The 49,608-nt window shown below is 67.9% G+C and carries 31 protein-coding genes; 11 read left to right on the top strand and 20 right to left on the bottom strand.

What is annotated here, in order from left to right:
• Together ACVBEQ_RS24150 and ACVBEQ_RS24155 are read left to right on the top strand one after the other, a co-directional pair.
• A partial coding sequence (locus ACVBEQ_RS24150) for a carboxypeptidase-like regulatory domain-containing protein (RefSeq protein ID WP_447155949.1) occupies positions 1–1,033 on the top strand: 1,033 nt, incomplete at its 5' end.
• Positions 1,030–7,932, top strand: coding sequence for a carboxypeptidase regulatory-like domain-containing protein (locus tag ACVBEQ_RS24155; RefSeq protein WP_447155950.1), 6,903 nt, complete (start codon positions 1,030–1,032; stop codon positions 7,930–7,932). The genes ACVBEQ_RS24150 and ACVBEQ_RS24155, both read left to right, overlap by 4 nt.
• Before the next feature lie 16 nt (positions 7,933–7,948).
• Here ACVBEQ_RS24155 and ACVBEQ_RS24160 read toward each other — a convergent pair whose 3' ends face one another.
• Entirely contained in the window at positions 7,949–8,992 is a 1,044-nt protein-coding gene (locus ACVBEQ_RS24160; protein ID WP_447155951.1) for a LacI family DNA-binding transcriptional regulator, read from the bottom strand.
• Between the two features lie 444 nt (positions 8,993–9,436).
• Between ACVBEQ_RS24160 and ACVBEQ_RS24165 the strand changes: the two genes are divergently transcribed.
• From ACVBEQ_RS24165 to ACVBEQ_RS24185, 5 genes are all read left to right on the top strand, one after another.
• Positions 9,437–10,762 carry a sugar ABC transporter substrate-binding protein gene (locus ACVBEQ_RS24165; RefSeq protein ID WP_447155952.1) on the top strand — a complete coding sequence of 442 codons (1,326 nt, stop codon included), beginning with the start codon at positions 9,437–9,439 and terminating at the stop codon, positions 10,760–10,762.
• A 186-nt stretch (positions 10,763–10,948) separates the two neighbouring features.
• Positions 10,949–12,487: an ABC transporter permease subunit gene (locus tag ACVBEQ_RS24170; RefSeq protein WP_447155953.1), complete on the top strand. Its 1,539-nt coding sequence runs from the start codon at positions 10,949–10,951 to the stop codon at positions 12,485–12,487.
• The gene (locus ACVBEQ_RS24175; protein WP_447155954.1) at positions 12,487–13,428 is read left to right on the top strand and encodes a sugar ABC transporter permease; all 942 of its coding nucleotides are present in this window, start codon (positions 12,487–12,489) and stop codon (positions 13,426–13,428) included. Before ACVBEQ_RS24170 ends, ACVBEQ_RS24175 begins: the two co-directional genes overlap by 1 nt.
• A 28-nt stretch (positions 13,429–13,456) precedes the next feature.
• Entirely contained in the window at positions 13,457–14,653 is a 1,197-nt protein-coding gene (locus ACVBEQ_RS24180; protein WP_447155955.1) for an ABC transporter ATP-binding protein, read from the top strand.
• Between the two features lie 27 nt (positions 14,654–14,680).
• Positions 14,681–16,006, top strand: coding sequence for an alpha-amylase family glycosyl hydrolase (locus ACVBEQ_RS24185; protein WP_447155956.1), 1,326 nt, complete (start codon positions 14,681–14,683; stop codon positions 16,004–16,006).
• On the opposite strand, the gene ACVBEQ_RS24190 is transcribed toward ACVBEQ_RS24185, so the two are convergent.
• The 18 genes from ACVBEQ_RS24190 to ACVBEQ_RS24275 form a co-directional block, all read right to left on the bottom strand.
• Complete coding sequence (locus tag ACVBEQ_RS24190; protein ID WP_447155957.1) at positions 15,995–16,558, bottom strand: hypothetical protein; 564 nt, start codon at positions 16,556–16,558, stop codon at positions 15,995–15,997. The genes ACVBEQ_RS24185 and ACVBEQ_RS24190 overlap by 12 nt on opposite strands.
• Positions 16,555–17,283: a phage tail protein gene (locus tag ACVBEQ_RS24195; protein ID WP_447155958.1), complete on the bottom strand. Its 729-nt coding sequence runs from the start codon at positions 17,281–17,283 to the stop codon at positions 16,555–16,557. Before ACVBEQ_RS24195 ends, ACVBEQ_RS24190 begins: the two co-directional genes overlap by 4 nt.
• Positions 17,280–19,241: a putative baseplate assembly protein gene (locus tag ACVBEQ_RS24200; protein WP_447155959.1), complete on the bottom strand. Its 1,962-nt coding sequence runs from the start codon at positions 19,239–19,241 to the stop codon at positions 17,280–17,282. Before ACVBEQ_RS24200 ends, ACVBEQ_RS24195 begins: the two co-directional genes overlap by 4 nt.
• The gene (locus ACVBEQ_RS24205; protein WP_447155960.1) at positions 19,241–19,690 is read right to left on the bottom strand and encodes a GPW/gp25 family protein; all 450 of its coding nucleotides are present in this window, start codon (positions 19,688–19,690) and stop codon (positions 19,241–19,243) included. The genes ACVBEQ_RS24200 and ACVBEQ_RS24205 overlap by 1 nt, the downstream gene beginning before the upstream one ends.
• Before the next feature lie 28 nt (positions 19,691–19,718).
• Positions 19,719–21,473 carry a phage baseplate assembly protein V gene (locus tag ACVBEQ_RS24210; RefSeq protein ID WP_447155961.1) on the bottom strand — a complete coding sequence of 585 codons (1,755 nt, stop codon included), beginning with the start codon at positions 21,471–21,473 and terminating at the stop codon, positions 19,719–19,721.
• Entirely contained in the window at positions 21,470–22,129 is a 660-nt protein-coding gene (locus ACVBEQ_RS24215; protein WP_447155962.1) for a CIS tube protein, read from the bottom strand. Before ACVBEQ_RS24215 ends, ACVBEQ_RS24210 begins: the two co-directional genes overlap by 4 nt.
• 40 nt (positions 22,130–22,169) lie before the next feature.
• Complete coding sequence (locus tag ACVBEQ_RS24220) at positions 22,170–22,574, bottom strand: hypothetical protein (RefSeq protein WP_447155963.1); 405 nt, start codon at positions 22,572–22,574, stop codon at positions 22,170–22,172.
• A 2,521-nt stretch (positions 22,575–25,095) separates the two neighbouring features.
• Entirely contained in the window at positions 25,096–25,779 is a 684-nt protein-coding gene (locus ACVBEQ_RS24225) for a hypothetical protein (protein ID WP_447155964.1), read from the bottom strand.
• A gap of 811 nt (positions 25,780–26,590) precedes the next feature.
• The gene (locus tag ACVBEQ_RS24230; protein WP_447155965.1) at positions 26,591–27,079 is read right to left on the bottom strand and encodes a phage tail protein; all 489 of its coding nucleotides are present in this window, start codon (positions 27,077–27,079) and stop codon (positions 26,591–26,593) included.
• Positions 27,066–27,239: a DUF6760 family protein gene (locus ACVBEQ_RS24235; protein WP_447155966.1), complete on the bottom strand. Its 174-nt coding sequence runs from the start codon at positions 27,237–27,239 to the stop codon at positions 27,066–27,068. The genes ACVBEQ_RS24230 and ACVBEQ_RS24235 overlap by 14 nt, the downstream gene beginning before the upstream one ends.
• 6 nt (positions 27,240–27,245) lie before the next feature.
• The gene (locus ACVBEQ_RS24240) at positions 27,246–27,713 is read right to left on the bottom strand and encodes a hypothetical protein (RefSeq protein ID WP_447155967.1); all 468 of its coding nucleotides are present in this window, start codon (positions 27,711–27,713) and stop codon (positions 27,246–27,248) included.
• A complete protein-coding gene (locus tag ACVBEQ_RS24245; RefSeq protein WP_447155968.1) occupies positions 27,710–28,189 on the bottom strand; it encodes a phage tail protein in 480 nt (159 codons plus the stop codon). The genes ACVBEQ_RS24240 and ACVBEQ_RS24245 overlap by 4 nt, the downstream gene beginning before the upstream one ends.
• 75 nt (positions 28,190–28,264) lie before the next feature.
• Positions 28,265–29,830, bottom strand: coding sequence for a phage tail sheath family protein (locus ACVBEQ_RS24250; protein WP_447155969.1), 1,566 nt, complete (start codon positions 29,828–29,830; stop codon positions 28,265–28,267).
• 82 nt (positions 29,831–29,912) lie between these two features.
• The gene (locus ACVBEQ_RS24255; RefSeq protein WP_447155970.1) at positions 29,913–30,302 is read right to left on the bottom strand and encodes a DUF4280 domain-containing protein; all 390 of its coding nucleotides are present in this window, start codon (positions 30,300–30,302) and stop codon (positions 29,913–29,915) included.
• A 27-nt stretch (positions 30,303–30,329) separates the two neighbouring features.
• On the bottom strand, positions 30,330–30,836 hold the full coding sequence (locus ACVBEQ_RS24260) for a septum formation family protein (protein ID WP_447155977.1): 507 nt from the start codon (positions 30,834–30,836) through the stop codon (positions 30,330–30,332).
• Positions 30,837–30,951: 115 nt separating this feature from the next.
• On the bottom strand, positions 30,952–34,578 hold the full coding sequence (locus ACVBEQ_RS24265; RefSeq protein WP_447155971.1) for an eCIS core domain-containing protein: 3,627 nt from the start codon (positions 34,576–34,578) through the stop codon (positions 30,952–30,954).
• Positions 34,579–34,686: 108 nt separating this feature from the next.
• Positions 34,687–35,808, bottom strand: coding sequence for a response regulator transcription factor (locus ACVBEQ_RS24270; RefSeq protein WP_447155978.1), 1,122 nt, complete (start codon positions 35,806–35,808; stop codon positions 34,687–34,689).
• A gap of 329 nt (positions 35,809–36,137) precedes the next feature.
• A complete protein-coding gene (locus ACVBEQ_RS24275; RefSeq protein WP_447155972.1) occupies positions 36,138–37,613 on the bottom strand; it encodes an ATP-binding protein in 1,476 nt (491 codons plus the stop codon).
• Between the two features lie 645 nt (positions 37,614–38,258).
• On the opposite strand from ACVBEQ_RS24275, the gene rpoB reads away from it, so the two are divergent.
• Both rpoB and ACVBEQ_RS24285 read left to right on the top strand, forming a co-directional pair.
• Positions 38,259–41,708 carry a DNA-directed RNA polymerase subunit beta gene (rpoB, locus tag ACVBEQ_RS24280; protein ID WP_447155973.1) on the top strand — a complete coding sequence of 1,150 codons (3,450 nt, stop codon included), beginning with the start codon at positions 38,259–38,261 and terminating at the stop codon, positions 41,706–41,708.
• 169 nt (positions 41,709–41,877) lie between these two features.
• Positions 41,878–45,798 carry a DNA-directed RNA polymerase subunit beta' gene (locus ACVBEQ_RS24285; protein ID WP_447155979.1) on the top strand — a complete coding sequence of 1,307 codons (3,921 nt, stop codon included), beginning with the start codon at positions 41,878–41,880 and terminating at the stop codon, positions 45,796–45,798.
• A 436-nt stretch (positions 45,799–46,234) separates the two neighbouring features.
• Here ACVBEQ_RS24285 and ACVBEQ_RS24290 read toward each other — a convergent pair whose 3' ends face one another.
• The gene (locus tag ACVBEQ_RS24290; RefSeq protein WP_447155974.1) at positions 46,235–47,221 is read right to left on the bottom strand and encodes a hypothetical protein; all 987 of its coding nucleotides are present in this window, start codon (positions 47,219–47,221) and stop codon (positions 46,235–46,237) included.
• A gap of 506 nt (positions 47,222–47,727) precedes the next feature.
• Between ACVBEQ_RS24290 and ACVBEQ_RS24295 the strand changes: the two genes are divergently transcribed.
• Together ACVBEQ_RS24295 and ACVBEQ_RS24300 are read left to right on the top strand one after the other, a co-directional pair.
• Positions 47,728–48,480: an IclR family transcriptional regulator gene (locus tag ACVBEQ_RS24295; RefSeq protein ID WP_447155975.1), complete on the top strand. Its 753-nt coding sequence runs from the start codon at positions 47,728–47,730 to the stop codon at positions 48,478–48,480.
• Between the two features lie 122 nt (positions 48,481–48,602).
• Positions 48,603–49,608, top strand: a 1,006-nt coding sequence (locus ACVBEQ_RS24300; RefSeq protein WP_447155976.1) for a thiamine pyrophosphate-binding protein, incomplete at its 3' end; no start/stop codon positions are given.

Below are 49,608 nucleotides of genomic sequence, written 5' to 3' on the forward strand. Positions count from 1 at the left end.
CTCCGACTCAGCCCACGGTTGCCGAGTACCACGGACAAGCACGAATCGATCCACCGGCGACGTCGGTCGCTGGACCGTTGCGGGCCTTGCCATTCCGAGCCGGTACACGGTGACGTTCAGCCGCGCGGACCTGGAGTCGCAGACCGTCGCGGTGACCCTCGACGCCGCCGGACAGCTCAGCAGCGGGTCGGGCGTCGGGCCGGACGGAATCACCGTCGCGATGACGTCGGCGTTCGCCGAGGTATCCGGTGTGGTGAGCCAGCGGAGCCCGGACGGCCGGACACAGCCGGTGGGAGAAGCGGTCATCACGCTGAGCTCCGGAACCGACGAGTACTCGGTGATCAGCGCGTCGGAACCGGCATCCCAGGTCGGTGCCTTCCAGGTCGGTGGTGTGGCTCCCGGCACCTACACCCTGTCCGCCAGCCGTCGTGGGACGTCGCCGACAAGTGTCATCGTGACCGTCGCCGCGGGGGAGTCACGCCAGTTCAATCCGGTGCTGATCCCGCCTGCGTCGATCACCGGCAAGGTCACCGACCAGCTGGGCAGAGAGGTGGCCGGACTGGAGGTGGTGCTGTTCAAGGCGTCGGAGTATCCGGCGCAGCCCGCCCAGCAGACCACCACCGACGCGGTCGGCGGCTATTCCTTCGCCGATGTCGATGCACCCCAGGCGTACGTCGTGGAGGTCAGGAGCCGCACCCAGGGCGCACTCGGCTCGGCGACGCTGGTGCTCAACGCGAGTCAGGCTGCGGTGCTGAACATCTCGGTCGGCGCGCCGGCGGCCAGCAGCAGCCCCGTGCCGGTCAGGCAACCCGTTCCTGGCCCGACCACGACGGTGACCCAGTCCGCCCCCGCGCCACCCCGGCCGGCTGCGCCCACGCCCGCGGTCGGCTCGACCCCGACCACCCAGGCCGGCCCGACGGCACAGGCGGCCCCCTCCCGGACCGCCGCGCCCACGTCCGCCACGACGACCCCGACCGCCGCCCTCACGACGCCCGCGATGACCGCAGCGCAGGTCCTGGGGATGACGCCATGAGCCCGACGCCCGGCGTGAATCCGGCAGCACCAGAGGTGCTCGTCCCGCCGATGCTGTCCTGCAGTGCGGGCGTCGGGGTGATCGTCGACGTTCGGGTCCGCCATCCCGGACCGCGCCCGGCGCAGCTGACGGTGACGGTGCAGGGCCTGGATTCCGGATGGCTGCCCGCTCCGGTCGTCCTGTCGTTGCAGCCCGGCGAGAGCGCGGTGGTGCAACTGCCGATCCGGCCGGAGCCGGGTGCGCTCGGCGCGCGCTACCCGTTCGTGGTCGCCGTGGAGTCGTGGGATGCCCTCCCCACCATGGCCGCGAGCGCCAGAGGTTCGGCGATCACGACCGCGGGGAGCACGCTCGCCGTCGGGATCCGCGAGCGCGCCGTCGTCACGGTCGAACCGGCGCAGGCGACGGCCGTGTTCGGCAAGAAGATCACCGTGCGAATCACCAACCCGTCTCCGGAGGACCGCGAACTCGAACTGACGCCCGCTGTCCCGCAGGCACTCTCGGTGCGCCTTGACCGCACGGTGGTCGGTGTTCCGGCCGGCCGGACGGTGACGGTGCCGGGCAGGGTGCGGGTTCGCTCCGCCCGGGTGTTCGGTGCGAGCGAGGTGCACACGTACGCCATCGCGGTGCGGGGGCGCGGCGCGACGACCGTCGTCGAGGCCGGGATGCGCGCGCGGCCGGTGTTCCGCGGCGCGTTCATGCGGGCGATCGTGATGGTGCTCGTCGTCGCAGTGTGGACCGGGCTGGCCGTGGTGGCGATCCCGCGGATCACCTCGTATCTGACCTCCGACGCCGAGCAGTCCGCCCGCGAGAGTGCTTCCGGGGCACCGACCTCCGGTTCCGCGGCTCCGTCGGGAAGTGCCGAGCCGGGCAGCGGCGCCGGGGGTGGTGCTGATGGGGGTGGTGCTGATGGCGGCGGTGCTGACGGCGGTGCTGCCGGGGGCGGCGCTGACGGTGGCGGAACTGGCGGTGGCGGAACTGGCGACGCCGCAGGCGGGGCGGCCGGTGCGGCGTCGGGAGAACGGTTGCGCGGCATCGTGACCGGCTCCGATCCCGGCGGCGTGACCGTGATCCTCGCCCCGACCAGCATGGCCGAGGCGGCGGCCGCGGGTGCCCAACCGGCGGCCGGCGTCACCGACGAGGTCACCGCTTCCGGCCTGCGGGCGTCGTCCGGTGCGATCGGCAAGATCCCGTCGAGCGCTGTCCGGCTGGTCCGCGCAGAGGACCCGCCGACGGTCACCACCGACACGGCGACGGACGGGACCTTCTCGGTGGCCGGGATCCGGTCGCCCGGCTTCTACCTGCTGACCTTCGCCAGGGCCGGTTACCAGACGCAGCGGTTCGTGGTGAATGCCGAAACGCTGGCCGACGCCGATCCGCTAGAGGTGGCCCTCGTCGCGGGGGAGGGGGAACTGTCCGGGCAGCTCACCGGTCCGAGCGGCGCCGTGGGTGCGGCGATGGTGACCATCACGGACGGGACGGTCTCCCTGCAGACCTCGAGTGTGTCCGAGGGCGGCGAGGGAACGCCCGGGTCGTGGAACGTCAGTGGTCTGTCGACGCCGGGGACGTATCTGGTGTCGGTGGCCAGTCCTGGCCTCGGAACGGCGTCCTCCCTGGTGACACTGGAGGCCGGAGGCACCCAGATGGTCGACCTGTCCATGGTCGCCGGGGTGGCCTCGGTGACCGGTCAGGTCTCGGGCCGCGACCAGCTGGGCCGGGTCGGCGGGATCGGCGGTATCGGGGTGTCTGTCACCGGGCGCTCCGGGGACGTGGTCACCACCCGCACCGCCACCACCGTGACATCCGGGCCGGTCGGGCGGTTCACCCTGCCCGATCTGCCGGCCCCCGGCGAGTACACGCTGACGGTCTCCGGCTCCGGGTATCAGGATGAGGTCCGCCAGGTGAGCATCGTGACCGGCGGCGGGTCCGTCGACGTCGACGTGTCGTTGACCAGGGCAGACGGCGTCGTGGCCGGCACGGTCTCCGGTGATCCTGCTGCCGCCGAAAAACCCGCCGAGGGCGGGCTGGTCGGCGCGGGCCTGACGCTCACCGGCCCCGATGGTGACCTCAAGACGATGACCACGTCCGATCCGCCGGGAGCGTTCAGGTTCACCGGTGTGCCCCCCGGTGTGTACGTGCTGGCGGGCGAGATGTTCGGGCGCTTCCCGTCATCTGTCACCGTGGAGGTGACGGCCGCGGGCGATGCCGCTGCCGATCTGACGCTGATCAGTTCGGCGGACACCCAGCTTCCGCCGACAGCGCGGATCAAGGGCCGGGTGGTGGACTCGCGTACCGGCGGCACGCTGACCTGCGACCGGGCGGAGGTTCCGGGCGCCGAATGCCTGGTGACGTCGTCAGTGCAGGTCCCGGCCATCGACCCCGCCACCGGCCGGATCATTCCCGGCGCACCGACCCAGACGGTGACGGCGGTGACCAGTCCGGCCGAGGACTACGTGCTCCCGGCGCCGGACGACGAGAAGCATCCAGGACTGGTCCCCGGGCTCTACACCGTCACGCTGTCCGCGCCCGGGTACGAGCCGGGCACGACATCGGTGCAGGTCGCGCAGGGCCAGGTCGTCTCGGCCGCGCCGGTGAGCCTGGCCCCGCTCGGCCGGATCACCGGCCGGATCACCACCAGGGTCGGCACCCCCGCCGGTACGACGTGTGTGGCCGCCACCTCCTCGGGCGGCACCGCACCCGACGTCAGCGCAAAGTGCACCGTGACCGGCGAGGGTGCAACGTGCACGGTAGGAACCGATCCAGCGCCGAGATGCGCTGTGGTGCAGGACGACGGCACCTACGAGATCCGCGGCCTGTCGGCCGGTGGCTACACCGTGGTGGTACTCCCGAGCGACACCGAATACATCCCGCCGGCACCGTTCGACATCCAACTCGAACTGGGCACGGACGCGTCCTACGACCCGATCCTGGATCGGCTCGGGCGGATCGCCGTGTCGGTGCTGGCGCCCGACGAGGTGACCGCGGAACTCGCTGCCGCCGCCGGTGCAGAGGTGACCGCGGCCGGCGGTGACGGCCCACCGCCGGCCGCAACCAGCGACAAGGACGGTCAAGCGCTGCTGACCGGGCTGATCGGCAGCTACGCGGTGAAGGCGTCGGGGACGCCGGGTTCGGCGGAGGTGACCGCGGTCGCGGTGCAGCTGAATCAGACGGTGAACCTGACGATGGTGCTGACAAGGCCCATCGGCAGTGTCGTCGGACGGATCGTCACCACCGACGGCGGCCCGGAACCGGTCGCCGTCGTCGGCGTCACGGTGCGGGTCACGGGCCTGATCGGCTATTCCGGGGCATCGCCGATCTCCGGCTTCGCGGACCTGGTGACGAACAGGGACGGTTGCTTCGTCATCCTGCCGACGGCCGACACGCCGCTGCCGGTGGGCACGGTGAACGGGTGCACGTTCCCCCAGCGCGACGGGTCCAGTGGCACCATCAACAACGGCGCCCTGATCGCCCGCCCGGTGTCCGTGTTCGTGCCCGAGACCGACAAGACCCAGGCACCGCTGACGGCGACGGTCGTCATCGAGGGCAGCACCGACGTCAAGACCCTGCCGGTGATCACCGTGCTGCCGAAGCCCTCTCCCACAACAGGTCTCACGCTCGCTTCGAACCCGCCGACCGGGCCGCCCAGCCCACTGCGGCTCCCGGCGACGATCACCGTGCTGACGAAACCGCCGGGGTCTGGACAGGTGGGCATCACCGAGGCGATCACCCCCGAGGGGGTCAGCACGCTGACCTGGACGGATCCGACCGTCGGCGACAGCAACCTTGCTGCGCCCGGCCTGTACACGATTCAGGCGAGCCTGCCGGGCTGGAAAACCGTGACGGGGACGGTGGTCTGCGCGCTCGGTGAAGACTGTGTATTCGGTGACGGCGGTTTCACCCTGGTCCGCAATCCGACCTTCACCGGCGACGTGACGCTGCTGCCGTCCACTGACCCGACCGACCCGGCGGATGCCGTCTACTCGGTGCTGTCCGGCCCGACGCCGCTGCCGGTGATCGACCTGACGTCAGATGCCGACGGAAAGCTGACCTGGCAGGAGGCCGGCGCACCGGTCAACCTGGTACGGCCGGGCACATACCGAATCGGGGCCACCCTGACCGGCTTCGAGAGCCAGCCGGTGACCTTCATCTGCGGCCCGCCGCCAGGCGCCTGTGACCTGCAGCTGACGCTGCGCCGGTTGGCGCAGGCGACGCTGACCCTGCGCACCAACGTGGCAGACGACAGCGCCGTGCAGCCGCTCGGCGCGACGGTGCGGTTGACCGGTGACACGGTCGGCGAGCAGACGTTGACGGCACCCGCCAACTCCAACGTGATCGTCCTGCCTACGCTGTCCACATTCGATACCAGCTACCAGATCGAGCTCACCGCCGCAGGTTTCGAGAGTAAGGGACCGGTGTCGCTGCGCGACGCGAACTGCACCAGTCCGGGCGGTGCGAAACCTGTCCCCACCGCGGTCGTGCAGCCCGGGGAGAATGTGTGTTCACTGCCGCTCAAACAGCTGGGGCGAATTTCCGTGCAAACGACCATGGCAACCGGTGCTGTTGCTCTTTCCTCGGTGACGGTCACGGCCCGCAGGAAGAATGACGAGGGTGTAGCAAGCGGCCCGTCATTCACCGCGACTACCGGCCCTGATGGGAAGGGTCTCATCACCGGCTCGAACTCACAGCAAGGACTGATCGACGGGGAATACGAGATCTTGGCCAGCAAGCTGGGTTTCGTTACGATCAAGAACACGGTGGTGATCGCTGGACCCGCCGTTGTCCCGCTGACAATCTCACTCGAGTTGACCAAGGTCGTTCTGCCCGTGCAACTCATCTACGGCATTGAAAAAATTCTTCCCGCGGGTTCGGTGACGGTGCGCGGCGACAACGTCGATCGCACCTGCAAGCTGGTCACCACCGCTGAGAAGACGGTCTGTGAGGTCCCGGTGCCTGATGACACCACGGTGGGGGAAGCGCCGCCGCAGGTGTCCTTTGCCGAATTGGTGCCGGCCGTCTACACCGTGAGCTTCACTTCCACTGACAACCGTTACCGCTCTGTGAGCCAGCAGGTGCAGTTGTTTCCGGGCACGCCGCCGCCCCCGGTGGTGCTGGTGCTCGACCTCCGGGCCAGCCTGCAGACGGTGGTCGTACGAGACGCAGCCGGCCAGGTTCTGGAAGGAGCCGCGGTCTCGGTGCGCTTCGACGCCAATCTGGAAACGGTGGCCCCCGACGTCGACGGGGGGGCATTGACGGGCGTCACCAACGACAAAGGTGAGTTTTCCTTCAACAAGGTCCCGGACGGCCTGTACCGGGTGATGGTGGACGCGCCCGGCTGGAACCGCGCCTTCTCCGGCACCATCACCCTCAATTCTGCACTGACCACAACAGCGCCCGCGGTCACGATCCGGCTGACCCGGGCGCTGCGCCAGGTCGCCCTGACGGTGACCTCATCGGCGGCGCCGCTGGCGCCGGCGACGGATCAGTCATTCCTGGCCAACGCGCCCGTCACGTTCCTCCCGGTCCCCGGCAGCCAACCCTCGGGGGCGCCGGAGAACACCGCTCTCACCGGCTTCTCGCTGTCGTCGACGCCGCCGTACATCGTCAACGCCGGCCAGGTGCCGAGCGGGGACTGGACCGCCTCGGTGAGTACCGGTGGATCCGAGTTCGGCCCGTTCGTGAGTACCGCTTTCACCGTGCCAGACCCCGATTGGCCGGAGGTACCGTCGCTGACACCGCCTGCCTTCCCGCCGGTTTCGGCTGCGGCCAACCTGCAGCAGGGCAGGGCCACGATCACCGTCAGCTGGGGCGCTCTGTGCTCACCGACGTCGACTCCGCCGGCCGCCGGCACCCTGCCGATCGTGCTCACCCGCACCGCGGGCGGCGCGACGGTGGACCTGAACGCCCCGGTGTCGTCGCAGCCCGACGGGTCCGGATCCGCCGTCGTATCGGTGGTGCTGCCGCCGGGTGCGTACACCTGGGCGGCGACCCTTTCGGGGGGCTGGACCGGCGGCAGCGGCGGCTTCACGATTCCCGGTACCGGGGATGGAATCGCCGTCAACGATTCCCGCACGCTGGTCTCGCCGGTCGTCCCGGCGACCGCGTCGTTCACCATCGACGGCGCTGCGGCAGGTTCCCGAGAAATCGCCGCGATCCCATCCGGTGGCGGAACGACGGTGACCGCGCAGACCGACCCCACCACCGGGGTGGCACCGTTCTGCCTGCCGCCGGGCAACGGCTGGACGTTCCGGGTTCGGGACACCGGCAGTACCCCGCAGATTCTGGTGCCGGACAGGACCGGCGTGACCATCACCAGAGCGGGACCGAATGCGGTGGCGTTCGCCGGCTTCACCTTCCGGCCGACGGCGACGCTGCAGGCAGTCCCGCGCCGCGATCCCGACACCACCGGCAGGGCCGTCACTCTCGCGACCTCGCTGGGCGGGACGACCGTGTTCTCCGAGTCGGTCACCATCCCGGCCCTGGGTACGTCCGTGCAGGGCACGGCTGTCGTCATCGGCCCCGGCAGTTACACGGTGACGGCGACCCCGGCCGGAACCGTGTTCGGGCCCGGCACCTCGACCGGCGTGAACCCGGCCACGACGCCGATACCGACCATCACCATGCCGTACCTCCGGGTGCTGCTGACCGTGCTGGCGAGTACGGGTGGCACGCCGACGCCGGGAGCGGTCGTCACCCTCGTTCCGGCGAACGGGACCGGGTCACCGGTGACGACCGATGATCCCGACGGCACAGCCACTTTCCGCGACATCCCAGCCGCCACCTACACGGTGACCGCGACGGTCTCCGCCGGTGGCACCGAGACCTTCCGGGGCCAGCTCACCGGAAAGGTGCTGGCCGCCGGGTCATCACCGCAACTGACCGTCCCGTTGGCCGCCGTGCCGTAGGCCCGACCAACAAGTCTCAGCGAGGCTTCGACGGCGTACGTCGGCGGCGTCGGGCCGGCGGTGGCCCGACCGACTCACGCTCGCGCAGCGGCATGGGGATGCGCTGGACGCCGGGTGCACGATCAAGGCTGAGAAGGGTTTCCACGGCTCGACGCCCCATTTCGAAATGCGGTATGGCGATGCTGGTCAGCTGCGGCCGGAGCCAATGAGCCAAATCGGAATCGTCGAACGAGATCACCGAGACATCCAGCGGCACGGTCATTCCGAAATGCTGAATGGCCTGGTAGGTCCCCATGGCAACCCGGTCGTTGAGACAGATGAAGGCGGTGGGTCTGCTGCCCGCGGCGAGGAATTCGCTGACCGCCGTATAGGCGTATTCAGGCCACCACAGCACGTCAATGGAATCCATCAGTTCCGTGCCCTGCTCGCGCAGGACACCCTCCACCCCGGCCAGCCGTTCAGCAGCGGCCAGGACATTCTGCGTCCTCTCGCCGACGACCACGATCTGGTCGCGGTGACCGTGCCTCAGCAATTCCCGCGCCGCGGCCCTGCCTGCCCCGAGATCATCGGGAATGACCGACGGCAACATCCTTCCCCGGGCCACCGAATTCAGCAGGACCAATGGATGTTCCCGCAGTGTTTTCGATACCCGCACATTCCGGGTGTACATCGAGGCGTAGACGAATCCACCGACGCCACGGTCGAGCATGCTCTGGACAAGGCGCTTCTCGACACCGGTGTCGCCCTCGGTCTCCCCGATGAACATCAGGTGGTCGTGCAGCAACGCCGTGGTCATGGCGCCGCGGACCACCTCGCCGGCGAAGACCTCCGAAGCGATCATGTCGGACAACAGGCCGATGGTCTGGGAGAGGTTCGAGCGCAGACTGCGTGCCAGGAGGCTGGGCCGGTAGTTCAGCTCTCGAGCCGCCCGCAGCACCCGCTGCTCGGCCTCGCTGGAGATGCGCATGTCCCGTCGTCCGGTCATCACGAATGACGCCGTCGTGCGGGACACGCCGGCACGCTGCGCGACGTCCGTCAACGTGACCCGGGCGGTGGTCAACCTGCAAGCCCCGTCATCGTGTCCTCCGGCCCCTGGTGGGACCCGTCGATGATGCTGCCTGGCCCGACGCCATGGTCCCACCGGTGGCACGAGGTCACAATTCGATGAACACGCCCGTCGACGTCTGGTGAGAACGTTGTCCAGCAGACAAGGGGTATCGGTTTAGCAGGTCGGGCCGGCCCGGCCTGTTCGACGGGGAGATCCGGACCGGACCGGCCGGTCGAACGTGGACGAATCCTCCAGTGCTGCAGCATGGTTCGGGTCCTGCGCGACGAACAGCGCGGAGCGATCGCAGTTGGAACTCGGTCTTGACACAAGGATCGCTGCAAGGAATCCTCTGGCTAACTCGTTTTAGCAGATCCCTCGATCCCCACCCGGCGGTCGGTGTGGTTGCTGTGCGGGCCAGGACGCCCATCCCTATGACAGCGTTGAGGAGTCAGCACCATGCAGCTGAGAAAAACCCGACTCGCGGCGATGGCCGGAGTTGTCGCGCTCGCCGTCGCCGCCTGCGGCGGTGGATCGAGCACCACCACCGGTTCCACCAACGCCGCGGCCGACGGCTCTTCCGGGAGCGCGAGCGCGGCGGCGACATCCGCCGGCGAGACCGCCGCGGCCGGCGGAGCCACCGAAGGAACCTTGACCATCTGGGCTGATGATCTGTACGGACCGGCGATCAAGACGGCCAGCGCCGCATTCGCGTCCGACAACGGCGTCACCGTCAACGTCGAGACCGTCTCCAAAGACCTTCAGGCGCAGTTCGTCACCGCCTCGCAGGCAGGCACCGGGCCCGACCTGGTGATGGGTGCGCACGACTGGATCGGCAACCTCGTCCAGAACGGCGCAATCGACCCCATTCCGATGACCGATGCCACCAAGGCGCTGTTCCAGAAGCCCGCCATTCAGGCGGTCACGTTCAACAGCCAGATCTACGGCGTTCCGTACGCTCTTGAGAACATCGCGCTGTACCGCAACACAGACCTTGCGCCGACCGCACCGGCGACCTGGGAGGAGTTGCAGGACACGGCAACCCAGCTGCAGAAGGCAGGGAAAGTCAGCGAACTCCTGACGCTGCCGATCGGCACCGACGGAGGGCCGGCGCCCTACCACGTGCAGCCGATCTTCACGTCCGGCGGTGGTGTGCTGTTCGTGCAGAATCCGGACGGAAGTTATGACACCAAGCAGATGGAGATGGGTAGTCAGGGCAGTATCGACGCGATGACCAAGGTCGGCGAAATGGGCGCAGCCGGTCTGCTCAAGACGTCCATCGGTGCCGACAACGTGGCGACCCTGTTCACCGATCAGAAGGCCGCTTTCATGGTTTCGGGCCCGTGGAACCTTCCTGCCGTCCTGAAGTCCGGCGTGAAGTATGAGATCTCCGACCTCCCGAAGTTCGCGGATGGAACCACCGCTCAGCCGTTCATCGGGGCGCAGACGCTGTACGTCGCGGCCAAGGGCAAGAACAAGGCACTGGCGCAGGAGTTCGCGACGAACTTCTTCATCCAGCCGCAGGTGGCGAAGGCGCTGTACGACGTGCAGCCACGTCCGCCGGCACTGCAATCCACCTATGACGAGGTCGCCGCCGAGAACAAGGACATCAAGGCCTTCGGCGAGGCGGGCGCGGACGGACAGCCCCTGCCATCGATCCCCCAGATGGCGGCCATCTTCGACCCTTGGGGCAAGGCACTCGTCAGCATCATCGGCGGCGCGAACCCGACCACGACCACTGAGCAACTGGCCACCACGATCAGCGGAATTCTGAGCACCAGTTGATGCAGGAGCCCCCGAAGCGACGGTGGTCGCTCCGGGGGCCTCCCGACCCATGTGTGGCCCCCGTCGTGGCCTCACATTCCATCGTCCTGGCAATCAGAGCGTGGCAAGGAGACCGCCGTGGCGCAACAGACTCAGAACGCTCGAGCAACGGATCAATCACCAGCATCGGAATCTCCCGGTGGACTCATGCGCCTGGCCCCGCGCAGCGGCTCGACCCTCGGCCTCATCGTCAAACTGATCATGTTGGGATTGGCGGTCGCGATCGCGATCTGGGGCGCCATACCGCTCATCAACGCCGAGAACTGGATTGCCCTGGCCATTTTGGTCGCGGCGACGCTGGCGATGCTGTACATCTACCTCACGCCGAAGCTGATCCCGGCAAAGTACCTTTTCTTCGGCACTATCTTCCTGCTGGCGCTGCAGGTGACGCCCGTCATCTACACCATCAGCACGGCGTTCACCAACTTCGGCGACGGTCATCGCGGGACGAAAGAGGACGCGATCGTCGCCATCGAGTCAGCATCGGTCACCCAGGCGCCCGGCTCCGAGGTCTACCAACTTGCCATCGCCACGGACTCGGGCGGTGCACTGGTCTTCCTGCTCACCGACGCCTCTGGGGCGGCCTACGTCGGAACCCAGGAAGGTCTGACACCGCTGGAACCGGGCACCTTCACGGTCGGCGGCACCGGGAAGATCACCGCCGCCGACGGCTACTCCGTGCTGAACGTCGGTGCGGCCGCCAACCGGAGCGCAGAGATCACCACCTTCACGGTCCCGACACCCGACGGCGCCATCCGAAGCCAGGGGCTGTCAACGGCTTTCGAGGGAATCGCCGGCCAGAACTACCAGGAAGCCTGCGACTGTGTCACCGACACCGCGACCGGTGTGGTCTACACCGCGAACAACGACACGGGCGAGTTTGTCGACCCTGATGGCAATCGCCTGGCGCAGGGCTGGAAGGTCGGCGTCGGCTTCAAGAACTTCGTCGACATCTTCACCAATCCGGTGATCACCGGGTCGTTCTTCAAGATCCTGGCCTGGAATTTCGCTTTCGCTCTGCTGGTGCCGGCCATCACCTTCGCCATGGGCCTTCTGCTGGCGTTGGTCTTCAACAGCGACTCGCTCAAGGGGCAACGGTTCTACCGATCCCTGATGATCCTGCCGTACGCGATGCCCGCGTTCGCCATGCTGCTGGTGTGGCGCGACATGTTCAACCGCGACTTCGGTTTGATCAACAATGCCCTCGGGCTGGACGTCGACTGGTTCGGCCAGCCCTGGTCGGCACGGGCCGCGGTGCTCATCATCCAATTGTGGATGGGATTCCCCTACATGTTCCTGGTCTGTACCGGTGCCCTCCAGTCCATACCCTCGGATCTGGTAGAAGCCGCAGGAGTCGACGGCGCGAAACCTGGTAAGGCCTTCCGCACGATCACCTTCCCGTTGCTGTTGGTTGCCACCGGGCCGCTGTTGATCACCACTTTCGCCTTCAACTTCAACAACTTCAACGCCATCTACCTGACCAGCGGAGGCGGCCCGTTCCCGGTGGACAACCCGTCGGCCGGCGCCACGGACCTGCTCATCAGCTACACCTATCGGCTCGCCTTCGGCGGTGCCGGGGCCAATTACGGGTTCGCTGCAGCGGTGTCGATCCTCATCTTCCTGATCGTTGCGGTCATCTCGATCATCGGATTCAAGCGGACCAAGGTCCTGGAGGAGATCAACTGATGAGCGAGGCATCTGTCACCGCGACCGAGCTGGAGTACACCCCGCACGGCTCCAGCGCTCCGCCTCATGTGGTCAAGCTCGGCAGCGCGAGAGGCAACTGGTTCCGGCGCACCGGCTGGCGACACCTGGTGGGTGTCGTCGCCCTGGCGTTCGCACTCTTCCCGGTGCTGTTCGTGGTGTCCGCTGCGTTCAACCCGCTGGGCACCCTGAGCTCCTCGTCGTTGATTCCCAAGGCGTTCAGTCTCGCCAATTTCACCAAGCTGTTCGAGACGACAAGCTTCTGGACCTGGTTCTACAACTCCATGGTGATCTCGCTGTTGTCGGCGGGGCTCTCGATGTTCATTTCCGCGTGTGCGGCCTTCGCGTTCTCGAGATACCGGTTCAAGGGCCGGCGGGCCGGGATGCTGTTCATTCTCCTGGTGCAGATGTTCCCGCAGACCCTGGCCATCGTCGCGATCTACCTCATCTTCGTCGAGGTGTCCGAGCTCTACCCGTTGATCGGGTTCAACACTTCCGCGGCGCTGATCCTGCTGTTCCTCGGCGGCGCACTGGGTGTCAACACCTGGCTGATGAAGGGCTTCTTCGACACGATCCCGAAGGATCTCGACGAATCGGCTAAGGTCGACGGCGCGACCCATGCACAGATCTACTTCGGCATCATCCTGCCGCTTGTCACGCCGATCCTGGCCATCACCGGCCTGCTCTCGTTCATCGCGACGATCAGCGAGTTCATCATCTCGAGTGTGTTCCTGACCCAGGATGAGGCGAAGACCGCAGCAGTGGGGTTGTACGGACTGATCGCGGACGGTCAGCAACGCAACAACAACTTCGGCATCTTTGCCGCCGGCGCGCTGATCGTGGCCATTCCCACCGTTGCACTGTTCCAGTTCCTCCAGCGCTACATCGTCGGCGGCATCACCGCCGGCGCCGTGAAGGGCTGAATCCCACCAACAAGAAAGGTTCCGCCCGATGGCATCGGTGACGCTGGACAAGGTGAACAAACTCTACGACAACGGGTTTCACGCAGTGCAAGATCTGGACCTTGAGGTTGCGGACGGCGAGTTCCTGGTCCTTGTCGGTCCGTCCGGCTGCGGGAAGTCGACCGCGCTGCGGATGGTGGCAGGACTCGAGGACATCTCCACCGGTGTGATGAAGATCGGAGATCGTGTCGTCAACACACTGTCTCCGCGCGAACGGGACATCGCCATGGTCTTCCAGTCCTACGCCCTGTATCCGCACATGACCGTGGGGGACAACATCGCGTACGGGCTGAAGATCCGTAAGACGGACAAGGCCGAGATCCAGCGCAGGGTCCGCAAGGCAGCCGACATGCTGGAACTGGGCCCCATGCTCGACCGCAAACCCAAACAGCTCTCCGGCGGGCAGCGTCAGCGGGTGGCCATGGGCCGGGCCATCGTCCGTGAGCCGCAGGTCTTCCTGATGGACGAGCCGCTGTCCAACCTGGACGCCAAGCTGCGGGTCCAGATGCGGGCCGAGATCGCCCAGGTTCAACACGACCTCAATGTGACGACGCTGTACGTCACGCACGACCAGATCGAAGCCATGACCATGGGTGACCGGGTCGCGGTCCTGAAGAACGGTCTCCTCCAGCAGGTCGGACCACCGCAGTTCCTCTACGACAATCCGGCCAACATCTTCGTGGCCGGCTTCATCGGCTCGCCGCCGATGAACCTCGGCATGGGAACGGTGATCGAACTCGGCGAGGGGCTGGGACTCACGTTCGGTGTATCGACGCTGGCACTTCACCCCGGTGTCGTCGCCGAGCACCCGGCCCTCGTCAACTGGGTTGGCCGGGACATCGCGGTCGGCATCCGCAGCGAGGACATGGACGACGCCAATCTCGTCAGGGGTGGTGCTCCGGAGGACTCCACTCTCGATGCCACCGTGGGGCTGACCGAAGCACTCGGCTCCGAGATCATGGTGCACTTCGACCTCGACGTACCCAAGGTCGTCACCGAAGACACCCAACTGCTGGAAAAGGACTCGGGCGCGGATGACGTCGGCCTGGCCACTCATGGAACACGTTTCGTGGCCTCCTTCGCGCCGCGGTCCCGGGTCAAGTTCGGCGAGAAGATCCGAGTGGCGGTCGACACCGAACGCCTGCACTTCTTCGATCCCACGAGCGGGCTGGCAGTGCGGAACTGAACCGGCCGAGCAGCAAGAAGGGCAGGCATGAAGCAGAACCCGTATCAACCCACCCCCTATGTGCGGATCCGGCACCCGGAATGGACCAAGAACGCGACCATCTATCAGATCAACACGCGTCAATTCACCGAGGCGGGCACCCTTCGCGCGGCCGAGGAGCACCTGCCGCGGCTCAAGGATCTCGGTGTGGCCATCCTGTGGCTGATGCCCGTGCAGGCGATCGGCGAGAAGAATCGCAAAGGATCGCTTGGAAGCCCCTACGCGATCCGCGACTACTACTCGGTCGCACCAGAACTGGGCACCCTCGACGACTTCAGGCATTTCGTTCGCGCTGCGCATGACTTGGGGATGTACGTGATCCTGGACTGGGTGGCCAACCACACCGCCTGGGACTCGAACCTTCTCGAAGAGCACCCCGACTGGTACGCCAGGGACTGGCAGGGGAACCCCAGGCCCACCCCCTGGTGGGACTGGGTCGACATCATCGACCTCGATTACGACAATCCCGCTCTTCGGCGGTACATGACCGAGGCGATGATCTATTGGGTCGTGGAAACAGGAATCGACGGATACCGGTGCGACGTCGCCGGCTTCGTGCCCATCGATTTCTGGGAGAACGTCCGAGCGGAGTTGGACGCCATCAAACCGGTGTTCATGCTGGCTGAATGGGAATCACGCGACCTGCACGCCGCCGCGTTCGACATGACGTATGCGTGGACCTGGAACGAGACACTGCACCGGATCGCAACAGGCACCGCGCAGCTGGAGCAGTTGAGGGTGTACTACGCATGGAACGAGAGGTTCTACCCTCCGGACATCATGCGGATGACCTTCGTCAGCAACCACGACAAGAACGCCTGGGAGGGCACGGAATTCGAACAATTCGGCGATGCGCTGGAGGCGGCGATCGTGCTGTCCGTCGTCGGCGAAGGCACCCCCTTGATCTACAACGGCCAGGAAGCCGGTAACGACAAGCGCCTCGAGTTCTTTGAACGCGACCCCATCAGCTGGCGGGAACACCCGCTCGGGGAGCTCTACAGAAAGCTGTTCAGCCTGAAACGGACCAACTCGGCGCTCTGGAATGCGGCGTGGGGAGCCCGAATGATCAACATCTCGAACGACAACCCGAACAGCGTCTTCAGCTTCGTTCGCCGGGACGCCGACAACAAGGTGTTCGCGGTCTTCAACTTCTCGTCGCAGGAGCAGACCACGGCCTTCGCCGATCCCATCTGTCAGGGAACCTATTCCGACTTCCGCGACGGCCTACAGGTGAACATCGACGGGGCCACGAAGGTGACCCTGCCGCCGTGGGGTTATCAGGTGCTGCTGGACAGTCGTTTGTCACTGCAGTGAGATCAGCGTGACCACAGCGGCTATCGCGATCAGCACCGTCACCAGCGCCACCACCCACCACCAGTCGAACGTCCGCTCCGGCCTCGGTGCCGGCGGCGGTGGCAGCGGGACGAAGATCACCGGTTCCGGTTCGGGGATCTCCACCGGATGCAGGCTCAGCGAGCACCGGATGCAGATCTCACCCGCAGGTGGGTTCGGCTCGGCGCAGTGCGGGCAGATCAGCGCCGCCGTTGCCGCGCGCCCGACAGTGCCCGGCAGCCGGCGCAGCGACGCGCCCGAGTCCTCCCCACCCGCCGGGATCACCTGGCCGCGCGCCCAGAACAGCGGGAAGTCGCAGCTGCTGCAGAAGTCGTCGGCCTGCCGTCTGGCCATGTCCACCGTCGCGACCTGACCGCACTCCGGGCAGGTGACGAGCTCCCCGGCAGGAGCGGTCCCGGCGGTGAGGGCGAGGGCCGGGATCGGGGCGTGCGCCGGGGACCCGGCCGCCGCGTCATCCGGACCGGCTGCGTCCTTGGTGAAGAAGAGTCCACCCGTACTGGTGTCGCCCGTCATCGGTCGTCCTCCATCGTCGAGAGCACCCGGCGTGTGCCGACCCACAGTTCCATCCGCACGTGCGCCGGCACCTCGTCCCGGACGAGCGCGATGAACTCGCCCTCGGACAGGTGGCCGGTGCTCTGCACCTCGATGCTGACCCAGGCGACGTCGTCCGGTGCGTCGCCCTCCGGCCAGATGCCGCCCCCGTCCCGGACAGTGGCCGGCGAACCCGAGAGCATCTCGACGAAATCCCTGAGTCCGCGGAGGGTTCCGCGGTGGGCGAGGGACCGTGCTGAAGACCGCACGATCAGCCGTTGCAGATCCTCCGGCAGTGAGTGGTCGATGGAGTCGACGCCGATCCAGCCGGCCAGGTATTGCAGCATTGGCACCGGCGTGACCGAGACGTCGGGGATGTGCTCCACCAGGTCTGCGTCGTCCAGCAGGGTCGCCGCGACCTCCTGGAACAGCCCGACGAAGCGAACGAAGAAGTCGCTTTCCGTCATCCCGACCGGCAGTTGGTCGACGAGCCAGCGTTCGGAACGGGCCGGCCGGCTCACCCGCATGCCGCGCCGGACCGGCACCCCCACCCCGGCCGCCGGCACGCCGACCATCGGGCCGACGGTGAGCGTGGGCTCTGTGCGGACGAGCGCGTCGACGCTGACGGCGAGGGCCGAACCGGGGATCACCGCTGTCGGCGGCGGCTCTGCGGAGGGCGGTTCCTCGGGGGAGGGGGCGTCGGTCATCGAACCACCACCCGGTGGGCGCCGGACAGGAACAGCGAGTGCCGGTCCAACCGGATCACGTCGCGGCCCGTCCCGAGCCGTTGCCCGGTACGCAGGTCGTACTCGAACAGCTGCACCTCGTCGACCCGGCTGACTCCTTCGACGGTCTCCAGCAATTGTGCGATCGACGCGGCGTTCAGGTCGGCGTCGAAGAGCCAGCCGGCGCCGTCGGCACCGCCGTTGAGCGGGTGGATGTACCTGGTCAGCTCGTCGATCGCCCGCTGCCGGACCAGCGCCACCGGCCGCCCGGCCGGCGCATGAACCAGCGCCGCAACCGAGACACCCTGGTAGTACGGCGTTCCCACCTCGACCGCGGTGCCGACGATGCGGTGGGCGTCGAGATGCTCGGTGATCCGCCGCATCAGTGGCGGGGCCAGTGCGAAGTCGTCGAGCTGGTGGGTGCGGGGATCGGTGCGCACCGCGGGAACCACCAGCAACCGCACGGGGCTGCGGCCGGTCGCCGACGGCAGGCAGCGGGCCCGGGCCACCTCGATGGACGACTCGAGCGTGAGCCGCTCGAAATCACCTGCCGTGACAGCCCTCTGACCGGTACGCAGGGTCAGCGGTCCGCGCACCTTCGCCTCCGCAACGGTTTCCGCGTCGACACCGCCGGTCGCCGCGCGTAGGTTGACGCAGCCGGAGATGTACGGAACTGAACTGCGCAGGGCGGTGAGCGTCCGCGCACCGACGTTGCCGCCCGCCCCGCCGCCGTAGCGGTATCCGGTGACGGCGATCTCCGACCCGTCACGGGGGATCCGGCCGTGCTGCCGCGCCGATCCGTCGGGGTAGCGGATGTGTGGCCCGAACCTGACCTCGCCGGTCGCGGATTCCCAGACGAAGTGGTTGTCGGTCGGTCCCGATCTCGAGAAGTTCTCCACCTCCGTCCATTCCACCGATCCGGCGGCGTCGGTGACCCGCACCGTCTCGCCGTGCCGCCGCGGCAGTACCGGGGGGAAAGTCACCCGGAACGCCTGGGCCGGGCTGCCGTCGGATCGTCCCAGCACTTCCGCCGGTGAGCCGGAGGCATGTTCCGCACGGATCGTGGCACCGATGGTCGCCACCTTGAGATCGTCGATGGTGGGCGAGACCTGGTAGGCCGGCTGCCCGGGCCGCGTCCTGGTCAGCCTCACCCTGACCCAATACGCACCGACGGTTCCGAGGGTGAGCAGCTCATGCTCGCTCGGCACCATCAGCACGATCTCGCCGGACCGGTTGAGACCGCCCGTGCTGTCGGAGAACACGTCGGCGGCGATCCACGCCTCGCCGTTCCACACCTCCCAGGCCAGCGGCGGGCGCAGCGGATCCACCCCGATGCCCTGGGCGACAGCAGACACCGACAGCCGCAGCGCGACACCGGCCAACGATCGGCCGAATCCCAGCAGCAGCGCATCCCCGGGGACGAGATTGCCGCTGCCGTCGACGGTGCTGAAACAGGTCACCGACGAGCCCTCGTAGCGCAGGTCGTCCATCACGTCGGTGAGCCGTTCGGACTTGGCGTCGGTGCTCAACGCGGCGACCAGATCCGGTGGTCTGATGTCCAGGGCGCCCACCGTGGTGAACACGATCGGCCGCTCGCCGGCGACGTCGCGTCCGGTGGTCACCTGCATCCCGTCGGGCACGGTGACGGTGAAGTCCTGTGCCGCGGACAGCCAGAACGTGACGTCGGCGCGGGCCACGGAGGGCGGGAACGGTTCGATTCCCACCAGGTTCAGGAAATGCACGAACAACCTGTCTGGCACCTGGTTCACCCGGAACAGCACCATCTCGCTCATCCAGGCGAAGAGCTCGATCAGCGCGACGCCGGGGTCGGACAGGTTGTGGTTCGTCCATTCCTTGGTGTACCTCGGGATCAGCCGTTTGGCTTCGTCGACGATGTCCTGGAAGTTCCGGTCGTCGAGATTCGGTGCGGGCAGCGCCATCAGGACTCCTCGTGCGGGATCACGTAGAACGGGAAGACCAGGTTGCGCCGGTCGTTCGTGGCCTTCACCCGGTACTCGACGGTGATTGTCACCAGGGCCTGGTCCCGCGGGTCGGCGACCGGGTCGACCCGTTCGACCTCCACCCTGGGCTCCCATTGGGCCAGGGCGTCACGCACCGCCTGCGCCATCAGCCCCAGGACGTTGGCGGTGATCGGCTCGAACAGCAGATCCCAGATGCGGCAACCGAATTGGGCCCGCATGACGCGCTCGCCGGGTGCGGTGGACAGGATGACCCTCATCGCGGCGTCGATGTCGGCCGCACCGTCGGTCATCCGGATGGCGCCGGTATGGTCCACCTGCATCGGCCAGAAGAATCCACGGCCGACGAACGACGCGCTGACGTGCGCGGGCTCCTGCGCACCGGCACCGGCGGCTGCGATCTCGGACATCACTTCACCGCCATCAGTTGGCGCGCCATCAGTTGACCGCCACGATGGCGCCCTTGATGGTCATCGGACCGCCGGCCGAGATCTCGCCGGTGGCACTGGCTTTCATCTCCGTCATCGTTCCCGAGATGGCGGCCTTCACGCTTGCCTTTGCGGTGATGTTCAGCCCGGTGATCTCGACGTCGGTCTTCGATTTGAGGGTGATCTTCTGCCCGGACATCGTGATCGAGCCGTCCCGGCCGATCTCGATCGACGCGTCCCCGGACTTCACCGTGATGGGTGTGCCCGCCGGAACCAGCGCGTCCAGTTGATCCTTGCCCAATCGCACCTGGTGCTTCCCACCCGCCAGGTTCAGCTGGATGTGCTGATTGGCCGGGTCGGTTCCGTCGGCCAGTTCGACGAAGTGACCGAGCCGAGAGGTGATCCGGCGCTTCGAGACGTTCCCGTTCTGCACTCCGAACTCGACCGGAACGTCCTTGCCGTTGTACACACCGCCGAGGATGACCGGCCGCCGCGCGTCGCCACCTTCGAAGCCGACGATCACCTCGTCGTTGACCTCCGGCAGGAAGGTGAGACCGCGCTTGGCCCCCGCGCCGAGCGTGACGACCCGGGCCCAGTTGCTCTCCACATCGCCGCCGAGAGAGCTGTACTTCACCTTGATATCACCCGCCGAGCCCTGCGAATTGCCGACAGTGGTGACGATCCCGACCACCAGGCCGTCCCTCCGGAAGCTCGACGACTGGCTGCCGGACAGCAGGTCGACCAGTCCCGATGGCCGGCGGTCGCCGGCGGTGAAACGGGTACGGAAGCCATGACTGCTGTAGCTGTGCTCCACTTCGCTGACTTGGTAAGTCCCGGACGCGGGTCCGGCGCCCTCGATGGTCACCGATCCGCCCGGGGCGATGGCGGCGTTGGCCAGGCACGACCCCTTCGCGGTGACGGCGCCGGCGGTCCACCGTTCCATCAACCGGTCGGCGAGTGTGTTGGCCTCCTCCTGGTCGCCCGGCATGTCCGCGGTACTGATCGTCCGGCTGGCGCTCTGCAGGTTTGCCGCCGTGAGAAACGGCTCGACGAGATGGGCGTTCGCACCGTTCCGCGATTTCGCCCCGTCCGCGCTGACCGACTGTTTCGTCTTCGGCCACCATCCCTTGATGGTCGCGGTCCCGGGATGCAGCGCACTGGCCTGCACCGAGAAGGAGTCGAGGTCCTGCTCGGCCTTGAGGGTGACCCCCGATGGGGCCTGGCCGAAGGGCTGGAAGACGAGGGTCTTCCCGTCGATCCACCAGTCACAGCCCGAACGGTCCGCGATCTCGCTGAGGAAACCGAAATCGCTGTCCGCCTGCAGCAGGTAGTCCTGGCGCGGGGAGCTCAACCCGGTGACATTGTTCTGCAGCCCGTGCTCACCGGCGATCTGCCCGATCACCTCGGCGAAGCTGACCTTGGTGAAGGTCCGGACCTTGGTGCCGAGCGTGAGCTTGTACGCCGAATCGTCGGCCACGACGGTGAATTCCGGCTGCCCGTGATCAAGGGTCATCTCTGCACCCGTGACCTCGCCGACGAAGATCGCGGTGCCGTCGGGTGCGCTGATCTCCACCTGGGTACCGATCTCGAAGATCTGGCCCGCAGCGATGGCATAACCGATGTCGGAGAACCGCAATGCCGCGCGGGCGGGCAACCTCAGCACCCGGGAGATCCGCAGATCGTCGAGCTGCATCAGCGCCAGTTCGGAGAGCGGCCGGCCGGACACCTTGATGACGGGGGCGATCGTCCCTAGCGGCGTGCTCATGTGGTCGACCGGGGAATCGACAGGAGAGAACCGGTCCGCAGCGCCAGCGGATCGACGATGCCGTTCAGCTGGGCGATGGTTCTCCACCGGGTGGAATCGCCGTAGTACTTGGCGGAGATACGGTCCAGCGTCTCGCCGGGCTGGACGCGGTGCACCCGGTGCGGGTCCGGCGTACCGGAAGTCGGGTTCTGTGGCCCGAAGGCTGCGGACTCGGAGAACTGCGTCAACAGGAGATCGACCTGGGCCCGCAGCGGCACCCCGGTCGACGAGAAGTAGGTGAACCGCAGATCGAGTTTGCTGACCACTGCCTTGAAGGAATGCAGGTTTCCCCAATGGAAGATCACATACGGCGGCCGTGCATTGTTCGTCTGCGGATCGGTGCCCGGAAGGGATTGGTCGACGTCCATCAACGTGAGGACCTTCCCGGTGTGCCGGGTGACTGCCTCGCCCGAATCGGTGGTGTCGAAGGTCAGGTGGAGGGCCATCGCGCCGGACGCGGCGCCGAGATACTTGATCTGCGGAACGCCCTTTCCGGCAATGGGATTGCCGGCCCAGGAATTGGTCCTGCTGACCGCCAGTTCCGCGGGGTTGAACATGCAGGGGATCGTGCTGGTGCTGCCCTCTATCTCCAGGAACGCCTTTTCGGTCAACGCCATGAGGACTCCAGTATCTGCTCGCGCGGTTTTCTCGGCATGATCAGAAGACCCCCGGTGAGAATCGGCGGCCGCGACGGGCCAGCTCGTCGCGCACCTTGTCCTCGATGCGCTCGACCACGAGATCGACCAACTGATCCCATTCCCGAGGGCTCAGCGCCTCCGAGATCGGGGTCGGGGAAGTGCAGTCATTGATCTCCGTCATCGGACTCCTCGATCTCAACAGCCTGCTCAGTGAGCGCTGCCGCTCGGTCAGGTCGGCCATGTGCGGCTGGATCTGCGATCCGGGGTCCTGCTGCGCATCGACCCCCGGGTCGTTCGGTGCGCCGACGGAAGCGGCGTTCCGCGGGCCGTTGTCGGGGTCGTCGTCGTGAGCGCCGTCATCCTGCGCGCCGCTGAACCACCCTCGCGTTTGTTCGAACAGGGACGAGACGGACGGCACGTCCATGGCACGACGGATCGTCGCGTCGGACCTCGCGCCGCCTGGCTGCATTCCCGCATTCCCCGATCCGGCGATGGTGCGGGAAGCGTGGGAGGTACCCGTCGTCGGGGCGCTGAGTGCTGCCAGTCCGGCGGGGGTGAGCGTCCCCCGCAGGGCGCCCCGGAACGACGTGCCAGAAGCGCACCCGTTGTCCGTTGGCGCGCCCGAGCGGGCACCGGGGCCGTGCGGGCGGTGGCCCGCGGCGCCGGGAACCGGCGGACCGGTGAGGCCGCGCGGGGTACCGGCCGGCGGTGCCGCGGGGGACCGGTGGATCAGCGTGGCGGTCGCCGGCGTGAAGCGTGTGGCCGGGGCGATCACCTGCCGCAGATGGAGTGCGGACGTCCGCCGAGCTTCCGCAGGTGCTGATGCGTTGCTGTGATCAGGTTCTGACGGTGACGACGCCCTGCCCGTCGGCTGATGGATGTTGCCGTGGCTTCGCCTGAGGCGTGGGTTCCAAGCGGCAACTGCGCGACGTGGTTGATGACCACGTGTTGCGTCACTTGTGATGCCGCTGAGCGTGTTCCCCCCCGTTGCACCGGGGGTGGCCGGCACCCCTCCCGTTGAAGACGGATCGACACGGGCTCCCGGTGACCACGCGCCGGTCGCGACAGCGAGACCGCGGGCCCCTACGGCGCCGCGACCGCCGGGGGCCGTCCCTGCGAGCTGGTCGCGGACGGCCGCCGGCAGCGCGGCATGCGGACTCCGGCGGATCGGCAACGGACCGCCCCGCCGAACCGCATGACCGTTGGACATGCCGCTGGTCGGCAGTGAATAGTCCGACGACGCACCCGCGGCGACCGACCTCAGCGCCGTGGGCCTGCGGGTGGTCGACGCGCTGGGCCGGAGCGGATATCGCTGTCGGACCAGTGCGGCCGGTGTTCTGCGAACTGTTGCGCCGGAGACGATTTCGTTGTTGCGAGCGCTCGCCGGTGTCACGATCGTCGCCGAGCCGGCAGCTCCGGACAATTGGAGCGAACTCGGTGAACTCCGTGGTGAGGAAACGGCGGCCCGGGGCGCGACGTGAGGGGCGACCGAGGCCGAGCTCCCGGAGTGAACCATTGCCGTGGCGGGGCTCCGGCGAAGCGCACCGGCCACCTGGCCCGGTCGCAGATGCGGTGCCGCCGGCCTACCTCCGGACCGCAGATAGGGCGTCCCCGACGCCCCGCCGGATGACAGGGCGGTCCCCGCCGACGGCGTGGACCAGGCGGCCGTCAACCGGCTCGCGTGCTCTCCAGTCGACGACCGTTGTTCGATCGACGGCGACGTGCGGGTGACGGACGCTGCGGAACGGCCGATGGCCCACGGTGTGGTGGCCGGCCGTGTGGTGGCGGACGGTGTGGTGGCTGACCGTGTGGTGGCCGCACGCTCGTCACTACGCAGGTTTTCCCGGGCGGCCGATGTCATTGCGCGAAGCACCACCGGTCCGCGCCATCCGACCACCGCCGACGCGGCCGACCGCATTGGCGTGACGTCCTGCGGGCCGCTCACTCGGGAAATGGAGGAGAAAGCGAGCGGCAGGTCGGTGCCCGGGAATGTCGTTCCGGTCGGGAAACGTGACGCGAGTGACCGTCTGACCGGCAGCGATCCCTGGCCTGCTGCTGGAGTTCCGGCGGTTGTGGCGCCGGACGGATCGTTCTCCGACGTCGCGGCGCGCGGCTGTGTCGACGCAGACTGCTCGCGCCGAATGGTGATGCCGTTCGAGACGTTGCCTGCGCCTGCGCCTGCGCCTTCTGCCGTTGAGGATGCCGTGCCGTACGGGCTGCCCGGGCCTCTCGACACCATTGCTGTGCTGTTCGGCGTGGTCGTGGACGGAGGATGCGTCGACGTGCCGGTGTTCAGTAGGTCGCGCGCTGGCATGTCGGGGGTATCCGACGAGACCGGCAGTGCTGCAGCTGAAGTCAGCTCCCTGACTTGCCGGCGGACTGCGGCTGCCTCACTCGTCGTCGTCGTCGTCGTCGTCGTCGTCGCCGCTGTCGTCGCCGTCCCTGCGGTCGCCGCAGTGGCCGTCGACCTCGCGGGTGTCGCGCCGGCAACACCGGACATCGCGCCGGCAACTGCTGATACTGCGCCTGCAACTGCGGACACTGGGCCGGCGACAGCGGATACCGCCGGGGCGATACCCGGTGCGACGGGGAGGTGGGCAGCACCACGGGCCTGTATCGCCTGCGGCGCAGCGGATGACGCGCGCAGATCAGCCCAACGATTCATCACCCGGTGCGGCGCCGGATTCCTGGCTCCGGGTCCGGGCAACGCGTCGATGGCTCGGGCCAATCCGCGACGCTCGACGCCCAGGCCGAGCGGCAGCCGCCGAATCGGCCCGCTATCACTGACGGGGTCCCACCCGCTTGCGGGCCCGAGTTCGTGTTCCAGCCGCTGTCCTGCCTCGTGCAGTGCGCCGGCAACAGCACTTCCGTACTGGCTAGGCGAGTTCCACGGCACCACACGGGAGCTTTGCGTGACACCGCTGGCAAGCGAAAGCGATGTGCCATCACCACTTGTGGCGGGCTGTGCTGCCGATGCGCTCATCGCTGCGGGGACATTCGACGCCTCGACGGCGGACCGCTGTACCCAGGCAGTGGGCGACTGTGGAGCGGACGCGGGCAGTGCCGCAGCGGAAGCGGTGGGGGACGGAGCGGCCGCTGATGGTGCGGCGCCTGACGAGGCTGCCGGTGACCAAGCCGCCGCTGAAGAGGCTGCGCTTGGCGGAGGTGCGGCGGAGGTTGCTGCCAGTGCGTGAGTGGGGGACGGCCGCGCCCAGGCCCGCCGGACGACGCTCGCGCCGCCGGAAGTGTTGCTGGGCACTGTTCTTCCCGTCGACGGCGCAGCACGCCCGGTTGACGGGAGCACCACGTGGTCCGGGGCGGACCGCGGAGACGACAGTCCAGGAGTCGCCCCGGACGCCGGTTGAGGATCGGGACCCACGCCGGCCCAGCGACTCCTGACCGCCGGTCTCGCGGCCGCCGCAGACGCGGCGGAAGGCGACCCCCTCGACGCGGCTGGCGACGACACCGCGGACGCGGCGGACGACGACCCCCTCACTGCCGCAGGCCACGACACCCTCGACGCGGCAGGCGGCGATACCTTCGACGACACCGTCGACCGGGCAGATGACCGAGCCGGGGACGGTGCGGTCGGCGATGGCGTAGAAATCGACCGCGTCGATGAAGACCACGAGCGCGCAGCGGGGGAGGCCCGGGTCGCCCGTGCGACGGTCATCGACGGGGTGGAAACCGTTGCCGGCTGCGCCCGCGCGACGGCGATCGACGGGGTCGAAACCGCTGTCGGCCCAGGGCTCTGCCGCCCGGAGGGCTGACTGCGGGCGGCGGAGACGTCGGGACGTCGCGAACCTGACGGGGGGACAGCGCCGGCCGCCGACCGGTACGAGCCGCCGCCCCCCGGGGTCGGCCCCGGTGGACCAGCCGCCCTCGGTATTGTGCTCGCCGACGCCGGCCCGGCCGAGCCGGAGTGGCCGCTCCTGGGCGCAACCAGTTTGCTGGCAGCCCCTTTCATGCTTCCGGAGAACGACACCTCGGGTACCCGCCGCACCTGCAGCGGTTTTCCGGTCATCGCTGCGCCGGATGCGCCGGGACGGTGACCGTCCAGGGTGGGTATCGGGGCGGCGGCACGCCGCAGCAACCGGCCGCCCCTGGCGCGATCTGCGCCGCCCCTGGCGTGATCTGCGCTGTCCTGATAGGCGCCGTTCATCAGGGGCGCGGCCGCTGCACCCCAACCATCAGGTGATGTTGACGCGGGGATCCACCAGCGAGGGGGAGCGACATTGGCGGCCACGGAGGGGTTTCTGACCCTGGCCGGTCCCGCCAGCTGGCGGCGTACCCGCGGGGCGCTTCCCAGGCCCGCGGTGAAGCGGGCTGCCGCCATTGCGACGCTGCCGAGCGGGGCTGGTCTGGGTCGAAGCCGCGGACCGGGTGCGCTCCACCTGGCGGCCACCGAACTCCCCAACGGGGAAACGCCCGTCGCGTTCACTACCGTGGCCCACTCGGCGCAGAACTCCGGAAGCCGTGATGGGCAATCTCCAGCTCCTCGCTCAAGGGGTCATGCCTGCCGACGCTGAAGTCCGGGCCGGTCCAGCGCACCGGGAAGACGCCCTCCAAGGACCACGCCCGCAGTCGGGTTCCGTTGTCGGACAGCGCCGTGATCGCGCCGGTCGAGCGCTCCAACTTGTTGCCGGCGGCGGCGAATCCCTCACCGGACACCTTGTTCATCCATTCGAACAACGCGTCGGCGTCGGTCAGGCCGCGGGCGAAGGTGATGTTCGGCCACTCCAATCGCCCCGGAAGCCGATAGGTGAAGCCGTTCTGGCCACCCTCCAGCACATTCTCCGTGCGGGAGGTGACCTGTAGGCCGGTGACCGACTGGAAGATCCCGATCTCGACACCGTCGACCTCGAACACGAACCGGGAACTGATCGTCGGTTCTCCACCGAGGAACCGAGCGGATTCAGGCGAACTCACGCACGACCTCCCACGCTCGCTCGTTCAGTCCTGCCACGGCGCGCACCATCCGCACCCGATCCATGTGCTCGAGGTCGAGCAGATCGTCCATCGACCAGTGCAGGTGGTACGCCAGATAAGCGACCTCCTGCCACAGCACGTCGATCGGATAGCGCAACATTGCGGATCAGACCGGCACGCGGGGGATTTCCTCGACCCGCGCGCGTGGTGGGCGCGGGGCCGGACTCTCCGCAACGGCCGCTGGAGTGTCGGCCACCACCGGTCGCGGTGCCGAAGGCTGCACACCGATCAAGGGTGCCGATTGCACCTGCGCCGCCAGCAGTTCCTCGTACTCCTGCTGATTGCCGAAATTGATGACGCCGTAGAAGTCCTGCAGAAAGGCCAGATCCGCGGCGAAAAGGCCTTCGATTTCGTGCGGGGTGACGAGATCCAGGCTGCCCAACTTCTGCACGACGCGAGCCAGGATGAGCACCGTCAAACGCGGATCCTCCGGCCCGGTCACCGTCGGATCCCGCAGCGGTTCGAGCTCGTCGCGCGCCGTCGCGAGTCGCATCAGGCCGTTGCGGTGCAGCTCACCCTCCCGGTCGACATACCCGCGGGGGAGGGTGAACTCGTACTGCGTCGTGAGTTTCACTTCACCCTTGCCAGGGACTCGATCGTCAGGGTGATCGTCTCCTTCACCGGGTCGTTGGACTCGACGGACAGTTGATCGGTGGCGATCTTGCTCGGCCATCCGTTCGTGAAGTTGAACCGGGCGATCTCGGCGTTCGACGAGTCGTACATCACGATGGAACCGCTCTTGCGGTTGCTCGTCCGGTCCGAGAGCTTCATGCCCTTGTCGCGGATGTCGTTGAACCAACCCCACAGCTTGTCCTGGGCCATGTCCGGTGGCGCCATCCGCACCATGGAGATGTCGGGTGCCTTGTTGGATTTGCCGAGGGTCTTGACCACCTGCACCTTGCCATTGGCGCCGGCCTGTTCGGTGCTGACGACCTCCATCTCGATGTCCAGTCCGCTGACGCTGGACAGGATGGACACAACTGAACCGTCGATCTCCAGGAAGAAGTTCTGGCTGACGATCGGGTCGGTGCTGATCAGATCATTGGGCATGCTGTGCTCCGTTCGACGATGATGCGATGTTCGACGATGCTGCGATGTTCGACGAGTAGTCGCTCAAGGCCGAGGTCAGTTCGCGATCTGCTTGTGCTGGGCAATACGGAAGACAACGAATTCGGCAGGTTTCACCGGTGCGATACCCACCTCGACGATCAGCAGTCCCTGGGCGATGGATTCGGGCGGGTTTGTCTCGGCGTCACACTTGACGTAGAACGCCTGGTCCACCGACTGGCCGAAAAGTGCTCCTGCACTCCACAATCCGCGGAGGAATGCGTTGAGGGTCCGCTTGATTCCCTCCCAGAGTGAGACGTCGTTCGGCTCGAAGACAGCCCATTGGGTGCCCTGCGCAATGGTCGTCTCGACCATGTTGAACAGCCGGCGGACGTTGATGTAACGCCAGTCCGAATCACTCGACAGGGTTCGCGCGCCCCAGATCCTGATGCCCCTGGTGCCGAACGGCCGGATGCAGTTGATGCCGATCGGGTTGAGCACCGCCTGCTCGTTCTGGGTGACGCCGTAGCCGACATCCAGGCAGCCCCGGATGGTGTCGTTCGCCGGTGCCTTCCAGACACCCCTGGTCTCGTCGGTGCGTGCCCAGACGCCGGCGATGTGGCCGCTCGGCGGGATCAGCACTTCGGCGTCACCGTTGACGCCGATGGGGTTCTCGACCTTGATCCACGGGTAGTACAGCGCCGCGTACGCCGAGTCGTACATGGCCGTCTCGCTGCGCCAGTCGCGGATCTGCTGAGGGGTCATTCCGGGCGGCGCGTCGAGTACCGCCATCCGGTTGCCGTTCTGCTCACAATGACTGATCAACGAGGTCTGCACGGCCTTCCACAGCCCGAGGTCCAGCGTGCCGTCCGGCTTGGTTGCCGCGGTCACCAGGTCCGGCACGACGACCATCGTGACGTCGTCGGCGACGGCGAGGCCGCCGATGCCCTGCCGAGTGCTCTCGGAGCCGGCGAACTTGCGGCCGGTGACGGGAACGGCGGTGGGAGTGGCCTTCTCGAGCGAATAGATGCCCGGCTTGAGTACCTCGATCTGCGCCGACAGGTCGGCGTCCGCGTCCAGCAGCACGGTCACCTTGATCTTCGTCGAGGTCTCGTTGATCACCGTGGCGACGTTGCGCTTGCCCGGCGAGAGGGTCAGGTCGTGGAACGACTCGACCACCGAGGGACCCGACAGCACGTCGATCGAGAACGGGCTCGGGCCGTCCTCCTCGGTTTCCCCGGTGCTCACCTGGACGGTGATGTCGTCGTCGGGCTCGATGCTCTCGACGGCGATCGGCAGCCCGAGCGCGCGGTCGGCGGCGGGGAGTTCGCGCCGTGACGGTTCGCCGGACGGCGCGGTGTTCGGAACCCTCACGATGTACGCGAGCGAACCGCCGTTGGCGAAGTAGCCATACACCGAGAGCGGAAGCACCGCACCGGGTGTGAAGCTGCCGAACTGGCTCTCGAACTGCGACCAGCTGGTGACGAGCCGGGGGGCGAGGCCCTGCGGGTCCGCGGGGTCGTCCGTGGGAAAGCGTTCGGTGAAGCCGACGAACGCCGCCACCGCGGTCGGTGCCGCGGACAGCACCTTCTGCGTTGACGCCACTTCTTCGACGTAGACACCTGGTGCGGCGTAAGTCGGCATTCCCACTCCTGTCATCGGGTCGAGCTGGCGGGGTAGAACTGGTCAGGTCAAGTCCGGTTCGGTCGGTTCGTGCTCGCCCACGTCAGGCCGCCGTCGTGCGGACAGCGCCCGGCATGGTCAGTGAGATGGAGCCGCCGAACGCGCACACGCACGTGGAACCCGCGACCAGCACGGGGATCCCGCCCGCTGTGGTCTGCGGCGCCATCGGAATCCACGGCGCCGGGATGACGGGGACGCACGGCATGGGGGTGAGTACGCCGAGCGCGGCGGCGGTGGCCGCGGCGACGGTCGGGTTGGCGAGCGACTGGCACATGCCGAACGGCGGGATGTTCACCCCGGGCGCGATATCGGCGATGGTGGCGACCGGGCGTCCCTCGACGATCGGTCGCGGCGCCGCCACCATCAGCGCCGACGGTGCAAGACCGAAGGTGCACATGATGGACGCGCCGGCCACGACGCAGGGCTTACCCACGGCGCACCGGTACCGGTCCGAGCGTGTTCATACCCGTGACTCCTGCGCCGAAGACGTCAGGTCCGCGCCGGTCGTGGTGACGAAACAGATGACCGCCCGGTCCTTCGACTGCTCCCAGCCGCGGGCGGAGGGCAGCAGGTAGGTGAAAAACAGCTTCGAATCCAGATAGCTGATCCCGACGTAACTCTGGAAGCTCTGCGCGCACTGGGCATCCGCGTAATCAGCGAGGGTGGTGGCCCCGGGAAATGCGTCGCCCTCCACACCGGCGGGTGGTTGGTAGTCGATGAGGGCGTACGACTCCTGACGGTGCGGGGTGTCGCACGGGACCGCGGTGAGGGACGACAGTTCCGCCTGCACCTCGGTCTGCGCGGTGAAGCACTGGCCGACCGAGATGTCGAACACCGAGATCTCCTCCTGCGGCGGACCTTCGTCGGCGAACATCCCCGAGACCCAGCTGCAGCCGCTCAGGGCCAGGACCATGGTGGCGCCCCCGAGCACCCGGGCGGTTCGCGAGGGCTCGAACGCCAACGCCACCACCCCCAAGAGCCGCCGGAAGCCCGCCGACCTGCCGGCCGCCGTTCTCGATCAGAACACCAGCAGGGCCACGGCACGGGCATCGGGCGATCGCCCTATTTCTGTTGCCGGGAGCTCAGTATGGATTGAAATACGTGATCAGCGTGGGAGGGGCGCCCGCCGCGATGATGATCCTGACCTGGGTGTTGGTCCAGCTGTATAACGTCCTGCCGCCGCCCTGCGGCGCCGAGGTCGCGGTCACCGGGAAGTTCGGTCCCGCGTTAAATCCCTGGCCGGCCAAGGCCAGGGTCACCATCTGGAGGATCTTGGTAGCGCGGTGACCATGATTCGGAATCGTCTCGAAAATCCAGTCGTGCACGACTTCCCCGGAAACCCGGCAGGGAAATCCCTGGATGACGGGAATCATGATGTTGGCACCTGCGTAACCATTCTGCCTGGCGCGGCTGGCAGGCCCCGGATGGCCCTGATGACCCCATGCGGTGACCGTGCACCCTGCGAGTTTCGTATTCCACAGCGCCTTCTGGGGTTGCAGGAGCGATTGCCAGAAGGCATCGGTGACTTGTGCCCGGCTGAGGTTGAGATTCCGGTAGGTGAGCCGTTCCTGATACCCGGCCGTGCGAAGCGCGACCAACGGGGCGTTGATGGCGGCCAGGGTCGGGACAGCGGCCAGCGCGGTCGTGTGGTTGTGCTGATCGATGACGGCCTGCGCGGCGTCGCCCGCGGTGAGCGCGCCGATCGTTGCGAAGTATCCGCGTTCGGCGATCAGTTGGCCCCTTTCCAGTGCGAGAGCATTCTGCGCGGCGGCCAACGCCAGAGCTTGGTTGTTCACCGTGGTCCGAGCCGGCGACGGGGTCGGATAGAACGGGATGAATTGGGTGTTGATCTCGGTGAGCAGCGTCGCCAGGGCGGCCAGTCGGGCGTCGGCGGAGGCCAGCGCGGTGGCGCCTTCGTCAAGGGCTGGGACCAGCGCGTCGATGGCGTCCAACGTGTTGATCATCTGCGCGGAGGTCATTGCATAGGTCTGCAGATCAGCCGGATCAGCGGCGACGTGCCTTCCGCTGGGCAGTGCGCGCATCACCGGTGCCAGCGACGTCCACTGCGTGTCGAGGGCACCGAACAACGCGGTCAACGGCCATCGGGCGCCCCAGTTGGCCTGCCGGTTGTACCAGCGGTTATCGATCACGGACCACTCGGCGTCGACCTTCTCCTTGGTGTCCGTCCGGTTCGCAAGGGCGATCAGGTGCGTTGTACCGGTGACGCCGGCAACCGTGGAGAGCTGGACGATCTGCGCGGCCGACTTCGGCAGGGCGCAGAGGGCAGCAACCTGAGTCGCCGTCGGGACGGCGAAGGTGGCACTGCCGATGCCGGCCACGGTGACGACGTCCGCGGCTGTGTGGCTGGCGCCGACCGCGCCGACGAGGAGTTGCAGGTCTGCTAGGGACGTCGCCTGGGCGAGCCCGGCCAGGGTGATCAGTGCCCCGGTCGGGACGGCCGAGCCGGCCAGCAGCGCCAACTCTGCGCAGGAGGTGATCAGTGGCAGCTGCGCCAGCAGCGTGAGGTCGGGCACGGAACGGGCGAGCCCGGCCAAGGCCGAGATGTCAGCGACGGTTGCGACTGTCGGCAGCAGACCGATGGCGACGATGTCGGCGACGGAACGACCGCCCCCGACCAGCGCCGTCAGCCGGCCGAGGTCGGTCAGGTCGGCTGCCTGGGCGATGCCGGCGAGCGCGACGATGTCCGCGTCCGCTTCGGCCCACCCTGCGATGTCCACCAGGTCATCCGGGTCGTGCACCTGCCCGAGGGCGGCGAGGGTGGTGAGCCGGGACGTCGCGAACGCCGACCCGGCCAGCAGCAGCAGGCCCGTGCCGTCGACGACCAGCGGCAAGGCGGCCAGCTGTGCCAGGTCGGCCATCGGTCGGGACAGCGCGGCCAGCGTCGAGATCTGAACAACCGTCGCGATATGCGGGAGCTGACCGATCGCGACGATGTCGTCCACCGAACGACCGCCGCCGACCAGGGCCGTCAGCCGGCCGAGGCCGGTGAGGTCAGCCGCCTGGGCGATGCCGGCGAGCGAGACGACAGCAGCGTCGGGAAGAACCGAGGCAGCCAACTGCAGCAGCTCCAGTCGGCTGTGAACTTGTGGCAGCTTTCCGAACAGCAGCAGGCGGGCGCACGGATAGGGGCTCGCCGCAAGTGCGATCAGGTCGCTCACATCGATGACGGCGGCCAGTTCGACCAAGCGTGCGAGCTCGCGAAATGGCCGATTGATTGCGGCAACCGTGACGACGCCATCGATGGTTGTGACGGTGCGGAGTCCGGCGACGGCCGCCAGCAACGCCGCGGGCCGTCCCGTCTGTGCGAGCCTCGCCAGGTCGGCGGGAGTCGCGACCTGCGGCAGCTTGCTCAGGACGGCTATCTCTGGCGCCGTGAACGGTTGGCCGGGCAGCTCACGTCCGAGGTCCGCCGGTGGCGGCGAGGTGTCCGGCGGCGGCAGCCGGAGTCGCAGGGGCGGCAGCCCGAGCTCGGGCATGGCGGCACCCGGATCATTGACGTCGGTGAGCATCAACTGCGGCGCCGGTTGCACAGGTCCCTGCTGTTGCGGGTTTCGCAGCAGGTCACGCACCATCTGGACTGCCATGAAAGTCGCCGTGTCACCAGGACCGCCTTTGTCCGAGTGAGAGGCGAGCAGCATCCTGCGGATTTCCGCCCGTTGCTGCTCCTGCGACAGTGCGCTCAATCGCTCGAACAACTCCCGAACCTGAGGCGAGGCGTCGGCCAGAGAGGTGGGCGCGGTGAGCGCGCCTGTTTCAGGTCGGAGGGCCAGTGGCCGGGGGCTGCCATCGTCGAGTCCCATGTCCGGCGGTGGGGCGTCGTTGATGTCCGTGACTGCGACGACGATGGTGCCGGCGTCGGCCAGTTCCACGACGGCTTGACCGGTTGGCGCCAGTTCCCGAATGCGCCCCGGCACCCACCGACCGTCCTTGTCACGGACCCACACAAGAGCGTTGTCGACCTTCGCCTGGGTGGCGGCACCCACGCTCATCCGTCGGACGACCGCCCCGGTCGGGACCGCCTCGCGAGCTGCGTGACGTCGCTGCAGGGTACGGATCTTCGCTGCCGGTTCGCTGACGCCTTCATCGACAAGCGCTGTTGCTTCGGTGATGTCGTTCGACGCCCGTCGGCGCAGCGCCGTCAGCACAGTGCCGGCGATCCGGTCCGCCTGACGCTCGGCCGGGTCGTCCGCGCGACCGATGATGGGTGCGGACGGGCCGGACGAAGCAACCGGATCCCGGTTCTGCACGACGTGGGTCAGTTCGTGTGCGAGCAGATGCCGACCGGATTCCGAGGCCGTCGAATAGCTCCCCCGGGTGAAGTAGATGTCCGATCCGACGGTGAAGGCTGTCGCCGCCACGGACCGGGCCAGGTCATGCGCCTCGGAATCAGCGTGCACCCGGACATCGGTCAGATCGGCGCCGAATTCTGCACCGAAACTCCTTTGGATGTCCGCCGGTAGGGCGGAACCTGCGGGCGGTCGTGCGAGGCGGTCGGCCACGGTGTCGGGAACGGTGGTCCCGCCGAGGGGATCGTCCGAGACCGCCAGTCGCCGCACCTCGCCGAACAGCAGGCCGCCGACCGGCAGCACCCGGTCGGGGCCGGTGGCGACGACACCGGGTTCCGCCGGGGACGCCGTTTCGGGTGCTGCGATCGGACCCGTTTGTCGAACATGTTGTGTTCGAACCATTCTCAATCCCCCGATGGATGGTGGAGCCGAAGCCTCCGTGAAACATGCCGTGCATCAACGACTCCCCGTCCGGGCGGCCAGGTGGTCGGCGCCCGGCCGCACGATTTATTAAGTCGGGGGGCTCCGGAGCAGGCCGGTGCGGTATGCCAGTGCAACGGCCTCGGCGCGGCCACCGACCCCGAGCTTGCGATAGATGCTGGTGCTGTGATGCATCACGGTCTTGGCGGAGAGGAACAGATCGCCGGCGATCTGCGCGTTGGTGCGGCCACTGGCAATGGCCGCAAGGATCTGCAGTTCCCGCGCGGTCAGCTGCAACCCGGCAACCCGGCGCCCGAGGACGCCGGGGCCACGCCGTTCCGTCTCGGTCGGGGCCGCATCGGTCCCGGCCGCGGGGATCCGCGCCGCATTGATTGGGGCCGCATTGATCGGGGCCGCATTGATCGGGGCCGCATCGATCGACGCCGGATTCGACGAGACCGGATTGAACGAGCCTGTGTCGATCGAGGCCTTGCCAATCGAAAGATCTATCGAAACTGCATCTATCGAAACTGGATCCAACGACGTGACGACGGCCGTGGCGCCGGACTCCAGCGGCATTGCGTCGGTCGGCCCGCACGTAACGGGCCCGATCCCTTCGGTGACCGGTGTCGCGGCGATCCGGGTGACGAGTTCCAAGGACCGGGCCCGCAGCCAGCCCCATCCGCGCCCGTCGGTCGGTGCCGCGGGGCACGCCCCCGTCGCTGCGTGCGCACCGGCGACTGCCTCCGCGTAGGCCATGACGAGCGCGGGCGGTAGCCGCCCCGGCGGCACGCCGTCGGGGCGCGCGAGAGCGTCGTCCAGCTCGATGGCCTCGGCGTATCTCCCCGTCCGGCAGGCCAGCATCGCGGTGATCAGGCAGCAGTGGAACTCCGCCCCGTCGAAGCCGATCTGCCGTGCCTGGTTGATCGCGTCACGCACCACGGCCGCGGCGGCCCGCACGGAGCCGGAGTCCATTTCCACGACGGCCAGCACCGACATCGCGATCACCCCGCCGCGCTGGTCACCGGCGTCCCGCAACGATCGCAGCGCGGGCAGCACCGCCGCCCGCGCCTCGGTCGGAGCCCGGCCGGCGAGCAGACACGCGGCGACCAGCACCTGCGAGCGCGCTCCGACGCGCAGGTGACCGCAGGTGCTCGCGACGGCCAACGCCTCCTGGGCGTGCGTGAGCGCCCACCGGTGGTCGCCGGTCATCCACTCCAGCTTTGCCCGCCGATAGAGGTACTCGCTGAGCCAGAATGCGTCGTCGATCGTCCGGGCGACGCGGATCGCTTCGTCGATGATCGCGAGAGCCTCGGCGCGTTCGTCGGCCGCCACGAGGGCCCGGGTCAGTGGATCGCTCGCGGCCAACCAGAGCTGTGGTGTGTGCGGATAGGCCAGCACCGTCGACCTGCTCGTCCGCACCGAGTCGACGTCCCGCGGCGCACCCGCCGCCAGCGCGAGCCGGCCCGCCCAACCGGCGCCGATCGCATGGAGCTGGGCCGGCAGTTGCTGCGAGTCCCGGTCGATCTCCAGGAACGTGTTCAACCATCGGAGTCCTTCGGTGACCGGACCGCGGACCGCCCAGAAGATGCCGAGGGCGACGGCGAGCGGGAGGCCGCGGGCGCTGTCGTCCGCTGCGGCCAGGCCGGCGAGGGTCCGGCGGAGCGCCGGTAGTTCCTCCGCGACGCGATCGAGCCAGCTGACCTCGTCCGTCGACGCGAGGCCGTCACCGGCGCGGCGGCCGAACTGCAGGCACCACAGCTGCAGGCGCTCTTCGACATCGGTTGTCTCGCCAGACATCTCGAGCAGTTCTGCCGCGAACGCCCGCGATGCATCAGGCAGCGTGAACCGGGCCTGTCGGCGTTGCAGGCGGCGATCGGCGCGGCCGGTTCGACCAGGTGCAGGTCGACGAGAGCCGCGATGCCGTTCAGTACGGCGTCCGGTTCGATCCAGCCGTCGTCCGCGCTGACCCCGGTACAGACCTGCTCGGCGGTCTCCAGATCGAACGTCCCGGGAAAGACCCCGAGCCGCCGGAAGAGGGTCTGCTGGGCTCCGTCGAGCAACTGGTAACTCCACGACATCGTCGCTCGCATACTCACCTGCCGGGAAGGGAGATCGATGGCCCCGCGCGCCAGGAGGCCGAGCACACGTCGGTTGTCCGTCCGCCGCAACTGGGCGAGCAGGGCGGCCGGCGGCATCAGCGCGGTCCTCGCCGCGGCCAGTTCGATCGCCAGCGGGACCCCGCCGAGCAGGTCGCATATCTCCAATACCGCGGCGTCGTCGACCGACGATGGAGGACCGCGGTGTGAACCGGCCCGGCGTGCGCGATCCCGGAACAGCGCGGCTGCGGGACCGTCGGCAGCGACGCCGAGTCCGTCGAGCGGCACCACCTGCTCGTCACGCAGCCCGAGCCGGCACCTGCTCGTCACCAGGATCAGGAGCGTGGGCAGGGCCGCGAGCAGGTCGGCGACCAGGCCCGCCGCTGCGGTCACGTGTTCGAAGGTGTCCAGGACGAGCACGGTGGGCCGGCTCGGCAGATCCGCAGCCTGATCGGTCCATCGACCCGACGATGCCGCCGGCGAAGCTCCACCCACCGCTGTTCCGGCCAACGCTGTTCCGGTCAACGCTGTTCCGGTCCACGCTGTGCCGGCGGGGACGGCGAAGTGCGCGGCGCCGTTCGGCGGAAGGGTGAAGGTGGCGGTGGGCGGCAATCCGGCCGGCAGCCCGGGGGTGCCGGACGTACAGGCACGGATGATCGCCGACGCGACCGCCGTTCGGTCGACGTCGTCGAGTTGGACGAAGACGACACGGCGTTGTTGACGTCGGGAGACCTCGATGGCGACTCTGGTTTTTCCGATACCGCCCGGCCCGGTGATCGTCACGGGCGCACCCTGATCGAGCAGCCGGCAGATCTCCTCGACCTCCGCATCGCGGCCGAACAGCCGGGTCCGTGGCGCGGGCAGCCCATGCGTCAGCGCGCCGTCACGCGGGACGGCAACTGAGAGGGGATCTGTCATCCGTTCGAAATGCCCGATCTGTGACCCGATGTCGTCGTGACGCTACACGCACGATCCGCTACCCGCTGTCACGGTTTTGTCTCGTCGGGGACGAGCGGTTCCCGCGCGCGGGGGCGGCGCGTCACCTGCAGCGCTCGGTATGGCTGATCGCCGGTCCCGGCGGGCGGACGGTGCCCCCGCAATCCGATCGCCGATGACGGTCACGGCCGGGTGCGGGTGGCACTCGAACTGATCGGGTGCTTGACGGATACCGATCGGGGGGCCACGCTATGACGACGACGTCGGTCATATGCAGGGCTGCGTCGCATCGGACCAACTGTCCGCGGCTTGATGGTGTGGCGCGGGTTTCCCGCGCTCCTCGCCGCCGACGGTTCGGCTCGGAGGGTCTGCCTGGACAGACACGCCCTCTGATGCTAAGCTGCATGTTTGCGCTGCCCTCTTTGTGCTGCCCCGGTTCAGGAGCCTCCGCGTTCACTCGCGGAACCACTGCTGACCTGGGCCGACACGCGGGTCGGCCAGACATGACAGCCCGCCACTCACGTCACCTCATGGAGCCCAGGAGCCACCAGCAGTAGCCCCCACCGCTCGGCGATCGGCAGGGGATCAGCAGTGTCCGATCAGTGTCAGTCCTCGGAAGGACGCATCTTGGCAGTCACCAGCACGCCCCGGTCCACCTCCGGAGCTTCGCGAGTCTCGTTCGCAAAGCTCCGCGAACCGCTAGAAGTTCCGAACCTCCTCGCTCTGCAGACAGATTCTTTCGATTGGCTTGTCGGTGGGCCCGCATGGCGCGCCCGGCAGGACGAGCCGACCCCCAGCGGCCTTGACGAGATCCTTGACGAGATCTCCCCGATCGAGGATTTCTCCGGCAACCTGTCGCTGTCCTTCTCCGACCCGCGTTTCGACGAGGTCAAGGCGAACGAGGAGGAGTGCCGCGACAAGGACATGACCTACTCGGCACCGCTGTTCGTCACCGCCGAGTTCATGAACGGCGAGACCGGCGAGATCAAATCGCAGACCGTCTTTATGGGTGACTTCCCGATGATGACGAGCAAGGGCACGTTCATCATCAACGGCACCGAGCGCGTCGTCGTCTCGCAGCTCGTCCGGTCGCCCGGCGTCTACTTCGACCGCAACCTGGACAAGACCGCCGGCAAGGACGTCTTCTCCGTCAAGGTCATCCCGTCCCGTGGTGCGTGGCTCGAGTTCGACATCGACAAGCGCGACACCATCGGCGTGCGCATCGACCGCAAGCGCCGCCAGCCCGTCACCGTGCTGCTGAAGGCGCTGGGCTGGGATGCCGACCGGATCCGGGAGCACTTCTCCTGGTCACCGGTCCTGCTGGCGACCCTCGAGAAGGACCACATCGGTGGTCAGGACGAGGCGCTGCTGGACATCTACCGCAAGCTGCGCCCGGGCGAGCCGCCGACCAAGGAGAGCGCGCAGGCCCTGCTGGACAACCTGTTCTTCAAGGACAAGCGCTACGACCTGGCCAAGGTGGGCCGCTACAAGGTCAACAAGAAGTTGGGCGTCAACAAGCCGACCAGCGTCGGCACGCTGACCGAGGACGACCTGCTCGCCACCGTCGAATACCTGCTGCGCCTGCACCAGGGTGACGAGGAGTGGACGAACAGCATGGGCGAGGTCCGCCCCGTCGAGACCGACGACATCGACCACTTCGGCAACCGCCGGCTGCGCACCGTGGGCGAGCTGATCCAGAATCAGATCAGGGTCGGCCTGTCCCGCATGGAGCGCGTCGTCCGCGAGCGGATGACGACCCAGGACGTCGAGGCCATCACGCCGCAGACGCTGATCAACATCCGGCCTGTCGTCGCCTCCATCAAGGAGTTCTTCGGCACCAGCCAGCTCTCGCAGTTCATGGATCAGACCAACCCGCTCGCCGGGCTGACCCACAAGCGCCGGCTCTCGGCGCTCGGGCCGGGCGGTCTGTCCCGTGACCGCGCCTCGCTCGAGGTCCGCGACGTGCACCCGTCCCACTACGGCCGGATGTGCCCGATCGAGACCCCGGAAGGCCCCAACATCGGCCTGATCGGTTCGCTGGCGACCTTCGCCAGGGTCAACCCGTTCGGCTTCATCGAGACCCCGTACCGCAAGGTCATCGACGGCGTTGCCACCGACGACGTCCAGTACCTCACCGCGGACGAGGAGGACCGCTTCATCATCGCCCAGGCCAGCGCCAAGCTGGACGGCGACGGCCGGTTCACCGAGGCCCGGGTGCTGGTGCGCCGCAAGGGTTCCGGTGAGGTCGACCAGGTCCCGCCGGACGAGGTCGAGTACATGGACGTGTCCCCGCGGCAGACCGTGTCGGTCGCCACCGCGATGATCCCGTTCCTGGAGCACGACGAGGCCAACCGTGCGCTGATGGGCGCCAACATGCAGCGCCAGTCCGTCCCGCTCCTGCGCAGCGAGGCGCCGCTGGTCGGCACCGGCATGGAGGCCCGTGCGGCCAAGGACGCCGGCGACGTGGTTCTCGCGGAGAAGTCGGGTGTCGTCGAAGAGGCGACCGCCGACTACGTCTCCGTCATGAACGACGACGGCAGCCACCGCACCTACCGGCTGAACAAGTTCCGCCGGTCGAACCAGGGCACCAGCTTCAACCAGAAGCCCATCGTCGACGAGGGCATGCGGGTCGAAGGGGGCCAGGTCATCGCGGACGGTCCGTGCACCGACGGCGGCGAGATGGCGCTCGGGAAGAACCTTCTCGTCGCCTTCATGCCGTGGGAGGGCCACAACTACGAGGACGCGATCATCCTCTCGCAGCGCATCGTCCAGGACGACGTGCTGACCTCGATCCACATCGAGGAGCACGAGATCGATGCCCGCGACACCAAGCTCGGCCCTGAGGAGATCACCCGGGACATCCCGAACGTCTCCGAGGACGTGCTGGCCGACCTCGACGAGCGCGGCATCATCCGCATCGGCGCCGAGGTGCAGGACGGCGACATCCTGGTCGGGAAGGTCACGCCCAAGGGCGAGACCGAGCTGACCCCGGAGGAGCGGCTGCTGCGCGCGATCTTCGGCGAGAAGGCCCGCGAGGTCCGCGACACCTCCCTGAAGGTGCCGCACGGCGAGACCGGCAAGGTGATCGGTATCCGCGTGTTCAACCGCGAGGATGACGGTGCCGAGCTGCCCCCGGGCGTCAACGAGCTGGTCCGCGTGTACGTGGCCCAGAAGCGGAAGATCCAGGACGGCGACAAGCTCGCCGGCCGGCACGGCAACAAGGGCGTCATCGGCAAGATCCTTCCGGCCGAGGACATGCCCTTCCTGCCCGACGGCACCCCGGTCGACATCGTGCTCAACCCGCACGGTGTGCCCCGCCGGATGAACATCGGCCAGATCCTGGAGACCCACCTCGGGTGGGTCGCCGCGCAGGGCTGGACGATCAACGGCGACCCCGACTGGGCGAAGAACCTGGGCGAGGCCGCGCGCACCGGCGAGCCGTTCACCAAGACCGCGACACCGGTGTTCTCCGGTGCCTCGGAGGCGGAGATCATGGGCCTGCTCGGCTCGACGACCCCGACCAGGGACGGCGACCGGCTGGTCCAGACCGACGGCAAGGCCACCCTGTTCGACGGCCGTACCGGGGAGCCGTTCCCGTACCCGGTCGCGGTCGGCTACATGTACATCATCAAGCTGCTTCACCTGGTCGACGACAAGATCCACGCCCGCTCGACCGGCCCGTACTCGATGATCACCCAGCAGCCGCTCGGTGGTAAGGCGCAGTTCGGTGGTCAGCGGTTCGGTGAGATGGAGTGCTGGGCGATGCAGGCCTACGGGGCTGCGTACACCTTGCAGGAGCTCCTGACGATCAAGTCCGACGACATCGTGGGCCGCGTGAAGGTCTACGAGGCCATCGTCAAGGGCGAGAACATCCCGGAGCCCGGAATCCCGGAATCCTTCAAGGTGTTGCTCAAGGAGCTCCAGGCGCTCTGCCTGAACGTCGAGGTGCTCTCCAGCGACGGCGTGGCCATCGAGATGCGTGATTCCGACGATGACGATCTCGAGCGTGCCGCGGCGAACCTCGGAATCAACCTGTCGCGCAATGAGTCGGCCTCGGTCGACGACCTCGTGAACTGATGTATGTGACTTAACTCGGAAGCCTCCGGCGACGGGGCGGGACTCACCTCCCGCGAGTCCCGCCCCGCCGCCGGTTCCCTCTTCCACCCCTGGTCCCGAAGATGACAGCGCACTGCGACATCACAACGGGATCGCCCGCATTACTGACACAGACAGGGACGTGCCACCAGTGCTCGACGTCAACTTCTTCGACGAGTTGCGTATCGGTCTCGCCACCGCGGACGACATCCGTGCGTGGTCCCACGGCGAGGTCAAGAAGCCGGAAACCATCAACTACCGCACCCTCAAGCCGGAAAAGGACGGGCTCTTCTGCGAGAAGATCTTCGGCCCGACCCGTGACTGGGAGTGCGCCTGCGGCAAGTACAAGCGTGTCCGCTTCAAGGGCATCATCTGCGAGCGCTGCGGCGTCGAGGTCACCCGCGCCAAGGTGCGTCGTGAGCGGATGGGCCACATCGAGCTGGCCGCGCCGGTCACCCATATCTGGTACTTCAAGGGCGTCCCGTCACGCCTGGGGTACCTGCTCGACCTTGCCCCGAAGGATCTCGAGAAGATCATCTACTTCGCGGCCTACCTGATCACCTCGGTCGACGACACGGCTCGCCACAACGACCTGCCGACCATCGAGGCCGAGATGTCGGTCGAGCGCAAGAACCTGGAGAACGCCCGCGACGCCGACATCGACGCCCGGGCCAAGAAGCTCGAGGCCGATCTGGCCGAGCTCGAGGCCGAGGGTGCCAAGTCCGACGTGCGCCGCAAGGTGCGCGAGGGCGGCGAGCGCGAGCAGCGGCAGATCCGCGACCGCGCGCAGCGGCAGATCGACCGCCTCGACGAGGTGCTCGACACCTTCCGCAAGCTCAAGGTCCGCGACCTGATCATCGACGAGGTCCTGTACCGCGAGCTGGAGGACCGCTTCGGCGACTACTTCCACGGCGGCATGGGTGCCGAGGCGCTCAAGCAGATCATCTCGGACTTCGACATCGACGCGGAGACCGAGATCCTGCGCGACACCATCAAGAACGGCAAGGGCCAGCGCAAGATCCGCGCGATCAAGCGGCTCAAGGTCGTCGCCGCGTTCCAGCAGACGACGAACTCGCCGCTGGGCATGGTGCTCGACTGCGTCCCGGTGATCCCGCCGGAGCTGCGGCCGATGGTGCAGCTGGATGGCGGCCGCTTCGCGACCTCCGACCTCAACGACCTGTACCGCCGGGTGATCAACCGGAACAACCGGTTGAAGCGACTGATCGACCTCGGCGCGCCCGAGATCATCGTCAACAACGAGAAGCGGATGCTGCAGGAGGCCGTCGACGCACTGTTCGACAACGGCCGCCGCGGCCGTCCGGTCACCGGACCGGGCAACCGCCCGCTCAAGTCGCTGTCCGATCTGCTCAAGGGCAAGCAGGGCCGGTTCCGCCAGAACCTGCTCGGCAAGCGCGTCGACTACTCCGGCCGTTCGGTCATCGTCGTCGGCCCGCAGCTCAAGCTGCACCAGTGCGGCCTGCCCAAGCTGATGGCGCTCGAGCTGTTCAAGCCGTTTGTCATGAAGCGGCTGGTCGACCTGAACCACGCGCAGAACATCAAGTCCGCCAAGCGGATGGTGGAGCGCCAGCGGTCGCAGGTGTGGGACGTCCTCGAAGAGGTCATCTCCGCGCACCCGGTGTTGCTCAACCGCGCACCGACCCTGCACCGCCTGGGCATCCAGGCCTTCGAGCCGCAGCTGGTGGAAGGCAAGGCCATCCAGCTGCACCCGCTGGTCTGCGCCGCGTTCAACGCCGACTTCGACGGTGACCAGATGGCGGTGCACGTTCCGCTGTCCGCCGAGGCTCAGGCCGAGGCACGCGTGCTGATGCTGTCCTCGAACAACATCCTGTCCCCGGGCTCCGGCCGGCCGCTGGCCATGCCGTCCCTGGACCTGGTGACCGGTCTGTACTACCTGACCGGACTCAAGGAGGACGGGAAGGGCGCCGGATCGGTGTTCTCCTCGGCCGCCGAGGGCATCATGGCGCTCGATCAGGGCATGATCGATCTCCGCGCGCCGATCAGGATCCGGCTCGCCGGTTCCGTCGTCCCGGGCCCGGAGGTCGTCCTGCCGGAGGACCACGAGCCGGGAACGCCGTGGATCGCCGACACCACCCTCGGTCGGGTGCTGTTCAACGAGCTGCTGCCCACCGGGTATCCGTTCGTGAACGCCGAGCTGCCCAAGAAGCGGCAGGCCGTGATCGTCAACGACCTGGCCGAGCACTACCCGATGTCCGTCGTCGCGCAGACCCTGGACCGGCTCAAGGAAGCCGGCTTCCACTGGGCGACCCGGTCGGGCATGACCGTTGCCATCGGCGACGTGATCATCCCGCCGGAGAAGGACGAGATCCTGGCCCGCCACGAGCTGCAGGCGGAGCGGGTGGAGAAGGCGTACCAGCGGGGCAACCTGTCGCACGCCGAGCGCAACGACGATCTGGTCAAGATCTGGGAGGCGGCCACCAAGGAGATCGAGGACGTGCTGCCCGCGGCCTACCCGAAGGACAACCCGGTCTCCACCCTGGTGGCGGCCGGAGCCGCGGGTAACTGGATCCAGGTCCGGTCGCTCGCAGGCATGAAGGGTGTGGTGGCCAACTCCAAGGGCCAGCAGATCCCTCGGCCGATCCGTTCCTCCTTCCGTGAGGGCCTGTCGGTGTTGGAGTACTTCATCAACACCCACTCCGCCCGTAAGGGTCTGGCGGACACGGCACTGCGGACCGCGGAGTCGGGGTACCTGACCCGTCGTCTGGTCGACGTGTCGCAGGACGTCATCGTGCGCGAGTCCGATTGCGGAACCGAGCGCGGCGTCGAACTGCCGATGGCCGACCGGTACGCCGACGGCAGCCTGCACGTCAACGAGTTCATCGAGACCTCGGTGCAGGGCCGGGTTCTCGCGGTCGATCTGGTGGCCTCCGATGGCACCGTGATCGTCCCGCGGGGCACCGACATGCGCGAGCAGCACGTCGCAGAGGCCATCGCCGCCGGAATCACGTCGGCGAAGGTGCGGTCCGTGCTGACCTGTGAGGCGGCCATCGGCACGTGCGCGGTCTGCTACGGCCGTTCGCTGGCCACCGGCAACCTGGTGGATGTGGGCGAGGCCGTCGGCATCGTCGCGGCGCAGTCCATCGGCGAGCCCGGCACGCAGCTGACCATGCGTACCTTCCACACCGGTGCGGCCTCGGGTTCTTCGGATATCACCCAGGGTCTGCCCCGTGTGCAGGAGCTGTTCGAGGCCCGGATCCCGAAGGGCAAGGCGCCGATCGCCGACGCCGTCGGACGGATCCGGATCGAGGACGCGGACAAGTTCGTCAAGATCACCATCACGCCCGATGACGGGTCGGAGGAGATCGTGTACGACAAGCTGCCCAAGACGCAACGGCTCGCCACGATCTCGGTCGACGGTTCCGAGCGTCTGCTGGTCGACGGCGACACCGTCCAGGTCGGGCAGCAGTTGCTCGAGGGCAACCCGGATCCGCACGAGGTGCTCCGCGTGATGGGTCCGCGTCAGGTGCAGCTGCACCTGGTGCGCGAGGTGCAGAACGTGTACCGCTCGCAGGGCGTGTCCATCCACGACAAGCACATCGAGGTGATCATCCGGCAGATGCTCCGCAGGGTGACCATCATCGACTCCGGCTCGACCGAGTTCCTGCCGGGTGCCGTGATCGAGCGCAAGGAGTTCGAGGCGTCCAACCGCCGCGTGCTCGCCGAGGGTGGGGAGCCGGCCGCCGGTCGTCCCGCACTGATGGGCATCACCAAGGCCTCGCTCGCCACCGAGTCCTGGCTCTCCGCCGCCTCCTTCCAGGAGACGACGAGGGTCCTGACGGACGCGGCGATCAACGCCAAGAGCGATCGCCTCGTCGGTCTCAAGGAGAACGTCATCATCGGCAAGCTGATCCCCGCCGGGACCGGCATCGCGCGGTACCGCGACATCGCGGTGCAGCCGACCGAAGAGGCGCGCGCGGCGGCCTACACGCTGCCGTCGTTCGACGACACCTACTACGGCGCCGACTCCTTCGGGGTCTCCGCCGGTGCGTCGGTGCCGCTGGACGACTTCGACCTGGGTCGCGATTACCGCTGACGCTCGTTGTCTGAGCTTGTCGGCGTCACGGTGCGCTGCGGTTTGGTGCACTGAGGTAGTGCCGGAAGGGCCGGTTCCCGTTGGGGGCCGGCCCTTTCGGCGTTCCTGGTGCTGGTGTTGGTGCCGGTGCTGGTGCCGCGAGGGGCCGGCGCTGGTGCGGGTGCTGGTGGGCCGGGCGCTGGTGCGGGTGGGTCGGGCGCTGATCGCGGACGTTCCGGTTGCATAGAGCGGCCGGACATTCCGCGGTGCTGGTGCTGGTGGGTGCCGCGGTCGTGGGCCCCCTGGTTGCGCGTCCTCGGGTCGGATAGGGCGACCGGATCATCCGCTGTACCGGTTCCGCTCGAGCGCTCCGGCTCGTCGAGCCCGTGACCGCGGACATTCGGGTCGCGCATGGCTGCAGGATGTCCCGCGTTGACGGCCGCGGACCGAGGCCGCCTCACGGGACCTGCCTCGCGGCGCACGCGGCGGAGCATGGGCGTGGCCGGCCGGTCCAACCGCCGAGCGCCAGTACCACGGCAACTTGAGCTGCGACGGCGCACGAATCTCCGACGACGTCCCGCCAGCCGTACCGCAGCGTCATGTCCCCTGCGGCGGCGGAGTGGTTGTCGCGCCGCAGGTCTCGGAACGCTTCGTCATCCGGGTGTGCCTCGCGCCCGTCGAGTTCGACGATGACCTGCCACTCGCGGTACCGGACGTCCCGGTACCTGCGACCTCCGTCTGGCCGGACCTCCGGGCGGTTGCGCACTCCGGCCGGCAGCCGATGACGGCGCTCCACGTCATGCCGGTAGCGCGCCTCCAACGGTGACGCGACACCGTCGTCGACATCGGTCAGGGCCTCGATCAGCACGCCCCGCCAGCGCATTCGGCTCCGCTGCTCGATGCTCCGGCGGAGCCGTGCGGCCGTCGTCAGGCGGCGTTGAGTGGCCCGCAGCAGGAGATCGAGCGCCACCGACTCGGTCGAGGCGCTCGTGACGTCGAGCAACGCCTCTTCCAGCCGGAGCCGAGGCGGTAGCGCCGACGGATGCCGCAACGAGAGGGCGGCGGCATTGTTGAGACCTCCTCGGCGTTCCACCCTGACGCCAGGTTGACCGCGAACCCGCCGGGTCTCCGGGACGGCGATGGTCAACAGGTCCGGCGGTTCGTCGAGCAGCGACCACAACCAGAGGGCAGAGCGCCCGGCGACTGCCGACCCAGAGCCGGCGTACAGCACGGCGGCCCAGGTCCTGCCGATGGTGTCGACGGGACCGGTGAAGGTGGCGTAGACGCCGGGAAGCATCCGCCTCCACCTGCCGGCGGCGACGTTCGCCTTCGCCTGCGTCGGGGTCAGTCCTAGCCCGACGAGCTGCCGCCTGCTGATGATCCCGGATTGCGCGTCGGCGACAGCGGACCACGGTGTGCGGTGCAGAGCGGCGGCGACGGGCATGCCCTCATCTGACAGCCCCGGGCAGGCTCAGAACGGGGCTGGGGACAACTTGCACGCTTCAGTGGATCTCGCGGGATGTGGACCATCACCGCCCTCAAAATGACTGCGGATGATCCGGCTGCTTTACGCAACTGGAGGTTCCGCGTTCGGCGCCGGCCGGGGCGGGTGGGGCTGGAGTCTGGATGTTGCGGATGATGCGGCTGCTTGACGCGACTGGAGGTTCCGCGTTCGGCGCCGAACCGGACCGGCGGGAGCATCGGCGCTTGCTGCACGGCGCGCGCGTCGGCCTCGGCGGGCAACGCACCGGAGCCTTGGTTTGTCGGTGACTGCTAGCGGGTACCGGTGCGGGGCACAGCGCAGACGAGGAACGGGTGATGCGAGTGGCTAGGGGGAGTGTCGCGGGGACAGCGCCTCCGTCAGCGCAGCTCACCCAGCCCAGCCACCACACGCGCGAGCAGCCAGCCCACAACGACCAACCACACGGCGCGGACCAGCACGGGCGGACCGTGCTCAGCCGGGCATTCGCCATTCTCGGCTCGTTCGCCAACGGGCACGCCGAGCAGACGCACGGCATGATCATGCGCGCGACCGGGTTGCCACCGGCAACGATCCACCGACTGCTCGCCGAGTTGGTCGAACGGGGAGCGGTCGAGCGGACGGCGCGAGGCCGGTACCGGATCGGGCTGCAGCTGTGGAAGCTCGGCGCGCAGGCGCCGCAGAGTCGGCAATTGCGTGACGCGGCCCTGCCGTTCCTGCAGGACCTCTTCGAGGTCACCCACGAAGTGGTTCATCTGGTGGTGCTCGACGGCGACCGCGCGTTGTACATCGAGAAGCTCGAGGCCCGCCCGGGAGTGGCGGTGCAGTCGCAGGTCGGCCGACGGCTGCCGCTGTACGCCACTGGTCCCGGTAAGGTCCTGCTGGCCCACGCTCCGCCGGCGCTGCTCGACGCGGTGATCAGCAGTGGACTTCGTCGGCAGGCGAGCGGAACCATCACCGACCCGAACCGGCTCAGGCAGGCGTTGGCTGACATCCGGAAGAATGGGTATTGCCTGTCGCGCAACGAGATGACCGACGGCGCAGCATCTGTCGCCGCGCCGCTACATGATGCGGCACAACGTGTCATCGCGAGTATCTCGGTGGTGGTGCCGAGCAGCACGCCGTCGTTGGCGCCCCTGATACCTGCTGTCCGGATGGCCGCCCTCGGTGCCTCCCGCGCGCTCGCGGAATCGACTTCCCATGAAAAGTACGCTGACACATGACTTCTGCCCAGTGGAAACAGCCATTCTGTGCCAGTGCGATTCAAAGATGTTCTCGCACAATGTTTTCCGGTGAGCGATAGGAACGCTAGACCGGCTGTGCGGGCCGGATCCACACTCCGCCCATGCGCACAGTCCGGGACGCCACCTTCGACGTGCTGCGTGATCGCGGTGGTACGACGTTCTTCTCGAACCCGGGATCGACCGAGATATCCCTACTGACTGATCTGCCCGACGACCATCATTTCATCCTGGCCCTGCACGAGGGGTCCGTCGTCGGGATGGCGACGGGCTGGGCAATCGCGCACGAGCAGCCGGCCGTCGTCATCCTGCACACCACCGCCGGGCTGGGAAACGCGGTGGGTGCGCTGGCGACGTCGCGGGTCAACCGGGCGCCGTTGGTGGTCATCGTCGGGCAGCAGGACCGGCGTCACCTCGCCCTGACGCCGTTCTTGGCGGGCCATGCGCTCGACGATCTCGCCGGGGACTACCCGGTGTGGGTCAACGAGCCCGCACGGCCGCAGGACGTTCCCGGGGCAGTGGCCCGGGCCTGGCACGAGGCGAACGGACAGCGCGGCCCCGCGCTGGTGATCGTCCCGATGGACGACTGGGCCGCTCCCGCGGACGAGTTCGGCACGGTGGCAGCGCCGAGCCGAACGGTCACCGCGGTCGCTGTGGGGACGGAGATCGCCGACGAGGTGGCCGCCGAACTGGCGGGTGCCCGATCGCCGGTGCTGGTGGTCGGTGCGGGGACCGATGACCGTGCGTCCTGGTCCGCTCTGCGGGCACTCGCGGAACGCCTGAACTGTCCGGTCTGGCAGGAGGCCTTCGGCGCGAGGGCCGGTTATCCGCAGGACCACCCGCTCTTCGCCGGCCACCTGCCGTCGGGCCGTACTCAGTTGCGCAAGGTGCTGTCCGAGCACGACGTGATCCTCGCGGTCGGCGCACCCGTCTTCCGGCAGTACCCGCACGAGCCGGGTCCGCTCGTCGAACCCGGCACCCGCATCGTGGTGATCACCGAGGACCCGGACGAGGCCAACGGAGGACCAGCGGATCTCGCCGCCATCGCCCACCCGGCGCCAGGCGCCGGTCAGCGCGGCCGGCAGCGCGCCGGCGGCGACATCGCCGTCG

The sequence above is a fragment of the Nakamurella sp. GG22 genome (genome assembly GCF_052976845.2).

Bases quoted from the DNA above. Each gene is read 5' to 3' on its own strand.
- ACVBEQ_RS24245 (WP_447155968.1), bottom strand. From the start codon at position 28,189: ATGCCCAATGATCTGATCAGCACCGACCCGATCGTCAGCCAGAACTTC.
- ACVBEQ_RS24220 (WP_447155963.1), bottom strand. From the start codon at position 22,574: ATGGACGTGCCGTCCGTCTCGTCCCTGTTCGAACAAACGCGAGGGTGG.
- ACVBEQ_RS24250 (WP_447155969.1), bottom strand. From the start codon at position 29,830: ATGCCGACTTACGCCGCACCAGGTGTCTACGTCGAAGAAGTGGCGTCA.
- ACVBEQ_RS24190 (WP_447155957.1), bottom strand. From the start codon at position 16,558: ATGACGGGCGACACCAGTACGGGTGGACTCTTCTTCACCAAGGACGCA.
- ACVBEQ_RS24165 (WP_447155952.1), top strand. From the start codon at position 9,437: ATGCAGCTGAGAAAAACCCGACTCGCGGCGATGGCCGGAGTTGTCGCG.
- ACVBEQ_RS24200 (WP_447155959.1), bottom strand. From the start codon at position 19,241: ATGGCGCTGCCCGCACCGAATCTCGACGACCGGAACTTCCAGGACATC.
- ACVBEQ_RS24290 (WP_447155974.1), bottom strand. From the start codon at position 47,221: ATGCCCGTCGCCGCCGCTCTGCACCGCACACCGTGGTCCGCTGTCGCC.
- ACVBEQ_RS24180 (WP_447155955.1), top strand. From the start codon at position 13,457: ATGGCATCGGTGACGCTGGACAAGGTGAACAAACTCTACGACAACGGG.
- ACVBEQ_RS24210 (WP_447155961.1), bottom strand. From the start codon at position 21,473: ATGAGCACGCCGCTAGGGACGATCGCCCCCGTCATCAAGGTGTCCGGC.
- ACVBEQ_RS24215 (WP_447155962.1), bottom strand. From the start codon at position 22,129: ATGGCGTTGACCGAAAAGGCGTTCCTGGAGATAGAGGGCAGCACCAGC.
- ACVBEQ_RS24205 (WP_447155960.1), bottom strand. From the start codon at position 19,690: ATGTCCGAGATCGCAGCCGCCGGTGCCGGTGCGCAGGAGCCCGCGCAC.
- ACVBEQ_RS24270 (WP_447155978.1), bottom strand. From the start codon at position 35,808: ATGACCGGCGACCACCGGTGGGCGCTCACGCACGCCCAGGAGGCGTTG.
- ACVBEQ_RS24175 (WP_447155954.1), top strand. From the start codon at position 12,487: ATGAGCGAGGCATCTGTCACCGCGACCGAGCTGGAGTACACCCCGCAC.
- ACVBEQ_RS24195 (WP_447155958.1), bottom strand. From the start codon at position 17,283: ATGACCGACGCCCCCTCCCCCGAGGAACCGCCCTCCGCAGAGCCGCCG.
- ACVBEQ_RS24275 (WP_447155972.1), bottom strand. From the start codon at position 37,613: ATGACAGATCCCCTCTCAGTTGCCGTCCCGCGTGACGGCGCGCTGACG.
- ACVBEQ_RS24235 (WP_447155966.1), bottom strand. From the start codon at position 27,239: ATGTTGCGCTATCCGATCGACGTGCTGTGGCAGGAGGTCGCTTATCTG.
- ACVBEQ_RS24170 (WP_447155953.1), top strand. From the start codon at position 10,949: ATGCGCCTGGCCCCGCGCAGCGGCTCGACCCTCGGCCTCATCGTCAAA.
- ACVBEQ_RS24155 (WP_447155950.1), top strand. From the start codon at position 1,030: ATGAGCCCGACGCCCGGCGTGAATCCGGCAGCACCAGAGGTGCTCGTC.
- ACVBEQ_RS24265 (WP_447155971.1), bottom strand. From the start codon at position 34,578: ATGGTTCGAACACAACATGTTCGACAAACGGGTCCGATCGCAGCACCC.
- ACVBEQ_RS24185 (WP_447155956.1), top strand. From the start codon at position 14,681: ATGAAGCAGAACCCGTATCAACCCACCCCCTATGTGCGGATCCGGCAC.